This window comes from Sphingopyxis sp. 2PD, assembly GCF_005503695.1.
GTDB lineage: Bacteria > Pseudomonadota > Alphaproteobacteria > Sphingomonadales > Sphingomonadaceae > Sphingopyxis.
In genome coordinates, this window is the sequence record NZ_SCMU01000028.1 from 1 (window position 1) to 40,536 (window position 40,536).

Sequence of the window (40,536 nt, forward strand, 5' to 3'; positions counted from 1 at the left end):
GGTTAGGGGTGGGCCAGCGGCGGTGCGGTGAGGCCCACCCCGCTGCGACGAGAGTCTGTCCTGTTCAAACTGAGCCGTAGCCCTGAGCCTGTCGAAGCCTGTCCTGAGCGCCTGCAAGGCAGTCGAAGGGGGCGCTTCTCGCCGATAAGCGCCCTTCGACAGGCTCAGGGCTACGGTAATATGGTCCAGCCCGAGCAGGACAGGCTCTAGCGAACAAGTTCGCAAGTCTCGCTGCCCCTCCCGCGTGCGGGAGGGGGTAGGAAAAGCGCCAGCGTCGCTTGTGCAGCGGCGCGGACTTCGGGGTGGGGGTCATGCGCCGCCATGCGGGTGAGCGGGGCGCGAGCGGCGGCGGGGCTTAGCGCGATCAGTTCGCGCATGGCGTGCCAGCGCGCGGCGAAATCGGCGCTGTGGGTTTCGGCGTCGAACAGCGGCGCGGCGTCGGCGCGGCCAAGGTGGCGGAGCAGGGTCAGCGCCATGGCGCGAAAGCTGCTGTCGCGGCGGGACGCGCTGACGTGGAGGAGGCGGCCGGTGGCGGGGTCGTAGCTGCGGATCGGCAGGCGCGACGGCGGCTGGACGGCGAGTTCGAGGAGGAGCGTGTCGCGACAGCCGGGGATGAGCGCGAAGCTTTGCCGCGCGGTGTCGAGGTGGAGCGTCTCGCCGCGGTGCAGCGGGCGCGGCGCGGTGGTGTGGCAGGGCGCGGCGGCGCGCGCGGTGAAGGCGCCGGCTTCCTCGGCGGGGGTGACCGCGACTCGATGCTCGCAGAGCTGCGCACCGCCGCTGACGAGGATGTGAAGCGCGGCGCGGCCGGGGACGAAGATCGCGGGCGCGGCGGGCGCCGCCGGGCGCGCCGCGGCGGGCCACAGGCGGAGGGTCAGGCGGATGCCGCCGCGATCGGCGAGCACGAGGCCGCCGGGCGCATCGCCTGCCCCGCCGCCCTCGCCGCCCCCGAAGGCGCGGAGCGGCGGACGCGCGAAGGGGTCAGCGCGGAGCAGCGCGAGCGCGCTGGCGACGCGGGCGGCGAGCCAGCCTGGGTCGGTGAGCCACGGGAGCAATGCGTCGATCGCGGCGTCGGCGGGGGCGTCCGCCTGCGCATCGATCGCGCTGAGCAGGCCGTCGGGGGCGGTGTCGGCGGCGGTCCATGCGGCGGCGAGTTCGCTCACCGCGTGGCGGATCGCCGTGCGGCGCGCGCGGTCGGCGCGGGGGAAATGATCGTGGCGCGAGGCGCGGGCGGGCATCTTGGCAGGAGCGAAAGGGCGATGCGCGGGAAAGGACGGGCGGCGCCCCGCTGCCCCTTCCCGCCGCTTCGTCAGTCGTGGTTGATCAGCGCGATGGTGACCGCGATCTCGAACACCGAAGGCCCCGACGAGGCGCTTTCGCTGACGAGCGAGCCGAACAGCCCGACCGCGGTGTCGAGCAAGGGCAGCGCGTCGATGTCGATGGCTGGCAGACCCATATGTTTCTCCTGTGGTGACCGGCGGCGCGACCTGCCGCCTTGGTGCAGGGTTAGGAAGCGGCGTCCCGTGCGCCAGTTAACTTGTCGTAATGTCGCTGGTCGAAGGCGGCTTGCCCGCGCGAGACGGCGGCATAGGATGGCGGAAACGAACCGGGAGATTTGCCATGCGCCGCACGATTGCCACCGCCCTTGCCGCCCTGCTGCTGGCGGGGCCCGTCGCCGCCGAAACCTTGCTGATCGGCAACAAGGGCGAAGATAGTCTGAGCCTGGTGGCGCTGGCGTCGGGCGCGGAGCTGGCGCGGCTGCCGACGGGCAAGATGCCGCACGAGATCGCGGTGTCGCCCGACGGCAGCCAAGCGGCGGTGGTCGCCTATGGCGGGACGACGATCGACGTGTTCGATGTTGCGGCGCGGACGAAGGTGAAGACGATCGACCTCAGCCCCAACCAGCGGCCGCACGGGCTGCTCTGGCTGGCCGACGGGCGGCTGGTGGCGACGGCGGAGGGCAGCGAGTCGGTCGCGGTGGTGGCGCCCGACGGGACGGTGACCTCGATTTCGACGGGGCAGAAGGGGACGCACATGGTCGTCGTCGCGCCCGACAATCGCACCGCCTATACCGCCAATATCGGGTCGGGGACGGTGAGCGTGCTTGACCTGAATGCGGGGACCAAGCTGCGCGACCTGGTGATCGGCGGCAAGCCCGAGGGGCTGGCGCTGGCGAAGGGCGGGCGCGAGCTGTGGGTCGGCGATCTCGATGCGCCGCGGGTGACGGTGTGGGACACCGCGCGCGGTGAGAAGCTGGCCGAGCTGCCGGTCGATCCGGTCGCGATCCGGGTGCTGGCGAGCCCCGACGGCAGGCTGATCGCGACGAGCAATATCGGTAAGGGGACGATCAGCCTGTTCGACGCCGAAACGCGCGCGCCCGTGCGGACGATCCAGGTGTCGGCGGGCGACGCGGCGCGGCAGGTGACCTTGCTGTTCAGCGCCGATTCGAAGCGGCTCTATGCCGCCGAGACGGGGGTCGACAAGGTCGCCGAGATCGATGTGGCGAGCGGCAAGGTGCTGCGCCGGATCGCGGCGGGGAAGCAGGGCGACGGGCTGGCGATCGCGCCCTGAGGGCAGGTTTGACTAACGTCTGCTTTGGGGTGGGAAGCGGACGTTCCAATAAACCGTCGCCCCCGCGCAGGCGGGGGCCGCTAGCCGCCTATTCCTGCGCGGCTGTATAAACCGACAGCGGCCCCCGCCTGCGCGGGGGCGACGTCCTACTTCGGTCGTCAGCTGCCATTCGAAATCACCGGCATTTCCACCCACAGCGAGAGCCCCGCGGGCGGGTCGGCGGGCGGCGCATCTGCCGCATGTCGCACTGCGTCGGCGCGGGCGCGGGTGAGGATCGCGGGGGGGACCGTCGCGGGGTGGAAGATATGGTCGGCCTCGCCGAGCAGGCGCGCGGCGCGGAGGGTGAGGTCGTCGGGGTCGGGGCTGGTCAGGTGGATCGTTTCGAGGCGCGACGGCTGCGGCGCGGCGTCGCTCGCCAGCCAGGCCGCAACCTTGTCCGCCGCTCGGTCATCGAGCGGGTCGAGCGCGCCGCCGCTGGCAAGTGCGGCGTCGATGGCGCGGCGGCGGTCGGCGGCGGCGGGCCAGCGCGCCTTCATCGCGTCGCGCGCGGCGTACAGCGCGGTCGCGAGGGCGCCGACACGCACGGGGAGCAGGGATTCGATGCGTTGGCGGACGGCTTTCGCAAGCCCCGCCGAGGCGCCGCCGGTGCCGATCGCGATGGTGACCGGCGCGCGGTCGACGATCGCGGGGGTGGTGAAATCGCAGAGGTCCGGGCGGTCGACGACGTTGACGAGCAGGCTGTGGGCGCGGAGCTCGTCGGCGGCGGCGCGGGCGGCCGTTTCATCGTCCAGCGCGACGAAGGCAATGGTGGCGCCCTGCTGCCACGCGGGGACGACGCGCCCCCCGGCGCGTTCGATCAGGCGGGCCTTGGCGGCGGCGGCCTCCCCCTCGCCCACCAGCACGACGGTGCGGCCGGTGAGGTTCAGGAAGATCGGGAGCTGGTGCATGAATTTGCCCTTTTTCTCGTCATGCCGGATTTGATCCGGCATCCGTGACCTGTGTCGCGCCGTTGGGCCATGGACCCCGGATCAAGTCCGGGGTGACGAGAAAAAGATAGCGTCGCTGCGTATTCACGCAACCGGGCTGTATCAGTCAATCCAGTCCGGCACGCGCTCGGCGGCCATAATCGTGCTGGCGGCGATGCGGTCGGCGACGACGACGTAGCGGTCGCCGTCGACGAGGACCTCGGGAACCAGACTGCGGCTGTTGTAGGTCGACGCCATCGTCGCGCCATAGGCGCCCGCAGTCCGGAACACCGCGAGGTCGCCGGGTTCGACCGCGTCGGTCACGCGGTCGCGCGCGAAGGTGTCGCCGGTTTCGCACACGGGGCCGACGATCGATGCGGTCATCTTTTCGCCGGTCGGCTTCACCGCAACGAAGTCGTGATAGGCATCATAGAGCGCCGGGCGCGCGAGGTCGTTCATCGCGGCGTCGACGATGACGAAGGGGTTGGTCGCGCCGGGCTTGACCCAGAGAACCTCGGTCAGCAGCACCCCGGTGTTGCCCGCGATGACGCGGCCGGGTTCGAACATCAAGGTGACGTCCCAATCCTTCGTTACTCGCGCGACCATCGCGCCATAATCGGCCATGCTGGGCGGATTATCCTCGGGCTTGTACGACACGCCGAGCCCGCCGCCGAGATCGACATGGGTGATGCTGTGTCCCGCGGCGCGCAGGTCGGCGACGAGGCGGCCCACCCGTTCGAACGCGGCTTCGAGCGGGGCGAGGCTGGTCAGCTGGCTGCCGATATGGACCGCGATGCCGCGCATCTGGAGCCCGGGCAGCGCCGCAAGGCGGTCGAACATGGCAGGCGCGACGTCGATGCCGACGCCGAACTTGTTGTCGGCCTTGCCGGTCGAAATCTTGGCGTGGGTGCCCGCATCGACGTCGGGATTGACGCGGAGCACGGCGCGCGCGGTCATTTCCTTCGCCAGCGCGATTTCGGCGAGCGCGACGCCTTCGGCCTCATGTTCGATATTGAACTGGCCGATGCCGCGATCGAGGCCCAACGCGAGCTCGGCGCGCGTCTTGCCCACGCCTGAAAAGACGATGTCGTCGGGTGCCATGCCCGCGGCAATCGCGCGTTCGAGTTCGCCGCCCGACACGACGTCGGCGCCGTAGCCTTGCCGCGCCAGCACGCGCAGTACGCCAAGGTTGGGGTTGCTCTTGATCGCAAAGGCGAGGTGCTTCTTTGGCACGGCCTTCAGCGCAGCGCGAAATTCCTGCGCATGGGCTTCGAGCATCGCGCGCGAATAGACATAGACGGGGGTGCCGATTTCTTCGGCAAGGCGCGGCAGCGGAATGTCTTCGGCGTGGAGGACGCCGTCACGAAGGGCAAATTGATCCATCATTTTTATCCTGGTCATCATTTCCCGTTCGCCCTGAGCTTGTCGAAGGGCCGTTCTTTCTTTCCACGTTGCAGGAAGAAGGACGGTGCTTCGACAAGCTCAGCACGAACGGGATCAGAGGCAAATTCTAAAGCTCGACCGCCGCCGCCATTCAGCCCGGAGGCGGCAAGTCGAAATCGTCGGGTTCGCGTTGTTCGGACCGTTTGAGAAGTTCGTCGCTGCGCGCGGGGCGGGCCTGCGCGTCAGGCGTCGTGAGCTCCTCCGTGGTCGGGGCGCGCGTGGCGCCGACGGGGACGACCGGGGCGGGTTGGCCCGCGACCGGCTTCAAATCTTCCTTGCTGCCGCAGGCGCCGAGCAGCGCCGATGCAGCCAATGCCATGATGATGAGGCGCTTCGTCGCCATCAATTTTTTCCTTCCAGCGCGGCGCGCGCCGCCGCGATCGCCTGCCTTACCCGTTCGGGGGCTGTCCCGCCATAGCTGGTGCGGCTGGCGACCGACGCCTCGACGGTCAATGCCGCGAGCACGTCGGACGTGACCGCGGCGTGGATCGCGGCGGCATCGGCGGCGGGGAGTGCCGACAGCTCGACGCCCAGTTCCTCGGCGCGCTTGACGCAGGCGCCGACGACATGATGCGCCTCGCGAAACGGCAGTCCATTCTCGCGCACCAGCCAGTCGGCGAGATCGGTCGCGGTCGAATAGCCCGAGGCGGCGAGCGCGCGCATGCGGTCGGTGCGGAAGGTCAGGGTTTCGACCATGCCGGTCATCGCGGCGAGCGACAGCGCAAGCGCGTCGAAGGCGCCGAAGACGGTTTCCTTGTCGTCCTGCAGATCCTTCGAATAGGTGAGCGGCAGGCCTTTGACGATCACCGCGAGCCGCTGGAAGGCGCCGAGCAGCAGCCCCGCGCGCCCGCGCACCAGTTCGGCGGCGTCGGGATTGCGCTTTTGCGGCATGATCGAGCTGCCGGTCGACCAGGCGTCGGGCAGGCTGATGAAACCGAACGGCTGGCTGGCCCAGATGACGATTTCTTCGGCGAGGCGCGACAGGTGGATCGCGGCGATCGACGCGGCGGCACAAAATTCGAGCGCGAAGTCGCGATCGGACACCGCGTCGATGCTGTTCGCCATCGGGCGGTCGAAATCGAGCGTGGCGGCGGTGGCATCGCGATCGACCGGGAAGCCGGTGCCCGCGAGCGCCGCGGCGCCGAGCGGCGATTCGTTGAGGCGGCGGCGCGCATCGGCAAAGCGGCTGCGGTCGCGGCCGAGCATCTCGACATAGGCGAGCAGATGGTGGCCGAGCGTCACCGGCTGAGCGACTTGCAGATGCGTGAAGCCGGGCATGATGCTGTCGGCATGTTCGTCGGCGCGCGCGAGCAGCGCCGCCTGCATCGCGGCGAGCCCCGCGTCGATGCGCTCGCACGCGGTGCGCGTCCACAGACGGAAGTCGGTCGCGACCTGGTCGTTGCGCGAGCGCGCGGTGTGGAGGCGCCCGGCGGCGTCGCCGACCAACTCCTTCAGCCGCGATTCGACGGTCATGTGAATGTCTTCGAGCGCGAGGTCGACGGGGACCCCGTTCGCGGCAAATTCACCGGCGATCTGCGCGAGGCCGCGATCGATCTGGACCGCATCGTCGGCGCCGATGATCCCGGCGGCGCCAAGCATCGCGGCGTGGGCACGGCTGGCGGCGATATCCTCTTCCCACAGGCGCTTGTCGATCGGGATCGAGGCATTAATTTCTTGCATGATCGCGGCGGGACCGCCACCGAAGCGGCCACCCCACATGCTGCTCTTGTCCGGAGTATCCGTCATTCGCCGCGTCCCAAACCCATATCTAGCGATCCTTGGCCTGCTGCTGGCCGGATCAATCGCGGGCTGCGATAGGGAAAAGGCGGGCGGCGGGCAACCCGCAGACGGCCAAGCAAATATTTCGGCGGGCCAAGCGAAGGGCGTCGGCCAGTTCGAATATATGATCGACCGCAGCCACAAGGGCGAAGCGGCGCCGACGGTGGCGTTTACCGGTCCCGACGATGCGGCGGTGACGCTGGCGGCGTTCAAGGGCAAGCCGCTGCTGGTCAATTTGTGGGCGACCTGGTGCGCGCCGTGCGTCGCGGAAATGCCGACGCTCGATGCGCTGGCGGCAGAGAGCGGCGAGGCGATGGCGGTGATCGCGGTGGCGCAGGATCTGCAAGGCGCCGAGGTCGTCGATCCGTGGTTCCAGAAGGCGGGGCTGAAGGCATTGCAGCCGTATCTCGATCCCGAGAACGGGTTGCTCGATGCCGCCAACAGTGCATTGCCGACGAGCATATTTTACGATGCCGAGGGGCGGGAGTTGTGGCGCGTGGTCGGGGCGATCGATTGGCAGGGGGATGAGGCGAAGGCGTTGCTGGCGGAAGCGACTTAGTCCTCCCTGTCGCGAAGCGATGGGGAGGGGGACCGTCGCCGTAGGCGATGGTGGAGGGGCAGCACCGGCAGCGCCATGGCCCCTCCGTCAGCGCTTCGCGCTGCCACCTCCCCATGGCTTCGCCACAGGGAGGATTTGCGAGAGGAAAAGGGCGGACGCCCCATGACGCCCGCCCTTCCCTTGCGACCCGGAAGCTGCTCCGGGGAAACTTAACCGCCGACGGTCACGCGGCCGACGCGATAACCTTTCTTGCGCATTTCCTTCACATAATCCTTGTCGGCGTCGATCACCTCGGTTTCCCATTCGTCCCACGCGTCCCAGCGATCCTCGCGATCGGTGGCGCGGCGAAGGTCGCTGGTCAGCTCCTTCTCGGCCTCGAGAATGTCGGATTTGTAATTATACCATTGCTGGTTGACGACGCCCGCGATCGGTCGCTCGCGGATCGGCGGCGGTTCGAAGCCGGGCGGCATCGAATGATAGGGTACGGCCGCGATGGCGGCGGTGGCGGGAAGCGCCAGAATGACTGCAAGGGTGGTCCATTTTTTCATCGTCCATCTCCTGATTGTCCGTCCGTTGCCGGGCGGTCAGGGGAGTCAACGAAGCCGGCGGCGAATTTCTTCCCGGCTCGGCGGGGATAAAGCACGGCTGGCGGTGGAATATCGTCGGCCCGCCCAAAAACCGTAGCCCTGAGCCTGTCGAAGGGCGCTTATCCGAGAAGCGCCCTTCGACAGGCTCAGGGCTACGGTTTCATTCAGCCCGGATGCGCTTCGTCGCCGACCGCCGAGCGGAGCAGGCCGCGAAACACGTCCTGCGCACTGCGTTTGCCCTGCGTCACGTCATAGACGTCGCGCGCGATCGGCATGGCGAGATTGTAGCGTTCGGCGAGCGCGATGACGGTCGGGGCGCTCTTCACCCCCTCGGCGACCATGTTCATCCCGGCGATGATCTCGTCGATCGGGCGGCCCTTGCCGAGTTCGACCCCGACATGGCGGTTGCGGCTCAAGGGGCTGGTGCAGGTGGCGATCAGGTCGCCCATTCCGGTCAGCCCGGCAAAGGTTTCGGGGCGCCCGCCCATCGCGACGCCGAGCCGGGTAATCTCGGCCAGCCCGCGCGTCATCAGCGCCGAGCGGGTGTTGTCGCCCGCCCCCAGCCCGTCGCCCATGCCGACCGCGATCGCGATGATATTCTTGAGCACCCCCCCGAGTTCGCAGCCGAGCAGGTCGGTGTTGGTATAGACGCGGAACAGCCCCGAATGAAACACCGGCTGGAGCGCGCGGACGACGATCTCGTCCTCCATCGACAACACGCTCGCCGCTGCCTGCCCGGTCATGATCTCGCGCGCGAGGTTCGGGCCGGTCAGCACGCCGACGGGATGGCCGGGGAGGACTTCCTCGATCAGCTGGGTCATGCGGAGGCCTGAGGAGAGTTCGAGACCTTTGGTCAGGCTGATCACCGGCACCCATGGGCGGAGGTGCTGGCGTGCCTCTTCGAGCACGGCGCGGAAGCTGTGCGAGGGGACGCCCATGATAAGGACATCGGCGCCCGCGACGACCTCGGCCATGTCCTGCGTTGCGCCGAGCGCCGACGGCAGCTTGATGCCGGGGAGGTATTTGCGATTCTCATGGTCGCGGTTGATGCCCTCGACCGTTTCGGCATCGCGCGCCCACAGGCTGATCGGCGCGTTGCGCGACACCACCGCCGCGACCGTCGTCCCCCAGCTGCCCCCACCGAGCAGGCCGACCTTCAGGCGCATATGTCTCTCCCCTGTTTTTGGGGGAGAGTGGCGGCAGTTTCAGTGCTTGGCAAGGAAGCCCTTCATCACCGCCGCCGTCGCCTTGGGATCCTCGATCATCGGGACGTGGCCGACATGTTCGAAGATATGGCTCTGGCTGCCCGCGATCCCCGCTTCAAGCACGGCGACGCAGCTGACGTCGAGCAGGCGGTCGTGGCGGCCCCAGATGATCAGCGTTGGCACCTTGACCTCGCCCAGCCGGTCGTTGAGCGGCTGGTCGCGGCCCTCGGTGGCGATGACCCAAAAGATGGTGTCGAGCTGGTCGCGATATTTGAGCGCGTCGGCGTAGAGCACCGGTTTGAGCCGCGCGGGGATATAAGGCGGTTTGTGCACGACCATGCTTACCAGCCGATCGGCATCCTCGAGCCCCGCAAGGACGAGCGGATTATAGGTTTCGTCGGCCGCCTGTTTCTGGAGGTCGCTTTCGTTGGCGCCGTTGACCCCGGCGTTGTTGAGCAGGATCAGGCTGGCGAGCGCGTCTGGATAGTCGATCGCATAGCGCAGCGCGATCCAGCCGCCCATGCTGTTGCCCCCGATATGCGGGCGGTTAAGGCCGAGTGTGTCGGCGAATTGCTTGAGCCGCGCGGTTTGCGCGCCGAGGTCATAGGCGAGATCGGGATTGCGCTCATTCTCGCCGAAGCCGGGCAGGTCGGGGGCGATGACATGATAGTCGCGCGTCAGATACGGCGCGATCATCGACCAGTTATCCTTGTCGCCGGCAAAGCCGTGGACGAGGAGGAGCAAGGGTTTCGCGGGGTCGCCGCCCTCCAGATAGGGCCAGTTGCGCCCGTCGACGATGACACTTTTCTGCACCATCCGCCCGCGCTGACGCAGCAGCGCGCGCCCGAGCGCGACGAGGCGGCCGGGGAAGACGAAATACATCAGCGTCAGCGCGATGATGGGCGCGAAGAGGAGGATGAGGAGGGTTTTCATCGGTTTCTAACTCAGTCCTAAAGCCGTTTTCGCGCCACCTGCGCGTCGAACCAGGCGATCAAATCGTTCAGCACCGTATCTTGTTCCGGCTCGTTGTAAATTTCGTGGAACAGGCCGGGGTAGATTTTCAGCGCCTTGTCCGCTGAGGCGACATGATCAAACAGATATTGCGACCCCGCGGGCGACGCGAGGCTGTCGGCGCTGCCGTGCTGGAGCAGGATCGGCAGCGCGATTTTGGGGGCGCCCGCCTGCGCCGCGGCCATCGCGTCCATGAACTCGCGCCCGAGCCGCGCGCCGATCTTGCCGGTGTAAACGAGCGGGTCGGCGAGGTAGGCGGCGACGACCGCGGGATCGCGGCTCACCCCGTTGGCGTCGAGCGACAGCACGCCGAGGCGCGGGAGGAAGCGCGACAGGAAGCGACTGATCCAGACGGTGAAGCGCGAGGGCGGCGCGGCGGGGACGATCGCGGGGCCGGAGAGCGCGGCGGCGGCGAACGCCTGTTGCCGTTCGATCAGGAACAGGGTCGAAATCAGCCCGCCCATGCTGTGGCCGAGGAGCAGGCGCGGGGTGTCGCCATGATTGACCTCGACCAGGGTCAGCAGCTCCGCCATGCCGTCGGTGAAGGCCGAGAAGCGCGGGACAAAACCACCCTCCCCGTCCGATTGGCCGTGGCCCCAATGGTCGATCGCATAGACGGCATAGCCCGCGTCGGTCAGCCGCTTCGCGACATGCGCGTAGCGCCCGGCATGTTCGGCATAGCCGTGCGCTAGCAGCACAACGGCCTTGGGCCGGGCTGCGGGCAGCCAATGGGTGACATGGAGCCGGGCGCCTGCACCGGCGGATTCGGCGGGTAAAATGACCGCACCCGCCGTCATGGTCAGCGCACCGCTTTCTTCAGCGCGGCGGTGCTGCGGTGGCCGGGGCCATCGTCGCCGGCCTTGTCGATCCGCGCCAAAATGCCTTCGAGCGCGCGGCTGATCGCGGTCTGGGTGCGCACCATCTCGACCTTGGGCCAGGCGGTGCGTTCGCCGGTGTCGATCAGTTCGTCGATGTCGTCCTGCGCAAGATCGCTCAATATCTTGGTCGGCGACCAGAATTTGGGCGGGCGGATGATGTTGATGTCGCCGGTATATTCCTGATTGATCACCGAACGCGCCATATTGGCGATGCTGTTGAGCGGCGGCACCCATTCGAGCGGTTTCTGGAAGATGATCATATTGGCGTTGAGCCACGCCTTGAAGGTCGCCATCGACGCATGCTGGATCGCCTCGATCGGCGCCATCTGCTTGCGCGTGTCGGTGGCGAAGGGCAACGCGATCGGGTTCGCCTGGCTGACGATATGATGGTTCACGCCATAGAGGCGTTCGAGCCGCTTGGTCGGGATATCGTGGGTCACCGATCCATCAACCCAGCGCCGGTCGGGCTGATAGGGAACGCGCGCGCCGCTGTCGTCCCGCGCCATCAGCATGACCGGCGGAAAGACGCCGGGGACCGCGCAGGATGCCAGCACCGCTTCGCGGATCAGCACATTGGGGGCGGTGATCGCATTGAGCAGGCGGCCATTCTGATGCTTTTCGGCGGGCGCGACCGAGACGTTGAGGTGGCGGCCGCTGATCTCAAACGCTTCCTGAAAGGTCAGGTCGGGGATCAGGTCGGCGAGCCGGTCGCGCACCTCGTCGGAGGCGAGGCGACGCCCGTCGCTGTCGCGATCGGGGTTGGCGAGGCGATCGCTTTCGAGGAAGGCGCCGATGTCGGCATCCTTGCGGGTGCAGACGACCGCGGCGACGATCGACCCGCCGCTGGCGCCCGACATGATCGCGGGCAAGACGCCTTCGGACCAGAGCGCCTTCACGACCCCGATGTGAAAGAAGAGGAAGCTGCCCGAACCCGAGAGCAATAGCGCCGAGCGACCGTAGCAATGCTGGGCGCGGCGGAAGAAATCGCGCTTTTCCTCTTTGCCGATGCTGCGCGCGGCGGCGATCTTGTCGAGCGAGGCGACAACCTCGGCGACATAATCCTCGATCAGCTTCTTGGTGCCGAACCGCGCCTTTTGATAAAGGCGTTCGTGGCCCATGCCGTCGATATTGCCGTGGATGCCCTCGTTAAGGACAAACAGCAGCCCTTTGACGTCGCCCGCCGCCGACAGCTTGCGCAATTTTTCGAGCCGGGCGCGGATCGCCTTATAGTCGAAATGCTTGCTTTCGTCGGCGTCGCGCCACGCCTGCATTCCCGATTTCTTGTCATGCTCGCGCGCGGCCTTGGCCCAGGCGGTGTAATCGGACGCGGTCACGAGATCGCGGTCGGCGCTGAGCGTCGGGGTGAAAAGCATCTAGTCGTCCTGCAGAACATGGTTATTTTTTGCGAGTCTTGCCGGTTGCGTTGCCTTTGGCAACCGGTTTCGCCCGAGGTTTGGCGGCAGGTTTCGGGACGGCCTTCGGCTTTGCCTTGGGTTTTGGTGTCGCCTTGGCCGCCGGTTTCGGCGTTGCCGTAGCGGCTTTCGGCTTTTCGGGCTTGGGCACCGCCGCCATCAATTCGGCGAAACTTTCGTCGATACAGGTGCGGAAAAAAGCGATGTCGGGCATGATCGCGCGTTCGCAGATAATCGAAAAGGCGATGCGACCGTTATAGCTGGGGGTCGCGACGAACAGCCCCATATTGTTCGCGAGCGGCGCCATGCCGTGCTGCATCACCAGCTGCGCGCCCGCCAGATAGAGCGGCACCTGCGCGCCGGGGACGTTCGAGATGAAGAGGTTGGTACCGCGCACCGCAAAGCGCTCGCTGGTGACGAGCCGCGCCACCGCGGCCATCGTCGCGCCCGGAATATGTTGCGACAGGTCGGTCATGATCCGCGCGCTGACTCCCGCCTTCGCCTCCTTCGCTTCGACCGTATAGTCGCGGATCGCCGCAAGCCGCGCGAGCGGGTCGGCGATGTCGGTGCGGACCGGAACGCTCATCGCCGACACCTGATTGCCGGGGGTCGAGGCCTTTCCGGCGCCCTTGTCCTTGCCGCGCAGGTTGATCGGGGCGACCGCGACCAGGCTTTCCTTGGGCAATTCCTTGTGCTTCGCCAGATATTTGCGCAGCGCGCCGCCCACCGTGGTCAGCACCACATCGTTGACCGTCGCGCCCGGCACCTTCTGGCGCACCAGCGCGACCTCGGACAGCGCGACCGAGGTGCCGTCGAACATCTTGTGCGGGCCGACCGCAGTGTTGAAGCGCGTTTCGGGAACCCCCGCGGTCATCCCGCCCTCGATCGCCTTGCGCGCCGACGAGATGATCGCGGGCGACATCTTCATCAACGCATTCATGAACTTGACCGGCGATTGCAGCGACGCCGACCAGGCGCGCGACAGCGCCTCGGCGCTCGACGGCGGATCACCGAGATCCTCGACCGGGGGCGGTTCGGGAATCGCGGGCGTGCCCTTGGCATCGATGTCGCTCATCGCAATGAACGCGTGCGCGCCCGACGCGCCATCGACCGCGGCGTGGTGGACGCGGTGGAGCATGGCGAAGCTGCCCTTCGGGATACCGGGGATGCGGTCGAGCCCCTCAATGATATAAATGTCCCACAGCGGGCGGTTCATATCCATCGGTTTGGAAAAATAGCGCGCGGTGGCGATGCAGAATTGCCGCCAGTCGCCGGGTTCGGGCAGTCGCGCGTGGCTCATATGCGCCTCGATATCGAAATGCTCGTCCTCGACCCAATAGGGATGGTCCATATCGAACGGCAGGCGGTGCAGGCGGCGCTTGAACACGGGCGAGGTATTCACGCGGCTTTCGACGTGGCGGATGATGTCCTTGAAGCGCACGAAGCCGCCCGGCGCGGTCGACGGGTCGTAGATATAGACGCCCATGATGTGGGTGAGGTTGTTCGCGGTCTGGGTGTAGAGGAACTGGGCGTCCTGCGCGCTGAGCTGTTTGAGCATGTTATCCTCCTGAACCGGGAAGTCGATCGGCGAGAGCCACCGTCGACAGTCGCATCGCTTCCATCACGTTCGCCAGCCCGCGCAGTTCCGCGAGCAGCGCGCGGCGCTGTGCAAGAATTTCAGGCGTCGCTTCCTCGGCCAGCCCCATATGGCGCATCAGCGACAGGCCGTTGGCGAAGAGCAATTTGCCGATCGCCGCCTCGCTGCTGATCCGGCGGAGCAGATAAGCCTGTTTGCCCTCGGTCAGCGCGGCGTCGAGCAAGGCCTTTTCGTCGACCGCCTCGCCCGGTTTCGCGCGCGCGAGCAGGTCGGCGACGACCGAATAAGCCTCGGCAAAGGGCAATAGGATCGCGTGGCCAACGACCGGCTGGCAGCGGCGCAGCAGTTGCGCGATGCCGCGGTCGCCGCTGGCGAGGCGGCGGTCCCAGACCGGGTCGATGCGGTCGAGTTCGGCGCGCAGCGCGGCCATATGCTCGTCGCGCGGAGGATAGAAAAATTCGAATTTGAACAGGTCGCGGAGGCGATCGATCTTGTCCCAAAAGGCCGCCGTCGCATCGCCGCTGTCGGCATCGCGCAGCTCGAACAGCGCGAGTTCGATCATCGCGCGGTCGAGGAAATGATGCGCGATGATGTTGCGGTAATAGCTCGCCATCGGATGTTTGGCGGGGTCGATCGAATAGATGTTTTCGCTGCCCGCCTCGTACCGCGTCAGCAGCCCGCTGGTGACGAGCGTGTCGACGGTGGCCGAGAGCGCGGCGTCGTCGCCGCTGCCGAGTTCGCTGCTGATCCGGATGCCGCGGGCGCGCGCCCAGTCCTTGAGCGCGGCGATCGCGCCGAGCAGTTCGGCGGCGGTCGCCCCGCGCGGCGCCATGCCGAGCAGGATCAGGCACATCACCGAGGTGACGGTGAGCGGGGTGACGCGGTTCGCTTCGACCGCGACGGCAAAGGCGATCCTCTCCAGCGCGCGCTTGTCATCGGGACCGGGGGCGGTATCGATCACCACCGGGTTGCCGATGTCGAGCCGGATGCGGCCCGAGGGCTCCTTCAGGCTTTTCATATAGCCGATGAACCACGACAGGCTTTCGGGCTTCTTGTTACGGCCGGTCTGTTCCGCCGCATATTCCTCGACATCGCGAATGAGGTCGAAGCTGGTGACGAAGGGGACAAAATGCACCCCGCGCGTGCCGGTCGCATGCGCCGCGTCGAGGACATATTTCATCAGGCCGTACTTTGGCGGCATCAGCTTGCCGAGGCGCGAGCGGGTACCCTCGAACGCCCAGCTCAAAGGGAAGCGCTTGGCGAGCAGCCAGGCGATATAGTGGCGCAGGACGAGTTTATAGACCGGCTGGTCTTGAAAGCTGCGGCGGATGAAGATCATCCCCGAGCGGCGGAAAAATTCGCCCATCACCGCAAAATCGAGATTGGCGCCGCCAAAGCTGTGCAGCATCGGCATGTCGTTTTCATAGGTCAGGCGGCTGGGGGTCGCGCCGTCAATATAGGTCTTGTGGGTGAACAGGATCGCGGTCGGATGTTCGCGCAGGATCGCGCGCAGCCGCGCCAGTTCCGCGGCGTCGACCTCCATCTCGGGCGCGTAGCCGCCGAACATCATCCGGTCGAGCCGCGCGCGCAGGTCGAGGAACAGCGCGCTGGGCCGCGCGATGACCTCTTTCATCAACGGGCGCGCTTCACGGAACAAATCGGCGACCGGGCGCCCCGTCGCTTCGGCGAGTTCGGCAAGCGCGGCGCGGAATTTCGGGCTGGTGCGCAGCCCGTCGGCGACGAAGCGAGGCACCTTGTACCTTGTTCCCCGAATGCCGCGTTCGGCCACGTCAAGCGCGAGCGACGCCTGCCGCGCGACGAAGGCGGCAAATTCGGCGCTGTCGCAGCCGGCGCCGTCGCCGCCGCCGGTCTGCGCCGTGAAGCGGTCGCGCAGCGCATCGAGCGTCGCCGCCTCGCCAACCAATATCTGCGCGCGGCGACGGTCGCGGAGCAGGATCAGCCGCGCGCGGAGCGATCCGGGGTGACGCGGGTCGCCGAAAAAGATGTGGCGGAATTTGAGCGCGCGGTCCTTGTCAAAGCCGGGGATGCGCCATGCGACGCGCAGCGGCACGACCTGCCGCGACGGCAGCCCGCCGAGCCGCGCGCGCAGCGTTTCGAGCGGCAGCGCATGATCGTCATCCTCGATCGCGAGGCTGGCCCATTGGGGGTCATTGTCGGCCGCAGTGGAATGGATCCAGTCGAGCAATAATTGCCGCTCGACCCCGTGGCGCGCGTCAATGATGTAGAGCCGGTCGGCCGCGTCCTCCGTAATCATCGGGGTGCGGGCGGTTCCGTCGGCCATGCGTTAGGCTGCCCTTCCCTTTCGCGGGGAGGTTTTCTTGGCCGTCGCCTTTGCCGGCGCTGCCTTTTTCTTGGCGGCGGGTTTTTTCGCCGCCGCCTTCTTGGGTTTCGGCTTTGCCGGCTTGTCCTCGGGCGCCGCCGCTTCGGGCGCCGGTTCCTTCGCCACCGATTCCGCCACGCTTTCCTCGGGCTGGCCGAGCGTGCGCAGGAACATGTTGCGCACGTCGCGGACATGGTTGTTGATCGTCCGAGGGCTCCACCCCGATGTGTCGACCGGCGGCAACACCGTGACGCGCACCGTCGCGGGGCGCATCACAAACTCGTTCTTGGGCGCGACGTCGGTCGCGTTATGGATCACGATCGGGACGATGGGGACGCCCGCCTGCATCGCGAGGTGGAAGGCGCCCTTCTTGAACGGCTCGAGCTTCGGCGTCAGGCTGCGCGTGCCTTCGGGCGAGATGCAGATCGACTTGCCCTCGACGCGGATCGCGTCGACGAGCGGCTCCATCGCCTTGATCGCGCTCTTGCCGTCGGCGCGGTCGACGAAGACGGTGCCGCCCCATTCCATCAGCTTGCCGAGGATGGGGATGTCCTTGATCTCTTTCTTGCCCACCCCGCCCATGTCGCGGCGGATGAGCTTGGCAAGGATCATCACATCGGCTTTGCTCTGGTGGTTGAAGATGAAGACGCAGGGGCGCGACGACCAGAGATGTTTCTCGTCCTCGACCTCCAGCTCGACCCCGGTGATCGCGGTCGCGAAATCGCCGAACAGCCCGATCGAGAAATTCGCCGCCTCGCGCTGCGAACGGGTGAGCGCCCAGATCGGGAGGCCCGCGGCAAAGGCGCCGACGAGCGAGCCGGTGGCGTAGATGGTGCGCGTATAGTCGACCCACGACGGCGTGCCGCGGCTGGCGAAACGCTGCACCGGCCAGCCATTTTCCTCGGCGATCGCCATGAGTTTGAGGTTCGGGTTAAGCGGGCGCGGCTTGCCGACGCGTTCGAGCAATTCGATATCGTCGTCGCTGTCCGAATAGAAAAAGCTCTGGTCGAGATCGAGGCCATATTCGGCGGCGAGTTCCTCGGCGGCAAGCACCTTGCCCTCGCCGAAGCACAAGGGGCGGATGATGTCGCCGGTGAACACCCCATCCTCGATTTCATAGGCCGAGCATTTGATGTCGGTGATACCAAGGTCGCGCGCGGTCGGCTCGATCTGGTAGATCGTCGCCGACGAGATGATCGCGACGCGGTGGCCCTTCGCCTGATGCGCTTCGATGATCGCGCGGGTTTCGGGATAGATTTTGCGGGCGATGTGCTTTTTATAGAGTTCTTCGCCGAACTCGATGAAGCTTTCCTCGTCGACGCCCTTCATGAATTTGGCGGCGCCCGACATCAGGCCGGAAAAGCCGATCGTGCCAAGGCTGTGCTGCGCGATGATCTGCGCGGTCTCGGCGATTTCCTCGACCGACATTTCGCGGCGCTGGAATTTTTCGCGCAGCATCGCGGTGGCGGAGTAGCCCGAGATGATGGTGCCGTCGAAATCGAACAATGCGGCGATATGCGATCCGGGTTCGGACGCGAGCACTTCTTCCAAATGCGGCTGCGGTCTTGGCACGCGCATCTCCCCACGGGCGGCTATATTGCCGCCTTTCCCTGCACGATGGCAGTAAAGATGGCGTTTATCAATGGCGCCCAATTCGTCGCCCCCGCGCAGGCGGGGGCCGTTATCGGCCTTATGCTGCGTAGTTGAATAAACCGCCAGTGGCCTCCGCCTGCGCGGGGGCGACGGCTAGCGAGCGAGCGCCGCCGCTTCGCGCGCCAGCGCCTCGACCCGCGCCGGGTCGAGCGGGCCCGACGGGACGACCCAGCTGCCGCCGACGCAGCGCACCGCATCGAGCGCGAGCCAGTCGGGCGCGGTCGCCAGTGTGATGCCGCCGGTCGGGCAGAAACGCGCTTGGCCGAAGGGACCGGCGAGCGCCTTCAGCGCCGGGATGCCGCCGCTGGTTGCCGCGGGGAAGAATTTGAAGCGGTCGAGGCCCATATCCATGCCGCGCATGATGTCGCCCGCATTGGCGGCGCCGGGCAGGAAGGGGATCCCGCTCGCGACCGCCGCCTTGCCGAGATTGTCGGTGAGCCCGGGCGAGACGATGAATTCGGCGCCCGCGTGGATGGCGGCGGTGAGCATCGCGGGGTTGAGCACGGTGCCTGCGCCGACCACTGCGCCTTTGACGGCTTTCATCGCGGTCAGCGCGTCGAGCGCGGCGGGGGTGCGCAGCGTGACTTCGAGCACGGGCAGGCCGCCCGCAACGAGCGCCTCGGCCATCGGCACCGCATCCTCGGCCCGGTCGATGACGATCACCGGGATGACGGGGGCGAGCGCCATGATCTGGTCGATGGATTGGTCGGTCATGTCTTTTCCTTCGTCGCCCCCGCGAAGGCGGGGGCCGTTGTCGATGTTGCGCAAGGTTGCCAGCTGCCCCCGCCTTCGCGGGGGCGACGGGCTATATAACTTGCTCCATTGCCGCCAGCACCGCCGAGCCGCCCTTTTCGGCTTCGTCGGCGTGGTGGCGGAACAGCGCAAACAGCTCGCGCCCGACGCCGAGCGCGGGCGGCGGGGCGACGGCGGGCGAGCGCGCCGCCCAGATGGCGGGATCGACCAGCGCGAGCACCTCGCCCTGGCGCGCGCAGACGCGGACGATGTCGCCGTCGGTAAGGAAGGCGAGCGGACCGCTGACCCCGTCGGCGCCTGGCAAGGCTTCGGGCGAGAGGTGAATGACGGCAGGCACCTTGCCGCTGGCGCCCGACATGCGGCCGTCGGTGAGCAGCGCGACGCGGAAGCCGCGGTCCTGGAGTACGCCGAGCGCCGGGGTCAGCTTGTGCAATTCGGGCATCCCGTTCGCACGCGGCCCCTGAAAGCGCACGACGACAACAACGTCGCGTTCGAGTTCGCCTGCCTTGAAGGCGGTCAGCACGGCGTCCTGATCGTCAAAGATCCGGCACGGCGCCTCGATCGTCCAGCGATCCTCGGCGACCGCGCTCGTCTTGATGATCGCGCGGCCGAGATTGCCCGCAAGCAGGCGCATCCCGCCGTCGGGCGAGAATGGCGTGGCGACGGGGCGCAGCATCGTGTCGTCGCGGCTCTCGGCGGGTGCGGCCTGCCATCGGAGTTCGTCGTCCACCAGCACGGGCTCGGCGGCATAGTCGGCCATCGTGCCGCCGACGGTCAGCACATCGCCGTGCAGCAACCCGGCACCCAGCAACTCGCGCACGACATAGCCGATCCCGCCCGCGGCGTGGAAATTGTTCACGTCGCCCGCGCCGTTCGGATAGACGCGCGCGAGCAGCGGTACCGCATGGCTGAGTTCGTCGAAATCCTGCCAGTCGATGATGATCCCCGCCGCGCGCGCGATCGCGGGCAGGTGGATCGCATGATTTGTCGAGCCGCCCGTCGCGAGCAGGCCGATCGCGGCGTTGACGATCGCCTTTTCGTCGATGCAGCGCGCGAGCGGACGGTAATCGTCGCCGTCCCAGCCGATTTCGGCGATCCGATGCGTCGCGGCGCGGGTCAACTCCTGGCGCAATTTTGTCCCAGGGTTGGTGAAGGCGCTGCCGGGGATGTGCAGCCCCATCAGTTCCATCATCATCTGGTTGCTGTTCGCGGTGCCGTAGAAGGTGCAAGTGCCCGCGCCATGATAGGACGCCGCCTCGGCTTCGAGCAGCTCGTCGCGGGTCGCCTTGCCCTCGGCATAAAGCTGACGGATCCGCTGTTTTTCCTTGTTCGCGAGGCCCGAGGGCATCGGTCCGGCGGGGATCAATATCTGCGGAAGGTGGCCGAAACGCAGCGCGCCGATCAAGAGGCCGGGGACGATCTTGTCGCAAATGCCGAGCAGCAAGGCGCTCTCGAACATCGCATGGCTGAGCGCGATCACCGTCCCCTGCGCGATATTGTCGCGGCTGAACAGCGACAGGTCCATGCCCGCCTGCCCCTGCGTCACCCCGTCGCACATCGCGGGAACCCCGCCCGCGACCTGCGCGGTGGCGCCGACTTCGCGCGCGAACAGCTTGATCTGCTCGGGGTAGCGGCCATAGGGCTGATGCGCCGAGAGCATGTCGTTGTAGCTGGTGACGATGCCGATGTTCATCGCGGCGCCGGTGCGGATGACCGGCTTGTCGTCGCCCGCCGCGGCGAAACCGTGGGCGAGATTGCCGCAGGAGAGGTTACCGCGGTTGGTACCGGCCTCGCGCTGGCGCTCCATCAGGTCGAGGTAAGCGGCGCGGCGCGGGGCGCTGCGCGCGATGATGCGGTCTGTGACGGCGGCGATGGTGGGGTGGAGGGTGGTCATATTGTGATACCCGATCCCTTCTCCCCTTGTGGGAGAAGGATACGAAGCCTTGGCGCGAAGCGCCTAGGCGTAGTTGGATGAGGGGTTGCGAGCCAGAGGCTCGCGCGCTCGCCATGCGAGCGCATACCCCTCACCCAGCTTCGACTAGCCAGCAAGCTGGCAAGTCTGCGCAACCCTCTCCCACAAGGGGAGAGGGGATTTATGCCCTCAATCATGCCAGCTCGCCCCGTCGCGTTCGATCAACGCGATCGCGCTCGACGGCCCCCAGCTGCCCGCGGTGTAGCTTTGCGGCGCCATATCGACCGCCGCCCACGCGTCGCGGATCGAATCGATCCATTGCCACTGTGCCTCCACCTCGTCGCGGCGTACGAAAAGCGTCTGGTCGCCCTCGATGAAGTCGAGCAACAGCCGTTCGTACGCAATCCGCCGCCGCTCGCCGGCAAAGCTGTGTGAGAGCGAGACGTCCATCGTCACCTCTTTCAGCTTGACCCCGTCGCGGTCGAGCCCCGGCTGTTTCGCCATCACCTTGACCCGGATATTTTCCTCGGGCTGGAGATTGATGATCATGCTGTTCGCGTCGAGCTTGCCCGCGCCGACGCGCGCGAAGATATTATGCGGGACGGGCTTGAACTGGATCAGCACTTCCGACTTGCGTTCGGGCATGCGCTTGCCCGTACGCAGGTAGAAGGGCACGCCCTTCCAGCGCCAATTGTCGATGAAGGCCTTGATCGCGACGAAGGTTTCGGTGTTCGACGGCTGGCCGAGCTCGTCGGCATAGCCGGTCACCGCGCCGCCATTGACCGCGCCGCTGCTGTACTGGCCCTTGACGCTGTGCGCCTTCACATCCTCGGCGGTCAGTTTGCGCAGGCTCCGCAGCAGCTTGACCTTTTCGTCGCGCACCGCCGTCGCGCTGACGCTGGCGGGCGGCTCCATCGCGATGATCGCGAGCAATTGCAGCATATGGTTCTGGACCATGTCCTTCAATGCGCCGACGCCGTCATAATAGGATACGCGGCCCTCCAGCCCCACGGTTTCGGCGACGGTGATCTGGACATGGTCGATCGCCTGCGCGTTCCACAAAGGCTCGAACAACATATTGGCAAAGCGCAGCGCGAGCAGGTTCTGCACCGTTTCCTTGCCAAGATAATGGTCGATGCGGAACACCCGGTCCTCGGCAAAGGCGTCGCCGACCTGTTCGTTGACTTCGAGCGACGAGGCCAGGTCGTGGCCGATCGGCTTTTCCATCGCGATGCGGCATTCGGCGCAGGCGATCCCTGCGCTTTTCAACCCCTGCGCGATTGGGCCGAACATCGACGGCGGGGTCGAAAGATAGGCGCCGATCGGACGCCCGATCCGGTCGCCGAGCAGAGCGGCGAGATCATCGTAACCGGCGCCCGCGCCCGCATCGACCGGGCAATAATCGATCCGATCGAGAAAACCGCTGATCTGTGCGTCATCGAGGCGATCGTCGGCGAGATGGTCGGTCAGCGCCTTGCGCACCATCGCGTGGCACGCCGCGCGGTCCATCTGCGACCGCCCCGACGCAACGATCGTCAGCGCGTCGGCAAGCAGGCTATCGACGTGGAGATTGTAAAGCGAAGGGAACAGCATGCGCTGCGCCAAATCGCCCGTCGCGCCGAACAATATCAATGTTTCGACTTTCACGCTCACGCCAATCCCCTTGGATATCCATCACGGGAAATGGCGGAGCCGCGTCATGATTGCAACGCGCATACGTAGGCTGCATAGCTTTGCCGATTGAAGGTCGCACGGGTCACCGGTCCGAAAAATCATCCTCCATGATTGCGCGAATGTTGAGGATCCCTTCGGCGAGGAACGCCGGATCGACATTTTCGTTTTCGCCATGCTGGTTGTTGTCGGCGTTGACGACCGGGATCGTCACCATCGGCGCGCCGAGCTCGTGCGCGAACAGCGACAGCGGCAGGCTGCCGCCGGTCGACGGCACCACAACCAGCCGGTCGGGCGACGCGCGTTCGAGCAGCTGCTTGACCCGCGTCACCATCGGTTCGTCGAGCGAGGTGCGCTGCGCTTCATAACCAAAGCCCGAGGTGATTTTGGCGATCAGCGGATGCGCCAGCCGCTCCTCTGCGGTCGGGGTGCGATCGAGGACCAGATAGCCCTGCGCTTCGACAAAGCGCACCAGCCGCGCGAGCTGGCGGTCGATGCGGTCGCCCTTGACCAGCCGCATGTCGAGCCGCGCCTCGGCCTCGGTCGGGATGACGTTGGCGGCGCGCGCGTCGGTGGCGCCTGCGCGCAGCGCGGTGATCTCGATCCCGGGCAGCAGCACCAGCTCGCCGTGCAGCTTGCCGCCGCCCTGCGTCCGCGCAATTCCCAGGCTCTGCCGCGTCGCGTCCATCGACGGCGCCTTGGCGATTTCGGCGCGTTCGGCGGCGGTCGCGGGGACCGCGTCGTCGTAGAAGCCGGGGATCAGGATGCGCCCGTCGGCATCCTTCAGGCTGCCCAGCAACGCCGACAGGCGCAGCGCCGGGTTCGGCGCCCAATTGCCATAATTGCCCGCGTGCAGCGGCCGATTGGCGCCGTACACGGTGATGCCGACATCGACCACGCCGCGCACCCCCAGCACCATCGCGCGGTAACCCGCGGTATGCCGCGGGCCGTCAACCATGACCCAGAGGTCGCTTTCCAGCTTTTCGCTATGCGCGTGCAGGATTGCGCGGAGGTTGGGCGAGCCCTTTTCCTCTTCGCCCTCGAAAAAGAATTTCACATTGACGCCCAGCCGCGCGGCGGTGCCGGTCGCGTCCCGAAAGGCGTTGAGCGCGACCATCACCCCCGCCTTGTCGTCGGCGGCGCTGCGCGCCGCGAGCCGCCAGCCGGTCGGAAAGTTCGCACCGGGCGACCATGGACCCAGCACCGCGCCGCCCTGTTCGATCGGGCGCGAGATCGCGGTCGGGCGAAAGGGCGACAGCCCCGGCGCCCAGCGTTCGGGTACCACCGGCTGGCCGTCATAATGGGCGTAAAAGACGATCGTGCGGGTCGCGCCCGGGGTTTTGATCTCGCCGAACACCGCAGGCGGCGCCTTGCGGTCGGGGTCGTAGAGCAGTTCGGACGCGATCCCGCGCCGCTGCATCATCGCCTGAACGAAGCGCGCGTTGGCGAGCGCGTCGGCGGGGTTCGCGGCGTCGTTGGGCAGCGACAGGAAGGCGATATATTCCTCCAGCACCGCCGGATCGAGCATCGCTTGCCGCGCCGCCGTCGGGGTGCTTGCGACCACGGCGAACAGCCCTGCCATGGCCATGGCGCACCCGCTCCACCGTTTCGATAAACGCTGCATGATCCCCTCCTCCTGCCCTCATCCACGGCGACCTTTGCCCCGGAGCGCGCTGCTGTCCAGCTTGGTCGATGACCCCCTGCATCTACCACGCCGCTTGGCAAGACCAGCCCGTCTGTCTTAGGAAGATCGCTATGCCCGACAGCGCCCAGCCCTATGACGTCATCATCATCGGCGGCGGTGTCAACGGCGCCGGGGTCGCGCGCGATGCCGCGGGGCGCGGGGCGCGGGTATTGCTGCTCGAGGCGGGCGATCTGGCGCAAGGCACCTCGTCGGCATCGACCAAGCTGATCCACGGCGGGCTGCGGTACCTGGAGCATTATGAGTTCGGCCTGGTGCGCGAGGCATTGAAAGAGCGCGAAACCTTGTGGGGCATCGCGCCACACATCATCTGGCCACTGCGCTTTGTGTTGCCGCACCGGCCGGGGCTGCGCCCGCGCTGGCTGTTGCGGCTCGGGCTGTTCCTCTATGACCATATCGGCGGGCGCAAGAAATTGCCCGCGACGCGCTCGATCAACCTCCGCCGCCATGCCGCGGGCGAAGCGTTGCAGCCGCAATATGAACGCGGCTTCGAATATTCGGACGGGTGGGTCGACGATGCACGGCTGGTGGTGCTCAACGCGCGCGACGCCGCCGCGCGCGGCGCGCGGGTCCGCACCCGCACCCGCGCCGACATGCTGCGCTGCGAGGATGGGCTGTGGGTGGTCGAGGCGAGCTGCGCCAATGGGCATCAATATCGCTTCAGCGGGCGCGCGATCGTCAACGCCGCGGGGCCGGCGGTGCTCGATCTGCTGAAGCGCGCCGATGCCGAGCCCGATCATGCGATGCGGCTGGTGCGCGGGTCGCACATCGTCGTGCGGCGATTGTTCCGGCACGAATATGCCTATTTCTTCCAGCTCCCCGATGGCCGCATCTTTTTCGCCATTCCCTATGAGCGCGACTTCACCCTGATCGGCACGACCGACGTCGATCATGATGGACCGGCGAGCGAGGCGCGCGCGAGCGACGAGGAAATCGCCTATCTGTGCGAAGGGGCGAGCCTCTATTTCCGCGAAGCCATCACCCCCGCCGACGTTGTGTGGACCTATTCGGGGGTGCGGCCGCTGATCGAGGACGGGTCGGGGCGACCCGAGGCAGCAACGCGCGGTTACCGCATCGACCTCGACCTCGCCGAAGGCGCGCCGCTGCTCACCATCTACGGCGGCAAGATCACCAGCTATCGCCATGTTGCCGAAGCCGCCGTCGATGAACTGACGGGCCATGTCGCGGCGCTGACCGGAAAGCGCTGGACCGCGAAGGCACCGCTGCCGGGCGGCGATTTCCCGGTCACCGGCGCCGCGGCGCTCAAGGCGGAGATCAAGCTCGCCCATCCCTTCCTCAGCGCCGACACCGTCGACCGCATCGTCAAGGCCTATGGCACCGACGCGCGCCGCTGGCTGGGCGACGCCGACAGCTGGGACGCGCTCGGCGGCGAAATCGCCCACGGGCTGAGCGTCGCCGAGGCCACGTGGTTGGTCGATCAGGAATGGGCGCAGACGGCGGGCGACATCTTGTGGCGGCGCAGCAAGCTGGGACTGCATTTCGGTCCTGCAGACGTCGAACGCCTGGCTGACTGGCTTGCGGCCCGACGCCCTGCCGGTCAGCCAGCCCAAGGCTGACCGCGTGACGCTTAACTTGCAGCCAGCGCCACCGCGTCGGCGCCCGCCGGAAAATGCGCCTGCCCCGACTGGTCGTGAACCGCCCGCCAGACCGCCTCGGCGACATCGGCCTCGGTCGTGATCAACGCCGGGTTCGCCATGGCGGCAAGGATCGGCGCGGCATAGCTGCCATATGGTTCGGGCAGCACATCGGCGAGACGGATGTCGGTGTTCTGCGCAAAGGCGGTCGTCGGGCCATAGCCGGGCTCGACCAGCTTTACCGCGATCCCCAGCGGCGCCAGTTCGTGCGCGAGCGAGCCCGTGAAACCCTGGATGGCGGTCTTGCTGCCCGTATAGGCGGCGGCGAGCGGGAACGGCGCGAGCGTCGCGGACGACGTCACATTGACGATGACGCCCGACCCGCGGGCGCGAAATTGCGGAATCACCGCCTGCGTCATCGCGATGGTGCCCAGCGTGTTGGTGGCATAGACATTGTGGATCTTCGCCATCGGCGAATGTTCGAGCGCGCCGAACAGGCCGATCCCGGCGTTGTTGACGAGGACGTCGATCGGGCCCGCCAGTTCGAGCGCGAGCGCGATGCTGTCGGGGTCGGTGACGTCGAGGGCAAGGATGCGCAGGCGCTCGGACGGTGTCAAAGGTGCCGCGGAGGGGTTGCGCATCGTCGCGACCACATTCCAGCCGAGTGCGTGGAAGTGACGCGCGGTTTCGAGGCCATAGCCCGACGAGCAGCCGGTGATGAGGATGGTTTTCATATATGTTCCTTTCGTGGCGTGATGAAGGGAAGCTAGACGGCGCACGTCGGACTATCTATAATCTGCGATCCATTTTTTATTCGAGATAGTCCATATGGCCGATCCTTTGTCCGACCTGATCGCGCTGCTGCGCCCGCGCGCGGTGTTTGCGAAAGCGATCAGCGGCGCCGGTCGCTGGGCGGTGCGCTATGGCGATTTCGGGCATCCGGGGTTCTGCACGGTGATCGAGGGCGCCTGCCGCCTGTCGGTCGATGGGGCCGATCCGGTGATCATCGAGGCCGGCGATTTTGTGTTCCTGCCCGCGACGCCGGGCTTCACGATGGGAGGATTCGAGTCCGCCGAGCCGATCGAGATCGATCCGCACGCGGCGGCGGACCTGACCGCCGAGGCACGCCACGGTCAGCAGGAGGGCGCGCCCGATGTGAAGATGATCGGCGGATATTTCATGTTCGAATCGCCCGATGCCGCATTGCTCTTGTCGCAGCTTCCCGCGCTCATCCACCTCCGCGGCGCCGACCGGCTGGCGACACTGGTACGGCTGGTGCGGGAGGAGGCGGGCGAAGAACGTCCCGGATGCGACCTGATCCTGTCGCGGCTGGTCGAGGTGCTGATCGTCGAGGCGCTGCGATCGGTCGAGGGCGACGATGCGCCGCCGGGGTTGCTGCGCGGTCTCGCCGATCCGCGGCTGGCGGTCGCGATCCGGCAGATTCACGGCGCGCCCGCGCGATCCTGGACGGTCGCGGCGCTCGCGAAGGAAGCCGCGCTGTCACGCTCGGCCTTTTTCGAGCGTTTCTCGCGCACTGTCGGCGTACCGCCGATGGAGTATCTGCAGGGCTGGCGGATGAACCTCGCCAAGGATTTGCTGCGTCGCCGCGTCGGCAAGCTCGACGAGATCGCCGAACGGGTGGGCTATGGGTCGGCAAGCGCATTCAGCACGGCCTTTACCCGCCATGTCGGATTGCCGCCCAAGCGCTTTGCAATGACCGCCCCGATGCCCTGAACTAGTCGGCGCCGAACTGTGCAGCGAGCTTGGCGCGGCGGACTTTCCATGTTTCGGCGAGGACCGGCACGTCGCGGAGCGCGCGGAGGTCGGCCGGGCGGTCCTTCGCCTCGCCGCCGATCAGCAGGCCGAACAGCGATGCGAGCGGCCAGTCGGGCCAGGAGCGCTCGACAAGTTCCAGATCATCACCCGCGCGCACCATTCCGGGTTCGAGCACGCGATAATACCAGCCTGAGCGCCGCGTCTGGACCACCGCCGCCATAACGCCCTTCGCGCCGAAGCGATGGTCGAGTTTCCAGCATGGCTGGCGCGCCTGCGTTACCTCGACGAGCGCACTGCCGAGGCGGAAGCGGTCGCCCAGGAAGACGCTGTTTTCGTCGAGCCCGGTGGTCGAGATATTCTCGCCGAACGCGCCGGGCGCGTCGAGCAAGGGGGCATCGCCCAGATGGCCGCGCCACCAGTCATAATGGTCGGCGGGATAATGGTGGATCGCCTTGTCGATGCCGCCGTGGACGCTGCGATCGGCCTGCTCGTCGCCTGCCAGCCCCAGCGGCCCGACCGCGACTGCGTCGGCTACCGGCAGCTTGGCAATCGCGCTCGGTTCGTCGCCGCGAAAGGGGATCGCCTTGCCTGTGAGTACCGCGAGGATTTCGGTCTTCATGCAGCCTCCTGTTCGATACAGACGAGGGCGCTGTCGGCCTCGCTCAGCGCGACGTCGAGCAAGCGGCAGCGGTGCAGTCCCTGCCCGCACGCGTCCCGCTCGAAATGACGGCAATCGCGGCAGAGGCCGAATGGGCGCCCGCCCGACCGCGCGAGTTCAGCACGCAGCATCTGTTCGACGAGCCCCGAAAAGCTGTCGCGCTGCGCCGCGGTCAGATGGCCAAGCATCTGTTCTGCAAACGCAGGCGGCGGCCCCGCGACGACACGAGTACCCGCTTCGGTCAGGTCGAGCCGGACCACGCGCTGGTCGCCGGTATCGGCGCGACGCGCGACGAGCCCCTTTTTCTCGAGCGCCGCGAGCGTCTGCGACACGCTGCCCTTCGTCTGGCCGAGCCACGCCGTGAGCGCCTTCGGCGTCCGCGAGAAGCGGTTGGCCGATCGCAGGAACAAGAGCGCCTGCCACTGCACGGGCTGTAACCCGCGGTCATAACCGTCCGCGGCGACGATGCGGCTGAAACGCGTCAGAAGATCGGCGGCCCGGTCCATGGAAATTTGGTATCGACTAAATACCATCTTGGCAAGCCGCGGCGATGGCGTCATTCATATTGTATCGAGTCGATACCGATTCGAAGCAAGGAGAATGACCGTGTTGTCCAAAGCCATTTTCTATCACGCCGGGTGCCCGGTCTGCGTCGATGCCGAGCAGGGTCTGGCCCACGCGCTCGATCCCGCGCGCTTCAACGCGGAGATCGTCAATTTCGCCGACGCGCCGGGCCGGATCGGCGAGGCCGAAGCGGCGGGGGTCGTGTCGGTGCCCGCGCTGGTCGTCGACGGGCAGGTCTATCACATCAATTTCGGCGCCTCGCTGGACGATGTGAAGCGGGGCTGATCCGCCGCCAGCGACGTCGCCATATCGGCAAGGTTCCCCCTCCCCCTTGTCGATCTCAGCCTGTCCCGTCCGAACGGGTCGCCCGGACCGGGACAGGCTGAACCCGATCGGCTATCATGGCATGATGAGTCACGATGATCGCGCCGCCAACCCGCACCATATGATCGACATGCCGGTCCGCAAGCTGGGGCTGGCCGAGCCGGGCGACGCGGCGCTTGTCCGCAACATCGCGGTCGAGGCGCCGGTGTCGATCGAGGTTGGCGGCATCGGTTATGCGGTGATGATGGCGACCCCCGGCGACCTGGAGGATTATGCGATCGGCTTTGCGCTGAGCGAAGGCCTGGTCGCGGCGCCCGAACAGGTCGAGCGCATCGACGTCCATCCGGTCGAGGGCGGCTGGGCGCTGCGCCTCTGGGTGCCGCCCGAGCGCAGGGCGATTGCGATCGAGCGCGCGCGCCAGCGGGTGAGCGAGAGCAGCTGTGGGCTATGCGGGATCGAGAATATCGCGGAAGTGCTGCGCCCGCTGCCCCTCGTCACCGCGCGGATCGCCACTGACCGTAGCGCGATCGCAGCCGCGTTGGCAGCGCTCGGCGAGCATCAGCCGCTCGCGCGCGCAACGGGCGCGGTCCATGCCGCCGCCTTCTGCTCGCCGACCGGCGAGATCCGGTTGGTGCGCGAAGACGTCGGACGGCACAACGCGCTCGACAAGCTGATCGGAGCGCTGGCGCGCGCGGAGATCGACCCGGCGGCGGGCTTCTTCCTGTTGTCGGCGCGGTGCAGTTACGAGCTCGTCGAAAAGACGGTGCGCGCGGGCTGTCCGATGCTGGTCACCATCTCGGCGCCGACGAGCCTGGCGGCACAGCGCGCCGCGCAGGCGGGGCTGACGCTGGTCGCGCTGGCGCGCCCCGATGCAGCGCTGGTGGTCAGCGATGCGCGCGGGATGATCGCGTGAGGACGCTGGGCGCGGTGCTGGCGGGCGGGCGGTCGCGCCGCTTCGGGTCGGACAAGGCGCTCGCGATGCTGGGCGGACGGACCCTGCTCGACCATGCGACGGCGGCGCTCGGCCGGCATTGCGATGCGGTGGTCGTTGTCGGGCGTGGCGAGATCGCCGATTGGCCGCGCGCCGACATGGGGCCACTCGGCGGGATTGCGGGGGCGCTGATCCATGCAGCGGAGCGGGGGTTCGACCAGTTGCTAACCGTCCCGGTCGATTGCGTGCGCCTGCCGCCCGACCTCCGCGCGCGGCTCAAACCCGCTCCGGCGTTTCTCGACAGACAGCCGGTGATCGGGCTGTGGCCGGTCGCGTCGCTGGCCCCGCTACAGGCGATGCTCGAGGACGAAAGCGACCTTGCGGTGCGCGCCTTTGCCCGGCGCATCGGCGCGCGCGCGGTCGCGATCGATTTGGCGCCGCCCAACATCAACAGCACCGACGATCTGGCGCGGCTCGCGGGCGAAGCGGGCTGGAGTACGCGGGAGCATCCATTACCGTAGCCCTGAGCCTGTCGAATGGCGCTTCACCGATAAGCACCCTTCGACAGGCTCAGGGCTACGGTTCAACATCGCATATCCGTATCCCGATGTGCCCCGAAAAGCACCGGCGCTAAACCACCGTCGCCATCGCCACAACGCGCACCGGGATCGCCTTGGCCGCCGGGCAACCGCTCGTCTTGTCATAAAAGCCGAGCGGGAGCAGCGGGTTGAGCTCGGGGTAATAGCCCGCGACCGACCCCCGCGACATCGGATAGTCGATGATCGTCAGCCCCTCGACCCGGCGTCGGGCGCCGTCGTCGCTGAAGGTTTCGAGCGCGACCTTCGCGCCCGCCTCCAGCCCGCGATCGGCGATGTCGTCGGCGTTCATGAACAGCACCATCCGGTCGTTATAAACTCCGCGATAGCGGTCGTTGTAGCTATAGATCGTCGTGTTGAACTGATCGTGCGAGCGCACGGTGGCGAGCCGCAGCATCGCCGGATCATCCACCGGCGCGTTGACCGCCAGCCCGGGCAGGATGAGGAAATTCGCCTTGCCGTTGGGGGTCGCCCACGCGCGGCGGCGCGGCGGGATATCGAGGTGGAAGCCTTGCGGCGCCTCGATGCGCTCGGCAAAGCCTTCGTAAAGCGCGGGATAGACCGCCGCGATCTTGTCGCGGATCAAACCGTAATCGTCGATATAGGCCGCCCAATCGACCTTGCTGTCAGGCAAGGTCGCCATCGCCATGCGGCAGACGATCTCGGTTTCGGGCAGCAGATGCTCGCTCGCCGGGTCGAGGACGCCGCGCGAGGCGGTGACGTTCGACATCGAATCCTCGATAGTGACAAACTGTTCGCCCGCCGCGGTCTCGATCCGTTCGGAGCGCGCGATGACGGGCAGGATCAGCGCGTCCTTGCCATGCACCAGATGACCGCGGTTGAGCTTGGTCGCGATCCCGACGGTCAGGTCGAGCTGGCGCATCGCATCATAGGCGCGGTCGGTGTCGGGGACCGCGCGCACGAAATTGCCGCCGAGGCCGATGAACACCCTGGCGCTGCCGTCGAGCATCGCTTCGATCGATTCGACGCTGTGATGGCCATGCGCGCGCGGCGGTTCGAACCCGAACACCTCGCGCACCTTGTCGAGATAGGCAGCGCCCGGTTTCTCATCGATGCCGACGGTGCGGTCGCCCTGCACATTGGAATGGCCGCGGATCGGCGAAATCCCGGCGCCGGGCTTGCCGAAATTGCCCTTGAGCAACAGCAGATTGGCGATCTGCTGGACCAGCTGCGATCCCTGTTGATGCTGGGTCACCCCCATGCCGTAACAGATGATCGTCGCGTTCGAGCGCATGTAGATTTCGGCGCAGCGGCGAATCTGCGCCGCGTCCAGCCCCGATGCGGCAGTGATTTCGTCCCAGTCCTGCGCTGCGACGTCGGCCTGAAGCGCCGCAAAACCGTCGGTGTGTCCGGCGATGAAGTCGTGATCGAAAACGGCCTCGCCCGCCGCCTCGCGCTCGAACATCACCTTCATCATGCCCTTGAGCAGCGCGAGGTCGCCGCCGATCCGGATATGAACGAACTCGCTGGTGACCGCGGTCGACCCCAGCGTCGCCATCTGGACGATGTCCTGCGGTTCGGTGAATTGGATCAGCGCGCGTTCGGGCATCGGGTTGACCGCGACGATCGGCACCCCGCGTTTGCGCGCCTCGACGAGCGGGGTCATCATCCGCGGCGCGTTGGTCCCGGCGTTGTGGCCGATCAGGAAAATCGCTTGCGCATGTTCGAAATCGTCGAGGACCACCGTGCCCTTGCCGATGCCGATCGCGGGCGGCAGGCCGCGGCTGGTCGGTTCGTGGCACATGTTCGAACAATCGGGAAAATTGTTCGTCCCAAATTCGCGCACAAAGATCGAATAGAGGAACGCCGTCTCGTTCGCGGTGCGGCCCGAGGTGTAGAATTCGGCCTGATGCGGGCTGTCGAGGGCGCGCAGATGGCGACCGATGAGCGCAAAGGCATCGTCCCAGCCGACCGGCACATAATGATCGGTCGCCGCATCATAACGCATCGGTTCGGTCAGCCGCCCCTGCATCTCCAGCCAATAGTCCGATTGCTGCATCAGATCGGATACGCTGTGCTGGGCAAAAAAGTCGCGCGTCACGCGAAACTTGGTCGCTTCATGCGCGAGCGCCTTGGCGCCATTTTCGCAGAATTCCAGCTTCTTGGTGCAGGTCGCATCGGGAAAGGCGCAGCTGGGGCATTTGAACCCGCCGGGCTGGTTCATCGCCAGCAGCGCGCGCGATCCCTTGCCGACAACGCTCTGCTCCATCAGCACTTTCGCCGTCGCAGCGGCGGCGCCCCAACCGCCTGCGGGGCTGGTATAGGTGCGGTAACGGGGTTTCCGGTCGGTCATGTCGCGCAGATTAGCGCAGTGCCGCCCGCTTTCCTATCGCTCGCCGACATTCAGCGTAAAACAGGCGCCGCGTCCGTCCCGACCCGCACCGCTGCACAGGCCGATGGCCGCAGCCGCGATCGCCGAGGCGCGGACGAAGCTCGCGACCGCAAGCTGACCGGCGCAACATTGGGGGGCCGTGGTGCGTTGGTGGACCATCAACACCCCAAAAGGAGCCCCCCAATGAGCGACGATATCAAGCAGCAGTTCTGGAAGGCGCTGGCCGCAAGCCCCTATGTGATGGTCGGCCGGGCCGGCGAGCGGGCGCATCATATTCCGATGAATGCGCAGCTCGACAAGGACGCCGACAGCGCCTTCTGGTTCTTTACCTCGACCGACAACCGGCTGGCCGGCGGCGGCCCCGCGATGGCGCAGTTCGCATCGAAGGGGCATGACCTGTTCGCCTGCATTTCGGGCACGCTGGTCCGCGAAAACGACCGCGCGGTGCTCGACAAGCTGTGGAGCAACGGCGTCGCCGCCTGGTACGAGGGCGGCAAGGACGATCCGAAGCTGCTCCTGCTCCGCTTTGACTTGGGCGATGCCGAAATCTGGACCGCCGATCCCGGAATCAAGGGCATCTTCAAGCTGATGACCGGCATGACGATGAAAGAAGGCGAGCTCGGCCAGCACGCCGAGGTGGCGCTGTAACCTTCCACGCCCCCGCGAAGGCGGGGGCGGCGCCTGCCGCTAGGCGATGTTTGTCAGGCGCGAACACCAAAGCGTAGCCCTGAGCCTGTCGAAGGGCGCTTCGCCGTGAGGCGCCCTTCGACAGGCTCAGGGCTACGGTTCAATAATATGGCACCATGCTTTATCTCACCGGCGGCCCGATCCGTCCGCCGCGATACTCAAACCCGCCATCGCGGTCTTCGGCGAGACGCGCCGGACCGCCAAGGTCGACCCATTTTGCGCGCTGCGCGAGGACGAAGGCGGGCAGGATCGCGAGGCTGGTCGACACCGCGCCGCTGACCATGATCGCCAGCCCCGCCGCATCGGCGGCGTCGGCAATGCGCAGCGCCTCGGTCAGCCCGCCCGCGTGGTCGAGCCGGATATTGACCCCATCGTAAAAGGCGCCGATCCGCGCCACATCGGCGGCGGTCTGACAGCTGTCACCTGCAACGAACGGCACCGGCGCATAGACGGGGTCGAGCAGCGCATCGGCGCCGACCGGCACTGGCTGGACGATCATTTCGGCGCCCAGATCCGCCAGCGCTTCGGCCTCGCTCAATATGTCCGCTTCGCCCCAGCGCGCGGCGGCATCGACGATCAGCCGGGCATTGGGTGCGCCCTTGCGCGCCCCCGTGACGCAGAGCCGGTCGTTGCCGCCGGTCAGCTCGATCCGCAGCAAACTATAGCCGTCGGCTTCCGCCGTCGCCGCCTGTTCGGCCATCGCGCCGGGGCTGCCCGGCAACAGCGTGAACGCCGTCACCCGCGCGGTCGGCGCTGCGTCGCACCCGGCGAGCTGCCATAGCCGCAGCCCGTTTTCCTTGGCCTCGAGCTCCCACAGTGCACAGTCGAGCGCGTTGCGCGCCGCGCCCGGCGGCAACAGCTCCTGCACCGCCGCGCGCGCGGCAGCGGTGCCCAGACCGCCGATGTGCGCCGCGGCGCGCAGGATCTGGTCACGGCACGTCGCGGCATCCTCGCCCAGCGCCGCGACGGGCGTCCCCTCGCCGCGCCCGATCGCGCCTTCGCCCGCCACCTCGGCCACAATGACATCGACATGGGCGCCATGCGCCACCGCAAAATCCGCCGCGACCGGCCAGCGTTCGACGCGCGCGCTTTTCAGTTGGATCGCCATCGCGCGATCATAGGCGAAGACTGCCGTCCCACAACATCGTCATTGCGAGCGAAGCGACGCAATCCAGAGCGGTGCCAGGCCGCCGTGGATTGCTTCGCTTCGCTCGCAATGACCAACAAAATGTCTATGGAGTAAAGGATGACCGGCAAATCCCTTTCCGAACGCATCGGCGACCTCGGCCACCGCCTTGCGGTCGAGGCACACGCCGCCTGGCTGGCCGCGCGCGACCCGCGCGTGCCGAAGCTCGCGCGGCTGCTCGCGGTGGCGGTCGCGGCCTATGCGCTGTCACCGATCGACCTGATCCCCGATTTCATTCCGGTGCTCGGCTGGCTCGACGACCTGCTCATCGTCCCGTTGGGATTGTGGGCGGTACGCCGCCTGATCCCCGAGTCGCTCTGGGCCGAACTGCACGCTGCCGCCGAGGCGGCCAGCGCCCGCCCGTCGAGCCGCGCGGGCATGGCGTTCATCCTGCTGGCGTGGGCGGGGCTGCTCTATCTGGTCTATTGGGCGGTGCGTACCTCGCCGATGCATTGAGCGGGCAGGCGGGCTGTCAGAAGGGTTGATTGGAGTGGGGGCAATCGTCGCCCCCGCGCAGGCGGGGGCCGCTAGCCGCCTATTCCTGCGCCGCTGCGTAAACCGACAGCGGCCCCCGCCTTCGCGGGGGCGACGGCTTGTTTCGGTCGCGTCCAGCCGCCTCACTACCCGTTGCTGCGGATCCACCCCTCAACCACCGGCGCGATATCCTCGCGCCATTTGCGGCCGTTGAAGATGCCGTAATGGCCGACGGCCTTGGCCATCAGATATTTCTTCTTCTCCGCGGGCAGCGACTTGGTCAGCGTCAGCGCCGCCTTGGTTTGCCCGATCCCCGAAATATCGTCGCGCTCGCCCTCGATCGCCAGCAGCGCGATATCCTCGATCGCATTGAGGTCGACCGGCTTGCCACGATGCAGCATCTCGCCCTTGGGCAGCGCGTGGCGTTGGAACACGACGTCGACCGTCTGCAGATAGAATTCGGCGGTCATGTCGCAGACCGAACGATATTCGTCGTAAAATTCCTTGGTCTTGTCGGCTTCCTCGCCGTCGCCGTCGACCAGATGTTTGAACATCGCCCAATGGCTCATCATGTGATTGCCGAGGTTCATCGACATGAAGCCTGCCAATTGCAAAAAGCCCGGATAAACGCGGCGCCCGGCGCCCGGATAATAGGCCGGCACCGTCGCGATCACATTTTCCTGGAACCAGGCGTGCGGGCGCGTCATTGCATGCTGGTTGACCGCCGTCGGTGCCTTGCGCGTATCGATCGGCCCGCCCATCATCGTCAGCGTTTTCGGACGGCATTTATGCTTGTCGGCAGCCATGATCGCCGCCGCGGCAAGCGCCGGGACCGACGGCTGGCACACCGCGAGCACATGCGCGCCGGGGCCGATATGCTCCAGCCAGCCGATCAGATAGTCGATATAATCGTCGAGGTCGAACTTGCCCGCCTCCAATGGCACGTTGCGCGCGTCGCGCCAGTCGGTGATCCACACGTCATGGCCGGGCAGCATCCGCTCGACCGTGCCGCGCAGCAGCGTCGCATAATGGCCCGACATCGGCGCGACGATCAGCAGCTTGGGGGCGTCCTTCGCACCTTTATGTTTGAAATGCTTGAGCTGGCCAAAGGGTTTGCGCGCTTCGATCGCTTCGGTCACGCGCACCGTTTCGCCATCGACGATCGTCTCGTACAGCTCGAAACCCGGCTTGCCGCGCGGCGCCGCGGCGTGGGCGAACACCTCCAGCGCCGACGCAAACATCGGGCTGCCGCCGAAATAGCCGAGCGGATTCGCGGGATGCTGCATCACCTGCGCGCCTGCGGTCGCCAGCGCGCTCGCGCCCGCCAGCCAACTCTTTTGCATTTCAAAGGCATGATACAGCATGTTCGATACGTTCCTTGGCAAGCCCCGACGCTCTTTGGGCGTCTGTCGTTGGCACCAGTCTAGGGCATCCGATCCATTGTGCAATGCATCATAAACGCCATTGCGAGCAATCCTTGTCCGGAATCGCATCGTCGGCTTTGCAGCTCCGCTTCATAATCCATGAAGCGCGGCACCATTTTGCGTCGTTGAGCGGGGGCGTCGCCGCTGCTAGGGCCGCTGCAATGGCACGCGCTTCCGACCCCTCCGCCGCGAAAACCCCCGCCGAACCGCGCCGCAAGCTCGGCAGCCTGCGGATGATCTGGCATTACGCCAGCGCCTACCCTCTGCAACTGGTGATCGCGGCGGTCGCGCTGGGCGTCGCCGCGCTCGCCACGCTAGCGATCCCCTGGCAGTTCAAGGAAATGATCGACAGCGGCTTTGTCGCTGGCGGCGGCGACGTCGCGCCGCATTTCCGCCTGTTCTACGCAATCGTGCTGACCCTCGCCTTCGCCACCGCGCTGCGTTTCTATTTCGTCAGCTGGCTGGGCGAGCGCACCGTCGCCGACATCCGTCAGGCGGTCCAGCGCAACCTGCTGCGTCTTGCCCCCGGTTTTTTCGAGGAAAATCGCCCGTCCGAAATCGCCTCGCGGATGACGTCGGACACCACGATCATCGAACAGGTCGTCGGCACGACGGTGTCGGTGGCGCTGCGCAACCTGGTGATGGGGATCGGCGGCATCGCCTATCTGTTCACCCTGTCGCCGAAACTGACCGGCGGCATCCTGCTCGGTATTCCGGTGATCATCATGCCGATCGTGCTGCTGGGGCGCCGCCTGCAGAAGGTCGCGCGGTCGAGCCAGGATCGCGTCGCCGACATCGGCGCCACCACCTCCGAACAATTGGGCGCGATGAAGATCGTCCAGGCCTTCGGGCAGGAAGACCGCGAAGCGGCGCGGTTTGAAAGCGCCGTCGAAGCGACCTTCGCCACCGCCAAGCGCCGCATTCGCCTCCGCGCGATCATGACCGCGATCGTCATCGGCCTGTTGTTCGGCGCGATCACCACCCTGCTGTGGTACGGCGCCGAAGGCGTCGCGGCGGGGACGATCACCGGCGGCACGATCGCCGCTTTTGTCCTCACGGGCGGGCTAGTCGCGGGCGCGTTCGGCGCGCTCACCGAAGTCTATGGCGACCTGCTGCGCGCCGCGGGCGCCGCCGAGCGCCTTTCCGAACTGCTCAATGCCGAAGCGAGCATCGCGCCGCCCGCGCAGCCGCGCGCCTTCCCCGAACCTCCGCGCGGCACGCTCGAATTCGCGCATGTCGAATTTCACTACCCGACGCGTCCCGACGCCCCCGCGCTGCACGATTTCAGCCTCGCGATCCAGCCGCGCGAAACCGTCGCCATCGTCGGCCCGTCGGGCGCCGGCAAATCGACCTTGTTCCAGCTTGCCGAGCGTTTCTACGATCCGCAGGCGGGACAGGTCCTGCTCGACGGCGTCGCGCTCACCGACGCCGATCCCGCTGACATCCGCGCCCGCATCGCGATGGTGCCGCAGGAAACGGTGATCTTCGCCGCCTCGGCACGCGACAATCTGCGTTACGGCAATTGGGACGCGACCGACGACGAGCTTTGGGACGCCGCGCGCGCCGCCAATGCCGAGGAGTTTCTGCGCAAACTGCCCGACGGTCTCGATACCTTCATGGGCGAAGGCGGCGCGCGCCTTTCGGGCGGCCAGCGCCAGCGCGTCGCGATCGCCCGCGCGCTACTCCGCCGCGCGCCTTTGCTGCTGCTTGACGAGGCGACGTCGGCGCTTGACGCCGAATCCGAAAAGCTGGTGCAGGACGCGCTCGAAACCTTGATGCATGACCGTACGACGGTCGTCATCGCGCACCGGCTCGCCACGGTCCGCGCCGCCGACCGGATCATCGTCATGGACGATGGCCGCATCGTCGAGGAAGGCAAGCATGACGCGCTCGTCGCCGCCGATGGCCTCTACGCCCGCCTCGCCCGCCTGCAATTCCAGGACAATCTCGCGACCGCCTGACCACCCCCTACGCTTCCAAGGATGTGACGATGCTCTACGATATGACCGTTCCCGCCTATCAGAACGGCCTGCGCGCGCTATCGGCGCAGCTGGACAAGGCGCTGGCCTGGGGTGCCGAAAACGACGTCGGCGAATTGCAACTCATCGTCGCGCGCCTCGCCCCCGACATGTTCCCGCTCGCATCGCAAATCCGCTTCAGCTGCCTGCAAGCGATTCAGCCGCCGACGCGCCTCGGCGTCACCGGCGCGCCGGCGCTCACCGACGACGCAGCTGATTTTGCTGGTCTTCAGGCGCAGATCGCGGCGACGCTTGTGTGGCTCGATACCGTCGATGCGGCGACGTTCGACGCCGACCCAGACCGGCCCGTCAGCTTCGACCTGCCGAACGGCATGGCGTTCGACATGACCGCGCTCACCTACGTCCGCGACTGGGCGCAGCCGCAGTTTTATTTTCACCTCGTCGCCGCCTATTCGATCCTCCGCCACATGGGCATCCCGCTCGGCAAGGCCGACTATGTGGGCTATATGATGGCCTATCTCCGCCCCGGCACCGCGCCCGCCGCCTGACAGAGCAGGAAGCCGATCGACGCACAGCGCGTCGCTCAGGCCAGGCAGGTCTGGAGTTTTTCACACAAAGACACGAAAATGGCGGTTTACGGCCGCTAGGCCACCCTCCTGTCAGCCGCTTTGGTCCGGCGCGGCGGCTGAAAAAAGAGGCCGCTTTGCGGCTAGCACGACATCTTCGTGTCTTTGTGTCTTTGTGCGAAACAAATTTGATCGACCTCGCAGCAGCCAGCCAGTTTCGCGCTTGTGCAGTCCCGTGTCGCCTGCTCGGCAGGCTCGGGACAATCCCTCGCCATGCCAGCACAGGGCTTCAAGCCGCCCCAGCCACGTCCGCGCGCCGTTCAGATCAACTCGCGATATCGGTGGATACCCGGAAAGGCGATTTTTGACCCGCCGTTGCGCCGGATCGCACCGATGGCCTCATCGACGCGCAGATAGCGCGCCCGCGCTTCGGGCTCGAACATCAGCGTCGCCACTTGGGGACGGTCCGACGCCATTTTGACCAACTGGCCGAGCTCGGCCAGATCGACCGGCTCGCCATTCCAGCGGATGATGTCGCTCGTGTCGATGGTAATGCGGTTTTCATCCCGCACTTCGGCGGGGCCGGGGTCCACCCCTGGCAAGGTAACGTCGACGCTATGCGTCGGCGGCGGGATCGTGATGATGAACATCACCAGCATGACCAGCATCACGTCGATCAAGGGCGTGGTGTTGATATCGGGATCGCCGTTCGGATCGGCGCGAAAAATACTGCGATGAAACATGCTGCGGCGTCGGCGCATCGTCTCTCTCCCGGTTTGGGGCCGGTCGCACCGCGATGACGGGCGTCCGCCCCTTTTGGCAAGGGAGCACGAACAATCCGGCACCCTTGACGTGACGGTATATCATAAATTTATGAGAGCAAGCGAAATCCGATCACGATCTCCGACCGCTCGCCAAGCATCACAAGGCCAAGGAAACGGCTGCGCGCTTCGCACAAAAAAGAAAGGGCGGCACCTTGCGGTACCGCCCTCGCTTGTTTCTTCCAGTCCCGGTCGGGAATGGAAACCGGTCTTACATGCCCGAGTTCGGACCGTAAGTGATTTCCACGCGACGGTTCTGGTCGTTGCGCACGCCGTCGGCGGTAGCAACGGCCGGGCGGCTTTCGCCGAAGCCCTGCGCGCTGATCGAGCCATCCGAAATACCGCGAGCGGTCAGATAGCTGCGAACCGCAGCGTTGCGGCGTTCCGACAGGCCGACGTTGTACGTGGCCGAACCCGAACGGTCGGCGTGACCGGCGAGCATGACCTGCGTACCCGTGCAACCACGGTTGTAGGCGCTGATCGCGTTGTCGAGCGTCGAAGCCGCTTCCGGCGTGATGTTCGACTGATCCCAGTCGAAGTACACGATGTACGGCCCAGGCTCACAC

37 protein-coding genes are annotated in these 40,536 nt (G+C 66.7%); 11 read left to right on the forward strand and 26 right to left on the reverse strand.

The window, feature by feature from the left end; translation table 11 throughout:
• Positions 1 to 206: 206 nt before the first annotated feature.
• Both FFS18_RS14565 and FFS18_RS17530 read right to left on the reverse strand, forming a co-directional pair.
• Entirely contained in the window at positions 207 to 1,235 is a 1,029-nt protein-coding gene (locus FFS18_RS14565) for a HEAT repeat domain-containing protein (RefSeq protein ID WP_137871373.1), read from the reverse strand.
• A gap of 71 nt (positions 1,236 to 1,306) precedes the next feature.
• Positions 1,307 to 1,453: a hypothetical protein gene (locus FFS18_RS17530; protein WP_171005327.1), complete on the reverse strand. Its 147-nt coding sequence runs from the start codon at positions 1,451 to 1,453 to the stop codon at positions 1,307 to 1,309.
• Positions 1,454 to 1,617: 164 nt separating this feature from the next.
• Here FFS18_RS17530 and FFS18_RS14570 point away from each other — a divergent pair, with 164 nt between their 5' ends.
• The gene (locus FFS18_RS14570) at positions 1,618 to 2,568 is read left to right on the forward strand and encodes a WD40 repeat domain-containing protein (RefSeq protein WP_137871374.1); all 951 of its coding nucleotides are present in this window, start codon (positions 1,618 to 1,620) and stop codon (positions 2,566 to 2,568) included.
• Positions 2,569 to 2,726: 158 nt separating this feature from the next.
• Here the strand turns inward: FFS18_RS14570 and FFS18_RS14575 are convergent, their stop codons facing one another.
• The 4 genes from FFS18_RS14575 to argH form a co-directional block, all read right to left on the reverse strand.
• Positions 2,727 to 3,515 (reverse strand): precorrin-2 dehydrogenase/sirohydrochlorin ferrochelatase family protein, encoded by a 789-nt coding sequence (locus tag FFS18_RS14575; RefSeq protein WP_137871375.1) that lies wholly within the window; start codon positions 3,513 to 3,515, stop codon positions 2,727 to 2,729.
• A 141-nt stretch (positions 3,516 to 3,656) separates the two neighbouring features.
• Positions 3,657 to 4,916: a diaminopimelate decarboxylase gene (gene lysA / locus FFS18_RS14580; RefSeq protein WP_137871376.1), complete on the reverse strand. Its 1,260-nt coding sequence runs from the start codon at positions 4,914 to 4,916 to the stop codon at positions 3,657 to 3,659.
• 151 nt (positions 4,917 to 5,067) lie between these two features.
• Entirely contained in the window at positions 5,068 to 5,319 is a 252-nt protein-coding gene (locus FFS18_RS14585) for a hypothetical protein (RefSeq protein WP_120217194.1), read from the reverse strand.
• On the reverse strand, positions 5,319 to 6,722 hold the full coding sequence (gene argH / locus FFS18_RS14590; RefSeq protein ID WP_249340419.1) for an argininosuccinate lyase: 1,404 nt from the start codon (positions 6,720 to 6,722) through the stop codon (positions 5,319 to 5,321). Before argH ends, FFS18_RS14585 begins: the two co-directional genes overlap by 1 nt.
• On the opposite strand from argH, the gene FFS18_RS14595 reads away from it, so the two are divergent.
• Entirely contained in the window at positions 6,694 to 7,314 is a 621-nt protein-coding gene (locus FFS18_RS14595) for a TlpA family protein disulfide reductase (protein ID WP_137871377.1), read from the forward strand. The two genes, argH and FFS18_RS14595, sit on opposite strands and share 29 nt — an antisense overlap.
• A 209-nt stretch (positions 7,315 to 7,523) precedes the next feature.
• On the opposite strand, the gene FFS18_RS14600 is transcribed toward FFS18_RS14595, so the two are convergent.
• From FFS18_RS14600 to FFS18_RS14655, 12 genes are all read right to left on the reverse strand, one after another.
• Entirely contained in the window at positions 7,524 to 7,862 is a 339-nt protein-coding gene (locus tag FFS18_RS14600; RefSeq protein ID WP_120217197.1) for a hypothetical protein, read from the reverse strand.
• A gap of 203 nt (positions 7,863 to 8,065) precedes the next feature.
• Complete coding sequence (locus tag FFS18_RS14605; RefSeq protein ID WP_120217198.1) at positions 8,066 to 9,067, reverse strand: NAD(P)H-dependent glycerol-3-phosphate dehydrogenase; 1,002 nt, start codon at positions 9,065 to 9,067, stop codon at positions 8,066 to 8,068.
• Between the two features lie 39 nt (positions 9,068 to 9,106).
• Positions 9,107 to 10,039, reverse strand: a complete 933-nt coding sequence (locus FFS18_RS14610; RefSeq protein ID WP_120217199.1) for an alpha/beta fold hydrolase — start codon at positions 10,037 to 10,039, stop codon at positions 9,107 to 9,109.
• 17 nt (positions 10,040 to 10,056) lie between these two features.
• On the reverse strand, positions 10,057 to 10,914 hold the full coding sequence (locus FFS18_RS14615) for an alpha/beta hydrolase (protein WP_137871378.1): 858 nt from the start codon (positions 10,912 to 10,914) through the stop codon (positions 10,057 to 10,059).
• Positions 10,915 to 10,916: 2 nt separating this feature from the next.
• The gene (locus FFS18_RS14620) at positions 10,917 to 12,368 is read right to left on the reverse strand and encodes a DUF3336 domain-containing protein (RefSeq protein ID WP_137871379.1); all 1,452 of its coding nucleotides are present in this window, start codon (positions 12,366 to 12,368) and stop codon (positions 10,917 to 10,919) included.
• Between the two features lie 22 nt (positions 12,369 to 12,390).
• A complete protein-coding gene (locus tag FFS18_RS14625; RefSeq protein WP_137871380.1) occupies positions 12,391 to 13,965 on the reverse strand; it encodes a wax ester/triacylglycerol synthase family O-acyltransferase in 1,575 nt (524 codons plus the stop codon).
• 1 nt (position 13,966) lies between these two features.
• On the reverse strand, positions 13,967 to 16,306 hold the full coding sequence (locus FFS18_RS14630) for a glycerol-3-phosphate 1-O-acyltransferase (RefSeq protein WP_137871381.1): 2,340 nt from the start codon (positions 16,304 to 16,306) through the stop codon (positions 13,967 to 13,969).
• A 3-nt stretch (positions 16,307 to 16,309) separates the two neighbouring features.
• Positions 16,310 to 17,923, reverse strand: a complete 1,614-nt coding sequence (locus FFS18_RS14635; RefSeq protein WP_137871382.1) for an HAD-IB family hydrolase — start codon at positions 17,921 to 17,923, stop codon at positions 16,310 to 16,312.
• Between the two features lie 168 nt (positions 17,924 to 18,091).
• On the reverse strand, positions 18,092 to 18,712 hold the full coding sequence (eda, locus tag FFS18_RS14640; RefSeq protein ID WP_137871383.1) for a bifunctional 4-hydroxy-2-oxoglutarate aldolase/2-dehydro-3-deoxy-phosphogluconate aldolase: 621 nt from the start codon (positions 18,710 to 18,712) through the stop codon (positions 18,092 to 18,094).
• A gap of 91 nt (positions 18,713 to 18,803) precedes the next feature.
• A complete protein-coding gene (gene edd, locus FFS18_RS14645) occupies positions 18,804 to 20,645 on the reverse strand; it encodes a phosphogluconate dehydratase (RefSeq protein ID WP_137871384.1) in 1,842 nt (613 codons plus the stop codon).
• Positions 20,646 to 20,852: 207 nt separating this feature from the next.
• On the reverse strand, positions 20,853 to 22,256 hold the full coding sequence (gene zwf, locus FFS18_RS14650; protein ID WP_249340422.1) for a glucose-6-phosphate dehydrogenase: 1,404 nt from the start codon (positions 22,254 to 22,256) through the stop codon (positions 20,853 to 20,855).
• Positions 22,257 to 22,419: 163 nt separating this feature from the next.
• Complete coding sequence (locus FFS18_RS14655) at positions 22,420 to 23,958, reverse strand: M20/M25/M40 family metallo-hydrolase (protein ID WP_137871386.1); 1,539 nt, start codon at positions 23,956 to 23,958, stop codon at positions 22,420 to 22,422.
• 131 nt (positions 23,959 to 24,089) lie between these two features.
• Between FFS18_RS14655 and glpD the strand changes: the two genes are divergently transcribed.
• Positions 24,090 to 25,613, forward strand: coding sequence for a glycerol-3-phosphate dehydrogenase (gene glpD / locus FFS18_RS14660; RefSeq protein WP_137871387.1), 1,524 nt, complete (start codon positions 24,090 to 24,092; stop codon positions 25,611 to 25,613).
• Positions 25,614 to 25,624: 11 nt separating this feature from the next.
• Here glpD and FFS18_RS14665 read toward each other — a convergent pair whose 3' ends face one another.
• Positions 25,625 to 26,365 carry an SDR family oxidoreductase gene (locus tag FFS18_RS14665; protein ID WP_137871388.1) on the reverse strand — a complete coding sequence of 247 codons (741 nt, stop codon included), beginning with the start codon at positions 26,363 to 26,365 and terminating at the stop codon, positions 25,625 to 25,627.
• Positions 26,366 to 26,459: 94 nt separating this feature from the next.
• Here FFS18_RS14665 and FFS18_RS14670 point away from each other — a divergent pair, with 94 nt between their 5' ends.
• Entirely contained in the window at positions 26,460 to 27,365 is a 906-nt protein-coding gene (locus FFS18_RS14670) for an AraC family transcriptional regulator (RefSeq protein WP_137871389.1), read from the forward strand.
• A gap of 1 nt (position 27,366) precedes the next feature.
• Here the strand turns inward: FFS18_RS14670 and FFS18_RS14675 are convergent, their stop codons facing one another.
• Together FFS18_RS14675 and FFS18_RS14680 are read right to left on the reverse strand one after the other, a co-directional pair.
• Positions 27,367 to 28,026 carry an MOSC domain-containing protein gene (locus tag FFS18_RS14675; RefSeq protein WP_137871390.1) on the reverse strand — a complete coding sequence of 220 codons (660 nt, stop codon included), beginning with the start codon at positions 28,024 to 28,026 and terminating at the stop codon, positions 27,367 to 27,369.
• A complete protein-coding gene (locus tag FFS18_RS14680; protein WP_171005328.1) occupies positions 28,023 to 28,571 on the reverse strand; it encodes a MarR family winged helix-turn-helix transcriptional regulator in 549 nt (182 codons plus the stop codon). The genes FFS18_RS14675 and FFS18_RS14680 overlap by 4 nt, the downstream gene beginning before the upstream one ends.
• Positions 28,572 to 28,665: 94 nt before the next feature.
• Between FFS18_RS14680 and FFS18_RS14685 the strand changes: the two genes are divergently transcribed.
• The 3 genes from FFS18_RS14685 to mobA all read left to right on the forward strand — a co-directional run bounded on the left by FFS18_RS14685 (position 28,666) and on the right by mobA (position 30,405).
• Positions 28,666 to 28,914, forward strand: a complete 249-nt coding sequence (locus FFS18_RS14685; RefSeq protein ID WP_249340420.1) for a thioredoxin family protein — start codon at positions 28,666 to 28,668, stop codon at positions 28,912 to 28,914.
• Between the two features lie 121 nt (positions 28,915 to 29,035).
• Positions 29,036 to 29,866, forward strand: a complete 831-nt coding sequence (fdhD, locus tag FFS18_RS14690) for a formate dehydrogenase accessory sulfurtransferase FdhD (protein ID WP_249340421.1) — start codon at positions 29,036 to 29,038, stop codon at positions 29,864 to 29,866.
• Positions 29,863 to 30,405, forward strand: a complete 543-nt coding sequence (gene mobA, locus FFS18_RS14695) for a molybdenum cofactor guanylyltransferase (protein WP_137871392.1) — start codon at positions 29,863 to 29,865, stop codon at positions 30,403 to 30,405. Before fdhD ends, mobA begins: the two co-directional genes overlap by 4 nt.
• 109 nt (positions 30,406 to 30,514) lie before the next feature.
• Here the strand turns inward: mobA and FFS18_RS14700 are convergent, their stop codons facing one another.
• The gene (locus FFS18_RS14700; protein WP_137871393.1) at positions 30,515 to 32,794 is read right to left on the reverse strand and encodes an FdhF/YdeP family oxidoreductase; all 2,280 of its coding nucleotides are present in this window, start codon (positions 32,792 to 32,794) and stop codon (positions 30,515 to 30,517) included.
• Positions 32,795 to 33,016: 222 nt separating this feature from the next.
• Between FFS18_RS14700 and FFS18_RS14705 the strand changes: the two genes are divergently transcribed.
• A complete protein-coding gene (locus tag FFS18_RS14705; protein WP_137871394.1) occupies positions 33,017 to 33,481 on the forward strand; it encodes a pyridoxamine 5'-phosphate oxidase family protein in 465 nt (154 codons plus the stop codon).
• Between the two features lie 160 nt (positions 33,482 to 33,641).
• On the opposite strand, the gene FFS18_RS14710 is transcribed toward FFS18_RS14705, so the two are convergent.
• Positions 33,642 to 34,628, reverse strand: coding sequence for an enolase C-terminal domain-like protein (locus tag FFS18_RS14710; protein WP_137871395.1), 987 nt, complete (start codon positions 34,626 to 34,628; stop codon positions 33,642 to 33,644).
• A 138-nt stretch (positions 34,629 to 34,766) separates the two neighbouring features.
• Between FFS18_RS14710 and FFS18_RS14715 the strand changes: the two genes are divergently transcribed.
• Positions 34,767 to 35,162: a YkvA family protein gene (locus FFS18_RS14715; protein WP_137871396.1), complete on the forward strand. Its 396-nt coding sequence runs from the start codon at positions 34,767 to 34,769 to the stop codon at positions 35,160 to 35,162.
• A 164-nt stretch (positions 35,163 to 35,326) separates the two neighbouring features.
• Here FFS18_RS14715 and FFS18_RS14720 read toward each other — a convergent pair whose 3' ends face one another.
• The gene (locus tag FFS18_RS14720; RefSeq protein ID WP_137871397.1) at positions 35,327 to 36,544 is read right to left on the reverse strand and encodes a polyhydroxyalkanoate depolymerase; all 1,218 of its coding nucleotides are present in this window, start codon (positions 36,542 to 36,544) and stop codon (positions 35,327 to 35,329) included.
• Between the two features lie 221 nt (positions 36,545 to 36,765).
• On the opposite strand from FFS18_RS14720, the gene FFS18_RS14725 reads away from it, so the two are divergent.
• Together FFS18_RS14725 and FFS18_RS14730 are read left to right on the forward strand one after the other, a co-directional pair.
• Positions 36,766 to 38,565: an ABC transporter transmembrane domain-containing protein gene (locus FFS18_RS14725; RefSeq protein WP_137871398.1), complete on the forward strand. Its 1,800-nt coding sequence runs from the start codon at positions 36,766 to 36,768 to the stop codon at positions 38,563 to 38,565.
• A 29-nt stretch (positions 38,566 to 38,594) separates the two neighbouring features.
• Complete coding sequence (locus tag FFS18_RS14730; RefSeq protein ID WP_137871399.1) at positions 38,595 to 39,131, forward strand: DUF1993 domain-containing protein; 537 nt, start codon at positions 38,595 to 38,597, stop codon at positions 39,129 to 39,131.
• A 338-nt stretch (positions 39,132 to 39,469) separates the two neighbouring features.
• Here the strand turns inward: FFS18_RS14730 and FFS18_RS14735 are convergent, their stop codons facing one another.
• Both FFS18_RS14735 and FFS18_RS14740 read right to left on the reverse strand, forming a co-directional pair.
• Positions 39,470 to 39,910 (reverse strand): ExbD/TolR family protein, encoded by a 441-nt coding sequence (locus tag FFS18_RS14735; RefSeq protein WP_137871400.1) that lies wholly within the window; start codon positions 39,908 to 39,910, stop codon positions 39,470 to 39,472.
• Between the two features lie 271 nt (positions 39,911 to 40,181).
• Positions 40,182 to 40,536: OmpA family protein (locus FFS18_RS14740; protein WP_137871401.1), on the reverse strand; the 355-nt coding region annotated here is incomplete at its 5' end.

Bases quoted from the DNA above. Each gene is read 5' to 3' on its own strand.
- FFS18_RS14585 (WP_120217194.1), bottom strand. From the start codon at position 5,319: ATGGCGACGAAGCGCCTCATCATCATGGCATTGGCTGCATCGGCGCTG.
- lysA (WP_137871376.1), bottom strand. From the start codon at position 4,916: ATGGATCAATTTGCCCTTCGTGACGGCGTCCTCCACGCCGAAGACATT.
- FFS18_RS14610 (WP_120217199.1), bottom strand. From the start codon at position 10,039: ATGAAAACCCTCCTCATCCTCCTCTTCGCGCCCATCATCGCGCTGACG.
- FFS18_RS14635 (WP_137871382.1), bottom strand. From the start codon at position 17,923: ATGCGCGTGCCAAGACCGCAGCCGCATTTGGAAGAAGTGCTCGCGTCC.
- FFS18_RS14620 (WP_137871379.1), bottom strand. From the start codon at position 12,368: ATGCTTTTCACCCCGACGCTCAGCGCCGACCGCGATCTCGTGACCGCG.
- FFS18_RS14700 (WP_137871393.1), bottom strand. From the start codon at position 32,794: ATGACCGACCGGAAACCCCGTTACCGCACCTATACCAGCCCCGCAGGC.
- FFS18_RS14730 (WP_137871399.1), top strand. From the start codon at position 38,595: ATGCTCTACGATATGACCGTTCCCGCCTATCAGAACGGCCTGCGCGCG.
- FFS18_RS14570 (WP_137871374.1), top strand. From the start codon at position 1,618: ATGCGCCGCACGATTGCCACCGCCCTTGCCGCCCTGCTGCTGGCGGGG.
- FFS18_RS14685 (WP_249340420.1), top strand. From the start codon at position 28,666: ATGACCGTGTTGTCCAAAGCCATTTTCTATCACGCCGGGTGCCCGGTC.
- FFS18_RS14575 (WP_137871375.1), bottom strand. From the start codon at position 3,515: ATGCACCAGCTCCCGATCTTCCTGAACCTCACCGGCCGCACCGTCGTG.
- edd (WP_137871384.1), bottom strand. From the start codon at position 20,645: ATGACCACCCTCCACCCCACCATCGCCGCCGTCACAGACCGCATCATC.
- glpD (WP_137871387.1), top strand. From the start codon at position 24,090: ATGCCCGACAGCGCCCAGCCCTATGACGTCATCATCATCGGCGGCGGT.
- FFS18_RS14625 (WP_137871380.1), bottom strand. From the start codon at position 13,965: ATGCTCAAACAGCTCAGCGCGCAGGACGCCCAGTTCCTCTACACCCAG.
- FFS18_RS14725 (WP_137871398.1), top strand. From the start codon at position 36,766: ATGGCACGCGCTTCCGACCCCTCCGCCGCGAAAACCCCCGCCGAACCG.
- FFS18_RS14630 (WP_137871381.1), bottom strand. From the start codon at position 16,306: ATGGCCGACGGAACCGCCCGCACCCCGATGATTACGGAGGACGCGGCC.
- FFS18_RS14670 (WP_137871389.1), top strand. From the start codon at position 26,460: ATGGCCGATCCTTTGTCCGACCTGATCGCGCTGCTGCGCCCGCGCGCG.
- FFS18_RS14600 (WP_120217197.1), bottom strand. From the start codon at position 7,862: ATGAAAAAATGGACCACCCTTGCAGTCATTCTGGCGCTTCCCGCCACC.
- FFS18_RS14665 (WP_137871388.1), bottom strand. From the start codon at position 26,365: ATGAAAACCATCCTCATCACCGGCTGCTCGTCGGGCTATGGCCTCGAA.
- FFS18_RS14615 (WP_137871378.1), bottom strand. From the start codon at position 10,914: ATGACGGCGGGTGCGGTCATTTTACCCGCCGAATCCGCCGGTGCAGGC.
- FFS18_RS14710 (WP_137871395.1), bottom strand. From the start codon at position 34,628: ATGGCGATCCAACTGAAAAGCGCGCGCGTCGAACGCTGGCCGGTCGCG.
- fdhD (WP_249340421.1), top strand. From the start codon at position 29,036: ATGATGAGTCACGATGATCGCGCCGCCAACCCGCACCATATGATCGAC.
- FFS18_RS14605 (WP_120217198.1), bottom strand. From the start codon at position 9,067: ATGCGCCTGAAGGTCGGCCTGCTCGGTGGGGGCAGCTGGGGGACGACG.
- FFS18_RS14675 (WP_137871390.1), bottom strand. From the start codon at position 28,026: ATGAAGACCGAAATCCTCGCGGTACTCACAGGCAAGGCGATCCCCTTT.
- FFS18_RS14655 (WP_137871386.1), bottom strand. From the start codon at position 23,958: ATGCAGCGTTTATCGAAACGGTGGAGCGGGTGCGCCATGGCCATGGCA.
- zwf (WP_249340422.1), bottom strand. From the start codon at position 22,256: ATGCTGTTCCCTTCGCTTTACAATCTCCACGTCGATAGCCTGCTTGCC.
- FFS18_RS14680 (WP_171005328.1), bottom strand. From the start codon at position 28,571: ATGGACCGGGCCGCCGATCTTCTGACGCGTTTCAGCCGCATCGTCGCC.
- FFS18_RS14565 (WP_137871373.1), bottom strand. From the start codon at position 1,235: ATGCCCGCCCGCGCCTCGCGCCACGATCATTTCCCCCGCGCCGACCGC.
- FFS18_RS14705 (WP_137871394.1), top strand. From the start codon at position 33,017: ATGAGCGACGATATCAAGCAGCAGTTCTGGAAGGCGCTGGCCGCAAGC.
- FFS18_RS14595 (WP_137871377.1), top strand. From the start codon at position 6,694: ATGCTGCTCTTGTCCGGAGTATCCGTCATTCGCCGCGTCCCAAACCCA.
- FFS18_RS14720 (WP_137871397.1), bottom strand. From the start codon at position 36,544: ATGCTGTATCATGCCTTTGAAATGCAAAAGAGTTGGCTGGCGGGCGCG.
- argH (WP_249340419.1), bottom strand. From the start codon at position 6,722: ATGACGGATACTCCGGACAAGAGCAGCATGTGGGGTGGCCGCTTCGGT.
- FFS18_RS17530 (WP_171005327.1), bottom strand. From the start codon at position 1,453: ATGGGTCTGCCAGCCATCGACATCGACGCGCTGCCCTTGCTCGACACC.
- FFS18_RS14735 (WP_137871400.1), bottom strand. From the start codon at position 39,910: ATGCGCCGACGCCGCAGCATGTTTCATCGCAGTATTTTTCGCGCCGAT.
- eda (WP_137871383.1), bottom strand. From the start codon at position 18,712: ATGACCGACCAATCCATCGACCAGATCATGGCGCTCGCCCCCGTCATC.
- FFS18_RS14715 (WP_137871396.1), top strand. From the start codon at position 34,767: ATGACCGGCAAATCCCTTTCCGAACGCATCGGCGACCTCGGCCACCGC.